Origin of the sequence: Limnohabitans sp. T6-20 (assembly GCF_003063505.1) — a bacterium.
Taxonomy (GTDB): domain Bacteria; phylum Pseudomonadota; class Gammaproteobacteria; order Burkholderiales; family Burkholderiaceae_C; genus Limnohabitans_A.
Map to the genome: position 1 here is coordinate 1,070,751 of NZ_NERW01000002.1, position 49,068 is coordinate 1,119,818.

Annotated in this window: 22 protein-coding genes and 1 tRNA gene (1 of these 23 cut by a window edge); 7 read left to right on the top strand and 16 right to left on the bottom strand. The window is 57.2% G+C overall.

The window, feature by feature from the left end:
• From infB to B9Z33_RS11010, 7 genes are all read right to left on the bottom strand, one after another.
• Positions 1-1,098, bottom strand: partial view of a translation initiation factor IF-2 gene (gene infB / locus B9Z33_RS10980; protein WP_108286997.1) — the beginning only. Its footprint begins 1,893 nt before the window's first position; 1,098 of the gene's 2,991 nt are visible here — the first part of the coding sequence; the start codon lies at positions 1,096-1,098; its stop codon lies beyond the left edge, outside the window.
• A gap of 23 nt (positions 1,099-1,121) precedes the next feature.
• Complete coding sequence (gene nusA / locus B9Z33_RS10985) at positions 1,122-2,606, bottom strand: transcription termination factor NusA (RefSeq protein ID WP_108287117.1); 1,485 nt, start codon at positions 2,604-2,606, stop codon at positions 1,122-1,124.
• Positions 2,607-2,677: 71 nt separating this feature from the next.
• Complete coding sequence (gene rimP / locus B9Z33_RS10990) at positions 2,678-3,241, bottom strand: ribosome maturation factor RimP (protein ID WP_108286998.1); 564 nt, start codon at positions 3,239-3,241, stop codon at positions 2,678-2,680.
• Positions 3,242-3,395: 154 nt separating this feature from the next.
• The gene (locus B9Z33_RS10995) at positions 3,396-4,994 is read right to left on the bottom strand and encodes an ABC transporter ATP-binding protein (RefSeq protein ID WP_108286999.1); all 1,599 of its coding nucleotides are present in this window, start codon (positions 4,992-4,994) and stop codon (positions 3,396-3,398) included.
• Positions 4,991-6,046, bottom strand: coding sequence for an ABC transporter permease (locus B9Z33_RS11000; RefSeq protein ID WP_108287000.1), 1,056 nt, complete (start codon positions 6,044-6,046; stop codon positions 4,991-4,993). Before B9Z33_RS11000 ends, B9Z33_RS10995 begins: the two co-directional genes overlap by 4 nt.
• Positions 6,043-7,080 carry a microcin C ABC transporter permease YejB gene (locus tag B9Z33_RS11005; protein ID WP_108287001.1) on the bottom strand — a complete coding sequence of 346 codons (1,038 nt, stop codon included), beginning with the start codon at positions 7,078-7,080 and terminating at the stop codon, positions 6,043-6,045. Before B9Z33_RS11005 ends, B9Z33_RS11000 begins: the two co-directional genes overlap by 4 nt.
• A gap of 3 nt (positions 7,081-7,083) precedes the next feature.
• Positions 7,084-8,967 carry an extracellular solute-binding protein gene (locus B9Z33_RS11010; protein ID WP_108287002.1) on the bottom strand — a complete coding sequence of 628 codons (1,884 nt, stop codon included), beginning with the start codon at positions 8,965-8,967 and terminating at the stop codon, positions 7,084-7,086.
• 37 nt (positions 8,968-9,004) lie between these two features.
• Here B9Z33_RS11010 and fabI point away from each other — a divergent pair, with 37 nt between their 5' ends.
• Positions 9,005-9,820, top strand: a complete 816-nt coding sequence (gene fabI, locus B9Z33_RS11015; RefSeq protein ID WP_108287003.1) for an enoyl-ACP reductase FabI — start codon at positions 9,005-9,007, stop codon at positions 9,818-9,820.
• Positions 9,821-10,203: 383 nt separating this feature from the next.
• On the opposite strand, the gene B9Z33_RS11020 is transcribed toward fabI, so the two are convergent.
• Positions 10,204-12,477 (bottom strand): arginine/lysine/ornithine decarboxylase, encoded by a 2,274-nt coding sequence (locus tag B9Z33_RS11020; protein ID WP_108287004.1) that lies wholly within the window; start codon positions 12,475-12,477, stop codon positions 10,204-10,206.
• Between the two features lie 186 nt (positions 12,478-12,663).
• Between B9Z33_RS11020 and B9Z33_RS11025 the strand changes: the two genes are divergently transcribed.
• Positions 12,664-12,754 (top strand) — tRNA-Ser (locus tag B9Z33_RS11025).
• Between the two features lie 105 nt (positions 12,755-12,859).
• On the opposite strand, the gene B9Z33_RS11030 is transcribed toward B9Z33_RS11025, so the two are convergent.
• From B9Z33_RS11030 to B9Z33_RS11040, 4 genes are all read right to left on the bottom strand, one after another.
• The gene (locus B9Z33_RS11030; protein ID WP_108287005.1) at positions 12,860-14,026 is read right to left on the bottom strand and encodes a branched-chain amino acid ABC transporter substrate-binding protein; all 1,167 of its coding nucleotides are present in this window, start codon (positions 14,024-14,026) and stop codon (positions 12,860-12,862) included.
• A gap of 118 nt (positions 14,027-14,144) precedes the next feature.
• Positions 14,145-14,408 carry a hypothetical protein gene (locus B9Z33_RS15465; RefSeq protein WP_146183858.1) on the bottom strand — a complete coding sequence of 88 codons (264 nt, stop codon included), beginning with the start codon at positions 14,406-14,408 and terminating at the stop codon, positions 14,145-14,147.
• Complete coding sequence (locus B9Z33_RS11035; RefSeq protein WP_108287006.1) at positions 14,405-14,839, bottom strand: DNA polymerase III subunit chi; 435 nt, start codon at positions 14,837-14,839, stop codon at positions 14,405-14,407. Before B9Z33_RS11035 ends, B9Z33_RS15465 begins: the two co-directional genes overlap by 4 nt.
• Positions 14,840-14,849: 10 nt before the next feature.
• Positions 14,850-16,337, bottom strand: a complete 1,488-nt coding sequence (locus tag B9Z33_RS11040) for a leucyl aminopeptidase (RefSeq protein ID WP_108287007.1) — start codon at positions 16,335-16,337, stop codon at positions 14,850-14,852.
• 23 nt (positions 16,338-16,360) lie between these two features.
• On the opposite strand from B9Z33_RS11040, the gene lptF reads away from it, so the two are divergent.
• Genes lptF through B9Z33_RS11065 form a run of 5 tightly spaced genes read left to right on the top strand, consistent with a single transcriptional unit; the run spans position 16,361 to position 21,137 of the window.
• Complete coding sequence (gene lptF / locus B9Z33_RS11045; protein WP_108287008.1) at positions 16,361-17,470, top strand: LPS export ABC transporter permease LptF; 1,110 nt, start codon at positions 16,361-16,363, stop codon at positions 17,468-17,470.
• Positions 17,467-18,573, top strand: a complete 1,107-nt coding sequence (gene lptG, locus B9Z33_RS11050) for an LPS export ABC transporter permease LptG (RefSeq protein ID WP_108287009.1) — start codon at positions 17,467-17,469, stop codon at positions 18,571-18,573. The genes lptF and lptG overlap by 4 nt, the downstream gene beginning before the upstream one ends.
• The gene (locus B9Z33_RS11055) at positions 18,570-18,962 is read left to right on the top strand and encodes a sirohydrochlorin chelatase (RefSeq protein WP_108287010.1); all 393 of its coding nucleotides are present in this window, start codon (positions 18,570-18,572) and stop codon (positions 18,960-18,962) included. The genes lptG and B9Z33_RS11055 overlap by 4 nt, the downstream gene beginning before the upstream one ends.
• 44 nt (positions 18,963-19,006) lie before the next feature.
• A complete protein-coding gene (locus tag B9Z33_RS11060; protein WP_108287011.1) occupies positions 19,007-19,948 on the top strand; it encodes a CysB family HTH-type transcriptional regulator in 942 nt (313 codons plus the stop codon).
• A gap of 19 nt (positions 19,949-19,967) precedes the next feature.
• The gene (locus tag B9Z33_RS11065) at positions 19,968-21,137 is read left to right on the top strand and encodes a pyridoxal phosphate-dependent aminotransferase (protein ID WP_108287012.1); all 1,170 of its coding nucleotides are present in this window, start codon (positions 19,968-19,970) and stop codon (positions 21,135-21,137) included.
• 50 nt (positions 21,138-21,187) lie between these two features.
• On the opposite strand, the gene B9Z33_RS11070 is transcribed toward B9Z33_RS11065, so the two are convergent.
• From B9Z33_RS11070 to B9Z33_RS11085, 4 genes are all read right to left on the bottom strand, one after another.
• Positions 21,188-27,829, bottom strand: coding sequence for a putative Ig domain-containing protein (locus tag B9Z33_RS11070; RefSeq protein ID WP_108287013.1), 6,642 nt, complete (start codon positions 27,827-27,829; stop codon positions 21,188-21,190).
• A 109-nt stretch (positions 27,830-27,938) separates the two neighbouring features.
• Complete coding sequence (locus tag B9Z33_RS11075; RefSeq protein WP_108287014.1) at positions 27,939-42,350, bottom strand: VCBS domain-containing protein; 14,412 nt, start codon at positions 42,348-42,350, stop codon at positions 27,939-27,941.
• A 185-nt stretch (positions 42,351-42,535) separates the two neighbouring features.
• Positions 42,536-48,286, bottom strand: coding sequence for a VCBS domain-containing protein (locus B9Z33_RS11080; RefSeq protein WP_369916733.1), 5,751 nt, complete (start codon positions 48,284-48,286; stop codon positions 42,536-42,538).
• A 12-nt stretch (positions 48,287-48,298) separates the two neighbouring features.
• Positions 48,299-49,068: VCBS domain-containing protein (locus B9Z33_RS11085; protein WP_233252795.1), on the bottom strand; the 770-nt coding region annotated here is incomplete at its 5' end.

A 49,068-nucleotide genomic window follows, 5' to 3' on the forward strand; every position in this document is an offset into this window, starting at 1 on the left:
CTTGGCTGGATCACCCGCCCAGCTGGATGACAGCTTGGCAGATTTGACTTCTTTGTTGCCACCGGGGCCCGAAGGCGCGGCAGCTTGGGCTGCAGCAGCGCGTGCGCCCGGCGCTGGTGTGCCTGCCGGTTTGTGCAAAGTGCCTTTGACAGCGGCTTTGGCTTCGACCTTGGGCTCTTCTTTCTTGGCGACCAACACCTTTTTAGGGGCATTCATCATCGTGCGAATGGCTTCGGCTTCGGCCAAGGCCTTGCGACGACGCGCGTCAAGATCGGCTGCACGGGCGGTGTCTTCGTCGGCTTTGGCCTTCGAATCGGCGGCGGCTTTTTGCGCAGCAGCTTCGCGGGCTTCTTGATCGGCTTTGGCTTTGGCAGCAGCGGCTTCGGCAAGCTGAGCAGCCTTGGCTGCGGCAACGCTTTCGGCAGAGATAACAGGAGCGGCTGGCGCAGTCTTCACTTGCGATGCGGCATTGATGCTGGCGGCTTCGGCACGGGCCAGTTGCTCGCGCTCTTCACGGCTCAACTGCGGCTTGGCAGGCGCGGCCTGACCAGCGGCCAAAGCAGCTGCTTCGGCCAAAGATTGGGCCTCAGCACGGGCTTTCGCCTCTTGTGCTTCCATTTCAGAACGCTGCTGAGCTTCTTGCGCTTCGCGCACACGGCGCTTTTCGACCAGTTCTTCTTCCTGGCGGCGAATCAGCTCGGCCTGACGGCGGGCTTCTTCTTCGCGGCGCGCCAGATCAGCGTGATCGATCACGGGCTCTTGTGGCTCTTGGGCTTGCGCCTCTTGCACAGGCTCGTCATCGCGCTTGATCAAGGTGCGTTTTTTGCGCACTTCAACCTGGATCGTGCGGGCTTTGCCAGAGGCATCGGCTTGCTTGATCTCGCTGGTGGATTTCTTCACCAGGGTGATTTTTTTACGGTCACCGGCCACGGTGCCGTGGCTGGCTTGCAGGTAACTGAGCAATTTTTGCTTGTCAGCGTCGTTCAGCGTATCGCTGTCCGCGCTCTTGGCAACGCCTGCTGATCGCAATTGATCGAGCAAGACATCGGCAGATTTTTTGAGTTCGTTTGCGAACTCGGCAACAGTGGTACTGGACATATTGTGTTCAAGCCTCCATAGCTTCAGGCCTGGCCAGCGAACCAATGTTCGCGGGCTTTCATGATCAGGGCGGTCGCCTCTTCAGCTGTCTGAGCAGTGATGTCAGTCAGTTCATCGGTGGCCAAGTCAGCCAAATCGTCACGGGTATGGATACCCGCTTCAACCAGCTTGGAAATCAACTCAGGCGTCAAGCCTGGCAGGTCACGCAGATCCTGAGAAACGTCTTCGACGCTCTCTTCGCGTGCAATCTCAAGGGTCAACAACGCGTCTTTGGCGCGTGTGCGCAACTCGTTGATGGTGTCTTCGTCGAAGCTTTCGATTTCCAGCATTTCCTGGATCGGCACATAGGCCACTTCTTCCAGGCTGGTGAACCCTTCGCCAATCAGGATGTCGGCAATCTCCTGGTCCACATCGAGCTTTTCCATGAACAGCTGGCGAATGCCGGTGGTTTCTTCGGCTTGCTTTTGAGCAGACTCGGCCGCGTCCATGATGTTGATCTTCCAGCCGGTGAGGTCAGAAGCCAGGCGCACGTTTTGACCACCACGGCCAATCGCGATCGCCAGGTTTTCTTCGTCCACCACCACATCCATGGCGTGCTTTTCTTCGTCCACCACGATGGATTGCACGTTGGCCGGGGCCAGGGCACCGATCACGAACTGGGCGGGGTCTTCGCTCCACAACACGATGTCGACGCGCTCGCCAGCCAATTCATTGGTCACGGCGTTCACACGGGTGCCGCGAACACCGACGCAAGTGCCGATGGGGTCCACGCGCTTGTCGTGAGACAAAACAGCAATCTTGGCGCGTGAGCCGGGGTCACGGGCGCAGGTTTTGATTTCCAGCAGGCCTTGCTCGATCTCGGGCACTTCCTGACGGAAGAGCTCGATCATGAATTCGGGGGCCGATCTCGACAACAAGATGGGAGCGCCGCGCAAAGTCAAATCGACTTCCATGATCATGGCGCGCACACGGTCGCCGCTGCGCAGGTTTTCCTTGGGGATCATTTCGCTGCGACGCAGACGGCCTTCAATGCGGCCAGCCTCGCAGATGATGTCGCCTTTGTCCATGCGTTTGACGGTACCGACAAAAATCTTCTCACCGCGCGACATGAAGTCGTTGAGCAGCATTTCGCGCTCGGCGTCACGGATTTTTTGGAGGATGACCTGCTTGGCCGCCATGGCGCCAATGCGGCCAATGGGCAAAGACTCGATCGGCTCTTCGATGTATTCATCGACTTCGATGTCAGGGATTTGCTCTTTGGCTTCAAACAGCAAAATTTCCTGCTCGGGCAACTGCAAACCGGCTTCATCGGGCACCACGTGCCAGCGGCGGAAAGTTTCGTAATTGCCGTTGTCGCGGTCCACCGCCACGCGGATGTCCACTTCGCCGGAATATAGCTTTTTGGTGGCTTGGGCCAAAGCGGCCTCCACGGCACCAAATACCACGTCGCGCTCAACGTTCTTTTCACGTGAGATGGCTTCGACCAACATCAACATTTCGCGATTCATGACTTGACTCTCCTGTTCCACTGGGCCTGCGGTTCAGACCCGATAAAAATGCTCAAAACCCGACACCCAGGTCAGGCCTCAACCTTTGGCTTGCGCCCTTTGAAATCCACCACGGGCGCCAAACGGGCCTCGCGCAATTCATCCAACGTGAATCCCAGCGCATGCAAAGGCGCAGGGACTCTTTTTTTACTGATTCTTTGACCGGGCTTCACGGCGGGGGCATCGCTCCAGACGATTTGCCAGCCTTCGCCATTGCTGGTTCGCTCCAGGGTGCCGCGAAACTTCTTGCGGCTGGCACTGACCAAACCGGCTGCGTTCTCGCCCATGGGGGCCTTGAGGCTGATGTCGATCAACTCACCAGCGAAACGCTCAAAATCTTTTTCATGACGCAGCGGGCGGTCAATACCAGGAGAGGAAACCTCAAGCCGGTTGTACTCAATGCCGTCAACTTCCAAGGCAAACTGCAGTTGGCGATTGACTTTTTCGCAATCTTCAACGTTGATAAAGAGCTCTGAACCGGGCTGCCATGGCCAGTCGATGGTGATGCGCAACAAACCGCCCGCTGTGCGGTCAATTTCGACCAGGTCATAGCCCAGGCCGGTCACGGTTTCTTGAACAATTTGCTGCAATGCCACAGAGCTTCGAAATATCAACGTTAAAAAAGAAAGACCCAAAAAAAACGGGCGGTGAAAACCCGCCCGTTTGGTCGTGAAGCCGGTATTCTAGCTGAAAAACGTGCTAAGTGCGTGATTTCTAAGGAAAATGAAGCGCAGTTTGCGGCAAACTTGCTCAGGCATTTGGAAAGGCATCCAGCAAACTCCGCGTGTAAACATGACCGGGTTCGTGCAGAACCCGACCCGCAGGACCGGCCTCCACGATCTGCCCGGCTTTCAGCACCATCACCTGATGGGCCATGGCCCTTAAAACATCGATATCGTGGGTAATCAATAAATAAGCGATAGAACGCTTTTTTTGTAAATCCTGCAGCAATTTCAGGATTTGCTTTTGCACCGTCACATCGAGCGCGCTGGTCGGCTCGTCCAGCACCAGAAGATCGGGATCCACCACCAAAGCCCGCGCCAAGGCCATGCGCTGCCTTTGACCGCCCGAAAAAGAGTGGGGATAGCGGCTGAGCAAATCCGGAAAATCGGCGGTGCTCAGCCCCACTTCAGCCAAAGTGGCCAAAACACGGGTCTCAATTTGGGCTTCGGTGGCCTGGGGCTGGTGCAAGCGCAAGCCTTCAGAGACGATCTCGCCGACGGTCATTCGAGGAGAAAGGCTGCCATACGGGTCCTGAAAAACCACCTGCACGCGTTGCCGCAAAGCCTTGTCTCTGGCTGGCGAGTTTTGCCATGTTTGTCCACCCAATGACAAATCGCCGTCAAACGGGGTCAAACCCAACACCGCTTGCGCCAAGCTGGACTTGCCCGAACCCGACTCCCCCATCACCCCCAAGGTGGTGCCTGCATCGATCTGAAAATTGGCAGCCTGTACCGCGGTGAAATGGTCTTTTTTGAACCACCCTCGCAAACCTGGCACAGCCATGGGGTAACGCACGCGCAGCCCTTGAGCCCGCAGCAGCGGCTTGGCCTCGCTTGCATCCACCTGAACCAGACCTTCACGGCTGGGGCGGCTGTCCAGCAGCTTTTGCGTGTAGGGGTGCTGTGGCCTTGCAAACACTTCTGTCAAAGCCCCCTGCTCCACCAGATGCCCCTTTTCCATCACGGCAACATGGTCCGCGAAGTGACGGACCAAGGCCAGGTCGTGGGTGATCAAGAGCACGGCCATGCCTGTTTTGGCCTGCAAAGCGGCCAGCAAATTCAGCATTTGCAAACGCAAACTGGCGTCCAGAGCGGTCGTGGGTTCGTCGGCCAGCAGCAGTTTGGGCTCCGAGGCCAAGGCCATGGCCATCATGGCGCGCTGCCTTTGTCCACCCGACAGCTGATGCGGGTAAGCCGCAAATCGGCGGTGCGGGTCATCGATGCCGGTTTCAGCCAGCAAGGCCTCTGCCCTTTGGTCAGCCTCCTGGCGACGCAGCATTTTTTTGAGTTGAAGCACCTCAGAGATCTGCTGACCCACCGTCATCAAGGGGTTGAGCGCCGTCATCGGCTCCTGAAAAATCATGGCGATTTCATCACCACGGATGCGCGTCATCTCCGCTGGCGACTGCCGCAACAAATCGCGCCCTTGCCACAGCACTTGTCCACCCAGTTGCGCCGACTCCAGCAAGCGCAGCACCGACAAAGCCGTGACCGACTTGCCCGAGCCCGATTCGCCCACCAGCGCACAGCGTTGACCAGGCTGGATGCTCAGGTTGATGCCATGCACCACCTCGTTGCCGCCAAAGGACACACGCAAGTCGCGCAATTGCAGCAGAGGGGCGCTCATGCGTCGGCCTTTCGGGGGTCCAGGGCGTCACGCAAGGCGTCTCCCATGAAAGTCAGCAGCAACAAAGTCACCACCAGCACGGCAAAGGTGGAAATCGATATCCACCAAGCGTCGATGTTGTTTTTGCCCTGGGCCAGCAGCTCACCCAAGGATGGCGTGCCGGGCGGCACACCCAGGCCCAGAAAATCGAGCGAGGTCAAAGCCAAAATGGCTCCGCTCATGCGAAACGGCAAAAAGGTCACCACCGGCGTCATGCTGTTGGGCAGCACATGCCGCCAGATGATTTGCCAATGGCCCAAGCCCAGCGCCCGCGCCGACTTGACGTAGTCCAACTGGCGGTTGCGCAGGAACTCGGCCCGCACATAGTCCGACAAGCCCATCCAACCAAACAGGCTGAGCAGCACCAACAGCAAACCCACACTGGGCTCAAACACGGCAGAAAAAATGATCAGCAGGTACAGCTCGGGCATGGCGCTCCAGATTTCGATGAAGCGCTGGAACACCAAATCGGTTTTGCCCACAAAAAAGCCCTGCACGGCCCCGGTCAGCACGCCCAACAGCACCCCGAAAAGCGTCAGTGCCAGCGCAAACAACACCGAGACCCGAAAGCCGTAGAGCAAACGGGCCAGCACATCACGTCCCCGGTCATCGGTGCCCAGCCAGTTGCGCGCCGTCGGAGGTGCCGGGTTGGGCAAGGGCGCAAAGTAGTCGAGTGTGCTGTGGTGGTAAGGGTTGGGCGCTTGCAAAGCCCAATTGCCATCCTTGTGCAGTTGCTGCTGAATGAACGGGTCCAGGTAGTCGGCAGGGGTTTCAAAGTCGCCGCCAAACAACTTTTCGGGCAAGGTCTGCACCACCGGGAAATACCACTGCCCCTGAAAACGCACCACCAAGGGTTTGTCGTTCGACAAAAACTCCGCGCCCAAGCTGAACACGAACAAGGTCACGAAAACGATCAGGCTGCCCAAACCCAGGCGGTTGCGCTTGAAACGCTGCCAAGCCCGCGCCGAAGGCGAGGCCTGCGCAGATGAAAAGGATGTCGCTGATGGGCTCATTGGTCGAACTTCACACGCGGGTCCACCCACAAATAACAAAGGTCACTGACGAGCTTGGTGACCAGGCCGATCAGGGTGAACAAATACAAGGTGCCCAGCACCACCGGGTAGTCGCGCCGAATGACGGCTTCGTAGCTGAGCAAACCCAGACCATCGAGCGAGAACAAGGTCTCAATCAGCAAAGAACCGGTGAAAAACGCGCCAATGAAAGCCGCCGGGAAACCTGTGACCAGCGGGATCAGCGCATTGCGCATGACGTGCCGATACAGAACCCGGTTTTCGCTCAAGCCTTTGGCGCGGGCCGTCAGCACGTACTGCTTGCGGATTTCTTCGAGAAAAGCGTTTTTGGTCAGCATGGTGATGACGGCAAACGAGCCCAACACACTGGCCGTGACCGGCAAGGCGATGTGCCACAAATAATCGACCACCTTGGCACCCCAGCCGAGCTGGTCCCAGTTGGACGAAGTCAAGCCGCGCAGCGGAAACCACTGCAGCTGCCCACCAAAAATCACGAGCAAGGCCACGCCCAGAACAAAGCCCGGAATGGCGTAACCCACCAGCACCAGCAAACTGGTCAGGGTGTCAAAACGCGTGCCTGCCCGCACCGCCTTGGCAATGCCCAAAGGTACCGACACCAGATAGCTCAGGAAAAACGTCCACAGACCCAGACTGATCGAGACCGGCAGTTTTTCCTTGATCAGACTCCACACGTCTTTGGGGTAGAAAAAGCTTTTTCCCAGATCGAATTGAGCAAACTGTTTGAGCATCATCCAGAAACGCTCGGTGGGCGGTTTGTCAAAGCCATACAGGGTTTTGATCTCGGCAATGCGCGCGGCATCCACACCCTGGCGGCCACGGTAACCACTGCCCGCCGCCGCAGCGCCCTCGCCGCCTGTGTCACGCCCCTGCAGCTGAGCCACCATTTGCTCCACCGGACCACCGGGCACAAACTGGATGACCGCAAAAGTCATCAACAAGACCCCGAACAAGGTCGGGATCATCAGGAGCAAGCGTTTGAAAATGTAGGCCAGCATGTTTCAAGGGCCTTTCTTGGCGACCGTTGGCACGGCTTGAGCGGACTTTGCCGAGCGCGACCACCAGACCGAAGTCACCAAGGCCTCTGGTTGGTAATAGCGCGGCAAATTGGCGGGTCGGTCAAAAGCCGCCGCACGCCAGGACACCCGGTGCACCGCGCCATACCAATGGGGCACCACGTAATGGCCGTGGCGCAATACCCGGTCCAAAGCCCGCAAGCTGGCCACCAACTCAGGCCGGGAGGTGGCGCTGACGGCTTTGTCCAGCAAGGCGTCCACGGCTGGGTCCTTCAGGCCCAGCACATTGCCAGAGCCCTCAACGTCCGCTGCTTTGCTGCCAAAGCGCTCCAGCAATTCGGTGCCCGGTGCCTCACTGCCCACTGTGCGGTTGCTGACGATGTCGAAATCAAACACATCCATGCGCTTTTGCAGCAAGGCGAAGTCGATCACTTTGTATTGCACCTGAATGCCCAGCTTTTCCAGATTTTTCGCAAAGGGCGTGACCACGCGCCCCATCGAGCCGGAGCTGTCCAGAAACTCCAGGGTCAGCGCCTGACCGCCCGCGTTGCGCAAAGCGCCGTCACGGTAAGTCCAGCCCGCCTGCGCAAGCAAATCGCGGGCTTGGCGCAGGTGGTCGCGCAGGGTATGCCCAGAGTCGATGGCCAACTCCGTCTTGGGTGGCTGCGGCACGTCTTGCTCAAACACGGCGGCAGGCAGCTTGTTCTTCAAAGGCTGCAGCAAAGCCAATTCATCGGGACCGGGCCTGCCTTTAGCCTCGAAGTCACTGGCCACGAAATAGCCGCGCACACGGCTGTAGGCGTTGTAAAACAGCTGGCGGTTCAGCCATTCAAAGTCCATGGCCAAAGCAATCGCCTGGCGCACCCGCACATCCTTGAATTTGTCGCGACGCAGGTTGAACTGAAACCCCTGAAAGTCGCCCGCATTGCCATGCGGCAACTCGGCCTTGATCAGCTCGCCCCGCTCAAACGCACGCCCCGTGAAGGCCCTAGCCCATTCGCGTGCAATGAACGACTGCATGTAGTCGAACTCACCCGCCTTGAAGGCTTCAAGCTGCGCTGTACTGTCTTTGTAAATTTTGTAGGTGATGCGGTCAAAGTTGAACAGGCCCTTGCGCACGTTCAAGTCTTTGGCCCAGTAATCCGGATCACGCACATAGGTGATGTCTTTGCCAAACTGCACCGGCCCGATGCGGTAAGGGCCCGACGCAATCGGGATGTCCATCACCATCTGGTCGAGCGCTTGCAGGGCGTTGCCTTTGAGGCCCCATTGGCGGCTGAACACCGGCAAGCTGCCGACGATCAGGGGCAGTTCGCTGTTGGGGCGTACAAAATCAAAGCGGACACTGCGCTCGCCCAGAACAGTGGCCGCCTTCACCTCGCCAAAATACGTGCGGTATTGGGGTGCCGCCTGCTTGCTGGTCAGTCGTTCAAACGAGTGGCGCACATCGGCGGCCAACACCGGATCGCCGTTGTGAAAACGGGCCTGGGGGTGGATCTGAAACGTCACCGACAAGCGATCAGGCGAGACCTGAATGTCAGAGGCCAGCAAACCATAAGCCGTGGTTGGTTCGTCCATGTTGCCGACCAACAAGGTGTCAAACATCATGGCCAGCATGGAAGGTGGTGCGCTGCCTTTGAGGGTAAAGGGGTTGTACTTGTCGAAGTTGGACTGCCGCGTCGGCGGCACCAAAACGATCTCGCCGCCTTTGGGCGCAGCAGGGTTCACATACGAGAAATGGCTAAAACCAGCGGGGTAGCGGATGTCGCCAAACTGGGCATAGGCGTGTGCCGCCCACGCGTTACCTGAAAGCCAGAACCCGAGGGCCAGCAAGCAGTTTGTCAAAAATCGGGCCGTGGGTCTTCGCATGCGACAATTCTGCACACATTTTTCAGGAGTTGAAGACATGACGATAAAAACAGGATTTCTGTCGGGCAAAAAGTTGCTGATCACCGGCGTGTTGTCCAACCGCTCGATCGCCTACGGCATCGCCAAGGCTTGCCATGCGCAAGGTGCCGAGCTGGCATTCAGTTATGTGGGCGAGCGCTTCAAGGACCGCATCACCGAATTTGCAGCGGATTTTGATTCCAAACTGATTTTTGACTGCGATGTCGGCAGCGATGAACAGATCGAAAAACTGTTCACCGACTTGTCAGCCACCTGGCCCAAGATCGACGGTTTTGTCCACGCCATCGGCTACGCGCCACGTGAAGCGATCGCCGGAGATTTCCTGGACGGTCTGTCACGCGAAGGCTTCAAGATCGCCCACGACATCAGCGCTTACAGCTTCCCCGCCATGGCCAAGGCGGCCCTGCCCTATTTGAATGACAAATCAGCTTTGCTGACGCTGACCTATCTGGGTGCCATCCGAACCGTGCCCAACTACAACACCATGGGCCTGGCCAAAGCCAGCCTGGAAGCCTCGGTTCGCTACCTGGCCGAATCGCTGGGCAGCCAGAACCGTGGCCTGCGCGCCAACGGCATTTCGGCTGGCCCCATCAAAACCTTGGCCGCCAGCGGCATCAAGGGTTTTGGCAAGATTTTGTCGGTGGTGGCCGAAGCTTCGCCCATTCGCCGCAACGTCACCATTGACGATGTGGGCAATGTGGCGGCGTTCTTGTTGAGCGACCTGGCTGCTGGCGTGACGGCCGAAATCACCTATGTGGACGGTGGTTTCAGCCAAGTGGTGGGTGGCATTGCTGAGCCTGCAGCGGCTGAGTGATTTCGATCAGCGATTTGGAGGGGCTTTGACGTCTTGAAGACCGCCCGAGCCCAGGCGGGCGCTGCCCGTGCTCATCACTCGCTTCGCTCGCCAAATCGCCCGGTTCAGCGCCCACCTGAGCTCGGGCGGAGAGCTTGTTCAGATCACGGCGGGCTCGATGGCGATTGTTAAGCCATCCACACGACCGAGCGTTTGCTGCAAGCCGCGACTGCATGCTTGCAGTGCTTATTGTGAAATTAGAAAAGCGGCCGAGGCCGCTTTTCTAATTTCACCCCGCAGGTGAGTTGGGCCCCGGTGCGGGGGCGATGTGGCAAAGCGAAGCGCCTCTGAGCCCCTGCACCGGGGCCCAACTCACCTGCCACCTCAAAGACCTGACACTGGCATCAGGCCTTCACGCAATCCGCAAAGTAACGTTTCTTGCCATCGTCGTCCTTGATCTCGACCAAGCCGTGGATATCGGTCTCAAAGCCGGGGCACTTCTCGTTGAACTCGCGGGCGAACTTGAGGTAATCCACGATCTTCTTGTTGAAAACTTCGCCGGGAATCAGCAAGGGAATGCCCGGTGGGTAAGGCGTGACCAAACCGACAGTGATGCGACCCTCCAAGTGATCGATTTCCACACGCTCTGTTTTGCGCTGCGCAATGTGGGCGTAGGCATCTGAAGGACGCATAGCAGGGGCCAAGTCTGACAAATACATGTCGGTGGTCAGACGGGCGATGTCGTATTTCGCGTACATCTCGTGCACGTGCTGGCACAGATCGCGCAGGCCCATGCGCTCGTAGCGCGGATGCTTCTGGCAAAACTCCGGCATGATTTTCCACATCGGCTGGTTCTTGGCGTACTCGTCCTTGAACTGCTGCAATGCAGTCAACAGCGTGTTCCAGCGGCCCTTGGTGATGCCGATGGTGAACATGATGAAGAAACTGTACAGGCCGGTTTTCTCAACCACCACACCGTGCTCGGTCAGGAACTTGCTGACGATGGACGCGGGGATGCCGGTCTTGTCGAACTTGCCATCCAGATTCAGGCCAGGGGTCACGATGGTCGACTTGATCGGGTCCAGCATGTTGAAGCCATCGGCCAGTTGCTGGCCAAAGCCGTGCCATTTGCTGGTTTTTTTGCGCGGGTCGTTGCGCAAGATCCAATCGTCCGCACGGCCAATGCCTTCTTCGGCAAACTTCTCAGGCCCCCAAACCTTGAACCACCAATCCTTGCCGTAATCGTCGTCCACTTTGCGCATGGCACGGCGGAAATCCAGCGCTTCGGCAATGCTTTCTTCCACCAGCGCGGTGCCACCGGGTGGCTCCATCATGGCTGCCGCCACGTCGCAGCTCGCAATGATGCTGTACTGCGGCGATGTCGAGGTGTGCATCAGGTACGCTTCGTTGAACAGCGGCCTGTCGAGTTTGGTGTTTTGTGCGTCCTGCACCAACACATGGCTGGCCTGGCTGATACCAGCCAGCAACTTGTGGATGGATTGCGTGGCATACACCACCGACTCTTTGGGCCGAGCCCGCTTTTTGCCCATGGCATGGTACGGGCCATAAAACGGGTGAAAGGCCGCGTGCGGCAACCAAGCCTCATCAAAGTGCAGGTTTTCCACATACCCATCGAGCATGCTCTTGATGGTTTCGGTGTTGTACAAAACGCCGTCGTAGGTCGACTGCGTGAGCGTCATCACACGGGGCTTGACCTTTTTCGGGTCCACGCCCTTGAGCAAGGGGTTGGCCTTGATCTTGGCCATGATGGCCGAAGGCTCGAACTCGCTTTTGGGAATCGGGCCAATGATGCCGAAATGGTTGCGCGTGGGCTTCATGAAGACTGGAATCGCACCGGTCATGATGATCGCGTGCAAGATGGATTTGTGGCAGTTGCGGTCCACCACCACCACATCACCCGGCGCGACGGTGTGGTGCCAGACGATCTTGTTGGACGTGCTGGTCCCGTTGGTCACAAAGAAACAATGATCGGCATTGAAGATGCGGGCGGCATTGCGCTCACTCTCACCAATGGCGCCGTTGTGGTCCAGCAACTGACCCAGCTCTTCCACCGCATTGCACACGTCGGCGCGCAACATGTTTTCACCATAAAACTGGTGGTACATCTGACCGACAGGGCTCTTCAAAAACGCCACGCCACCCGAATGCCCCGGGCAGTGCCACGAATACGAACCGTCTTCAGCGTAGTCCAGCAAGGCCTTGAAAAACGGCGGCTGCACACCTTCCAGATAGCTCTTGGCCTCGCGGATGATGTGACGCGCCACAAACTCGGGCGTGTCTTCAAACATGTGGATGAAGCCATGCAGCTCGCGCAGGATGTCGTTGGGCAAGTGACGTGATGTCTTGGTCTCGCCATAGATGTAAATGGGCACATCGGCGTTTTTGCGGCGCACTTCATCAATGAAAGCGCGCAGGTTGATCACCGCCGGGTCCAGATCGGGGCCTGGTGAGAATTCTTCATCGTCAATCGACAAGATGAACGCACTGGCTCGGCTTTGCTGCTGGGCAAACTGAGACAAATCGCCGTAGCTGGTCACACCCAGAACTTCAAAACCTTCGCTGATGATCGCATCGGCCAAAGCCCGAATGCCCAGGCCCGATGTGTTTTCGGAGCGGTAGTCTTCGTCAATGATGACGATGGGAAAGCGAAATTTCATGGGCTTGTCGGGCTGTGCGCCAAAGAAGGGACAAAGGAATTCAAACAGAGGCGAAGTTTAAGGACAAAACCCCCCCGTAAAACCACTGTCATCCAGAATTCATAAAAAAACCAGTGTGCGAATCAAGACAGACAAAAGATTCGAGCGCTCAAATGGGCCTTTTACGCTGCTACAATACGACGCTTCGGAGCGGTGGATGAGTGGTTTAAGTCGCACGCCTGGAAAGCGTGTGTGGGTTAATAGCCCACCGCGGGTTCGAATCCCGCCTGCTCCGCCAAAACAAAAAAAGCCTGCACAGTGTGCAGGCTTTTTTTCGTCTGTGCATTCAACACTGGCCCGAAGGCCCTTGTTGAAAGAGCCCCCGAAACCGGGGGCTGCCAGATCAGCGAACCACAGCGATTTGTGAACGCTCGCCACCTTTGTAGGTGTACAGCGTCAAAGCGCCGTTCTTGATGTCGCCTTTTTCGTCAAACGCGATGTTGCCAGTCACGCCCTTGTAATTGATGGCTTTCAAAGCTGGCAGGTATTTCGCTGGATCAGCCGAGCCTGCTGTGACCATGGCAGTGGCCATGACTTTGACAGCGTCGTAAACGTAAGGGGCATACACCTGCACGTCAGCATTGAATTTGGCCTTGAAGTCAGCGCGGAACTTGTCCATGCCGGCTTTCTGTTCGCCTTCAACACCACCAGCCTCAGCACAGAAGACCGACTCGTCTTTCATGGCATCGCCAGCCAACTTGGCCAGCTCGGAAGTGCAGATGCCGTCACCACCCAAGAACTTGGCGTTGATGCCCAAAGATTTCATCTGGCGCAACATCGGGCCAGCCACAGCGTCCATGCCACCGAAGAACACGACGTCAGGCTTCTTGGCCTTCAGAGTGGTCAAGATGGAGTTGAAGTCAGATGCTTTGTCGGTGGTGAATTCGTGACCGACGATGGTGCCGCCAGCAGCGGTTGCGCCCTTCTTGAACTCTTCAGCCACGCCTTGGCCGTACGCTGTACGGTCATCGATCACGGCAATGTTTTTGCCCTTGAGGGTTTCCACAGCGTATTTGCCGAGGGTGCCGCCTAGGTGCACGTCGTCAGCCACCACGCGGAACGCGCCAGCGTAACCTTGACGGGTGTACTTGGGGTTGGTCGCCGACGGGGAGATTTGTGGAATGCCTGCAGCGTTGTACAGCTGCGAAGCAGGAATGGTGGTGCCTGAGTTCAAGTGCCCGATCACGCCGTTGACTTTGGCGTCGACCAGTTTCTGGGCCGCAGCCGTGCCTTGCTTGGGATCGGCAGCATCGTCTTCAGCCAGCAATTCAAATTTGACAGCCTTGTCACCGATTTTCAGGCCAGCAGCATTGAGCTCCTCAATGGCCATGCGGGCACCGTTTTCGTTGTCTTTGCCCAAGTGAGCAATGGCACCGCTGACAGGACCCACGTGACCAATCTTGATCACTGTGGCGTCAGAAGCGGCATCTTTTTTGCCGCAAGCAGCCAAAACAACTGCAGCAACGGCCACAGAAACCAAGGTCAAAGAACGCACACCAGAAAATTTCATAGAAACTCCGAAAATAAATTGCTTCAATTAAGCAAGTCGTGAAGATACTGCAAAACCGACCGTTTGTGGCCTAGGGAAAACCAAAATTTTCTTCAACCTGACAAGGTTATTTAAAGGTTCAATCCATCTCCGCCCGAAAACGGTTCGCCCAAGCCTGCTGCAGGCTGCGCCGCACCAATTCGGTGGTCATGCGCTCCAATTCAGGGCGCAAACTCTCCACCAAATCATCGGCCAATCCCATGAACGAAGCCCGCTCCAATTCGCGTGCATCCAATGCTGCAATCAAATGCGCGGGTATTTGGACAGGTGGAATAACCGTGCTTAAAACTGGAACAACCAAGGGGGCATTGTCTGAAAAGAGGGCTGATTCAGGAGATGTCATGACGCAGAAACCTTGGACAAATCGTGTTGCAGTAAATCGTAGCCTTGGGCGGTGTAATGCCGCCAGCGCTGACGCGCTGTCATTCGACCGTGATCGTCGGTGGCCACAATTTCAATCAGGCGCTCAAACCTCTCAAAACCTTGAGGCACATCATCCCCCAGGTTCACCAGCACATCCATCCCGCTCAACTGTAGTGGATCGGGATGGAGGCGAATGGGTGAGGCATCCTGCACATCCTGGGCATCAGCCGCGATGCTGTGCGGCAAAAAGTCCATTTCCGAAAAGGTCCAGAGTGCGGCGTCGAGTTGGCGCAATGCGGCCTCAGAGCCCACAACGCCAATCCTCAAGCCCCGCCCATGCGCTTTGCGCAAAAGCCGGCAGGCGTATTGCAAGCGCTCAGGCGCATTGAAATGAAATTCAATCCGGGTCATCTGCACCCAGTCAACGGCGGCGCGCAGCAGTGGTTTTGACTGACCCTTTACCCACTTGATCCAACAGGTAGTGCATCAGCAAACCGACAGGCCTGCCGGTGGCACCTTTGGCGGCACCGCTTCGCCAAGCTGTACCGGCAATGTCCAAGTGCGCCCAGGGATAGCGCGACGCAAAGCGTTGTAAAAACTTGGCTGCTGTAACCGAGCCCGCCTGACGACCCGCCACGTTGGCCACATCTGCAAAGCGCGACTTGAGACCTTCCGCATAGTCGTCGTCCAAGGGCATGCGCCAGCAGGCATCCCCCGAAGCATCACCAGCGCTCTGAAGTGACTGTGCCAGAGCATCGTTGCTGGAAAAAAGACCAGAACGGACCGCGCCGAGTGCGATCACGCATGCGCCGGTCAAGGTGGCGATGTCGATCACGGCCTGGGGCTTGAAGCGCTCGGCATATGTCAGCGCATCACACAGCACCAAACGACCTTCTGCATCGGTGTTCAAAATTTCAATGGTTTGGCCACTCATGCTGGTCACCACATCACCGGGCTTAACGGCCAATCCATCGGGCATGTTTTCCGTGGCGGGAATCAGCCCGACCACGTTGATGGTGGGCTTGAGCTCACCCAATGCCTTGAAAACCCCCAGAACACTGGCAGCGCCACACATGTCGTATTTCATCTCGTCCATCTCGGCTGCTGGCTTGATGGAAATACCGCCGGTGTCGAACGTGATGCCCTTGCCCACCAGCACCACAGGCGCTTGGCTTGCGGCTGCGCCGTTGTAACGCATCACAATGAAGCGCAAAGGCTCTGCGGCACCCCGCGCGACCGCCAAAAAGGCCCCCATGCCCAGTTTGCTGACTTCTTTGGGGCCGAACACTTCGCATTTGAAAGCAGCCCCTTTGGCAATCGACTTGGCCGCATCGGCCAGCATGGCCGGTGTGCAATGGTTGGCTGGGCGGTTGGCCCATTCTTTGGCCGTTTCAACACCTGCCACCAGCGCTTGCGCCTGCGCAAGCGCCCCACGCAGCTCGGCATTGACCGCATTGCCACTGAACACGACTTGCTTGAGGGTACGGGGCTTGGGTTTGCTCAGGGTGCTGGTGTAGCTGTAACTGGCATCGGCCAAAGTTGAAACAGCCACTTGCAGCAACTGAGTGGTCATGTCTGCCACCGCATGGAGCCCCATGCGCTTGACTCGGGCCGATTTGAGGGCATTCCAGGCAGCGAGCACCGCACTGCGAACATGGGCAGTGCTGCCATCGGCCACACACACGACCACCAGATGACGGGATTTGATGCCGGGATGCACATACAAAGACAACACAGCACCCGGCTTGTGCTCAAAATCACCGTGTTGGATGGCAGCCCTCACCAAGGAGGCAACCGGGTCCTGGCCCGAAACGACCGCTTTGTCGTCCGCCGGCCATAAAACAACCAGGGCGTCCAGATCGTCACGAATAACAGTGGACAGAGCGCGCTTTTGGATTTCGAAGTTCATAATTCAGCTTTTCCTTCGTACCGATGTTATTCCATTCCTCTTTACGCAAAGACCTTGCCCGCAATTTCGGGGCCACGCTGGTGGTTTTGGTCACCATTGTGATCACCATCATCCTGATCCGGACATTGGGCCAAGCCAGCCGCGGCAGCGTCAACCCCTCAGAAGTTCTGCTGGTCATGGGCTTCAGCGTGCTCAGCCAGCTGACCACCATCATCACCTTGAGCCTGTTCATCACCGTGGTGGCCACCCTGTCACGGATGTACAGCGACAGTGAAATGGTCATCTGGTTTTCGAGTGGTCAAGGTTTGGGCCATTTTGTTCGCCCACTTTTCCGATTTGCCTGGCCCGTGCTGTTGATCGTCACCCTGCTGGCACTTTTTGCCTGGCCATGGGGCAACCAGCAAATCCAGGATCTGAAACAACGCTTTGAAAAGCGCAACGACATCGAACGTGTCGCCCCCGGCCAGTTTCAGGAGTCTGCCGGTGGACAACGCGTTTTTTTCATCGACAAAGACACCCCGGACAACCGTTTTGGCAGCCATGTATTCATCTCCAGCATGGAAGGAAGCATGGAAAGTGTGACCACCGCCCAACAAGGACGGATTGAGCTCACCGGCGATGACCGGTTCTTGATTTTGGACAAGGGACAGCAATGGTTGACGAACCGTGACACCGGCGAGACCCGAGTGACCCAGTTTGAACACTATGAATTGCTGGTGGACTCTGATCTGAACGTCCCCTCCTCTGCTTTCACCAGCCGTCACACCCCGTCTTGGGAACTGCTGAAAAATCCAAACCGTGAAAACTTGGCTGAACTTTCGTGGCGCCTGGGTTTGGGCTTGGCGGGCATCAACCTGATGCTGATCGCCTTGGCCGTATCGGCCGTCAACCCTCGGGGTGGGCGCAGCTACCACTTAGCCTTGGCCCTGTTTGTCTTTGTGGCTTACTACAACATGGTCAACGTGGGCCAAAGCTGGATCAGCACCGGACGCTTCAACTTTGCGCCCTTCATGCTGGGCCTGCACGGCGGCGTCTTCCTGATCGCCATCCTTTGGCTCTCGATTCGGCATTTCAACTGGTCATGGCGATTTCTTAGACCCCTGAACGCCAAATACAGCAAAGGTGCAGCATGAAAACCGTACGCAGCTTGCTGCATGGCGAAATCATCAGAGCAGTGACTTTTGTGGGCATTGGCTTTCTGGCCTTGTTCCTGTTCTTCGACCTCGTTGATGAACTGCAAAATTTGTCGCGGCTGGCCGGTCAAGGCTACAAACTGCAACATGCCTTGTTTTTTGTGGCGCTCAAAATTCCAGCCCACGTTTACGAGCTGTTTCCCATCTCGGTGCTGATTGGCTGTATCTTCGTGATGGCCAGGCTGGCACAAAGCTCGGAATTCACCATCTTGCGCACGGGCGGATTGGGACCGCTCAAAGCCTTGAGCACCTTGATGAAATTGGGACTGGTGTTTGTGGCGCTGACATTTTTGATTGGAGACTATGCCGCGCCTTGGGCCGAGCGCCAAGGCGTATTACTCAAAACCCGATTCCAAGGCAACTTGACTGTGGGTCAAACTGGTGCCTGGCTCAAAGAACGGCAAGGCCGGCGGCATTTTGCGGTCAACGTCCGCAGTTTTGACGGCATCAGCCACATGGAGAACATCCGGATTCATGAGTTCAATGAGGAAGGACAGTTGCTGGCCATCACCACCGCACCGTTGGGCAAAGTAGGCGCTGGTGCATGGCAATTGCAGCAAGCAGAAGAAAAATCCATCCGGGTGGGTGCCGCCAAAGATGCTGTGCAATACACGGCGGCCAAGCACGCCAAACTGGACTGGCCCACCGAAATCAGCGCCGACATGGTGGCCGCAGCCGTGCTCAGTCCGGACCGCATGCAAACCTGGGAACTGTTCAAATACATGCGCCATTTGGCGAGCAACCAGCAAAATGCACAGCGCTATGAAATTGAGTTCTGGCGCAAGGTTTTTTACCCCTTGAGCTGCTTGGTCATGTTGGTCATGGCTCTGCCCTTCGCCTACCTGCACTTTCGCTCGGGCCAAATTGCAGGCCATGTCTTTGGTGGGGTTCTTGCGGGCATCAGCTTTGCCCTGCTCAACAACCTGTTCAGCTTTGTGGGCAATTTGCAAAACTGGCAACCCTGGCTGACCGCCGCTGCGCCTGCCTTGCTTTACAGCGCAATTTCCTTGCTGGGTTTTTGGTGGATGGTCTTACGACAATGACGACGAACTTGAATGCCCAAACGGGTGTGATTCTTTTTGCCCATGGCTCACGCGATCCGTTGTGGCGATTGCCCATCGATGCCGTGGCCCAGCAAATGACCGAGCGTTGGCCCGGGTTGGCCGTGGCCTGTGCTTTTTTGGAACTGACCACACCCGATCTGGCCAGCACGGTCGAGGCCATGATGATGCGGGGCATGACCCATTTGCGCATCGTGCCCATGTTTTTGGGCGTAGGGCGGCACGCACGCGAAGACCTGCCTGGGCTGGTCAACGACCTCATTCAAGCCTACCCGCAGGTCCAGTTTGAATTGCTGCCTGCCATCGGCGAACACCCCGCCATGACCCGGCTCATGGCCAACATTGCTGCCAACCAAGCCACCGGCTCATAGACCAGTTAAAGCATAATGATGAAAGTCAATATGGCATTTAACGCATGAACCTGCACCAATTTCGCTTTGTCCAAGAAGCTGCCCGCCGCAACCTGAACCTGACCGAAACGGCCAAGGCCCTGCACACCTCGCAGCCCGGCGTGTCCAAAGCCATCATCGAGCTGGAAGAAGAACTGGGCATCGAGATCTTTGCGCGTCACGGCAAGCGCCTCAAGCGCATCACCGAACCCGGCCAACACGTGCTGCAAAGCATCGAAATCATCCTGCGCGAAGTGGGCAACCTGCGCAAAATTGGCGACCAATACAGCGCGCAGGACAGCGGCACCTTGTCCATCGCCACCACACACACCCAGGCCCGCTACGTACTGCCCATGCCCGTGGCCAAGTTGCGCGAAAAATACCCCAAGGTCAACATCAGCCTGCACCAAGGCGCACCCGACCAAGTGGCCAAGATGCTGCTCGATGACACAGCCGAAATCGGCATCGCCACCGAATCCCTGTCGGCGTACGAGGAACTGGTCACCCTGCCCTGTTATGAATGGCAACACGTGCTGGTGCTGCCCCTCGATCACCCGCTGGCCAAAAAAGAGCACCTGTCGCTCGAAGACATTGCCAATGAACCGATCATCACGTACCACCCGTCTTTTACGGGACGGGGCCGCATTGACCATGCTTTTGCCGCCAAAAAACTGCACCCACGCATCGCGTTGGAAGCCATCGACTCGGATGTGATCAAAACCTATGTTCGCCTGGGTTTGGGCATTGGCATCGTGGCCGAAATGGCCGTCAAGGATGACCCGGTCAAAGACCTGGCGGTCCGCCCCTTGGGGGCCCTATTGGGCATGAACGTGGCGCGCGTGGCCTTCAAGCGCGGGGCGTACCTGCGCCACTTTGTCTACCATTTCGCCGAATTGCTGAGCGACCGCCTGACTGCCCCATTGATCACCAAAGCCATGACCGGACACGTCAACGACTACGAACTTTGAGCCTGGAACTTTGAACGCCATGAACGCACGCACACCCAACCTCACCTCCAAAGCGCCCCACATGGGCACCACCATTTTTACCGTCATGTCAGCACTGGCCGCTGAAAAAAATGCGGTCAACCTGGGCCAGGGTTTTCCGGACTTCCCGTGTGACCCCAAGCTGCTGGATCTGGTGAACGACGCGATGCGCGAAGGCCTCAACCAATACCCACCCATGACCGGCGTGGCCCCGCTGCGCGAAGCTGTCTCGAAAAAAATCGAAACCCTTTACGGCCGCCACTACGATCCGGCCAGCGAGATCACCGTCACAGCCGGTGCCACCCAAGCGATCTTGACCATCATTTTGGCCATCGTGCATCCGGGTGACGAAGTCATCGTGCTGGAGCCTTGCTACGACAGCTATGTACCCAACATCGAGTTGGCCGGTGGCGTGGTGGTGCGTGTGCCGCTCGCGCCCGGCACCTTCCGTCCTGATTTCGACAAAATCCGCGCGGCCATCACGCCCCAAACCCGTGCCATTCTGATCAACTCGCCGCACAACCCCAGCGGCATGATCTGGTCCAAGCAAGACATGCTGACGCTGCAAGAGATTTTGGAGCCCACCAACATCGTGCTCATCAGCGACGAGGTTTACGAGCATATGGTCTACGCCCCCAACCAGCACTGGAGCGCAGCACACTTCGACGGCTTGGCCGCCCGCGCCTTCATCGTGTCCAGCTTTGGTAAAACCTACCATGTGACCGGCTGGAAGATCGGTACCGTGGCAGCGCCTGCGGCCTACACCGCCGAGTTTCGCAAAGTGCACCAATTCAACGTGTTCACCGTGAACACGCCCATGCAGCATGCCCTGGCCCGCTACATGGCCGACCCCGCCCCCTATCTGGATTTGCCCGCGTTTTACCAGCGCAAGCGCGACCTGTTTCGTCAAGGTCTGGCGCAAACCCAATTCAAACTGCTGCCCGGTGAGGGCACCTACTTCCAGTGCGTGGACATCTCCAACCTGAAAGTGCCCGAGAAAAACCTCAGCGAAGCCGATTTCTGCAAATGGCTCACCACCGACATCGGGGTAGCTGCCATTCCCTTGTCAGCGTTCTACGGCAACGGCTTTGACCAAAAAGTCATCCGCTTTTGCTTTGCCAAAAAAGACGAAACGCTGCTGGCTGCACTGACCAAACTCCAGCGACTCTGATCCCCCACCTCCTGCACGAGAACGGCCGGGAACCTGCCGGTCAGGACGGATTACAAGACATGACACAGCAGTTGCTGATCCAATAGCAACTGCACCGCCACCTCCTGGTTGGCATTGAACACGGCATAGCTGTGACCGTTTTCATGCACTACACGACCTGAGTTTGTCCATGCACTGGCGTCCAGCTGGACGGTGTCGTCGGCATTGCCCATCACCCGCAAGCTACCCGAAGTGGTGCCCGTCAACACATCCTGCAAACTGATAACAAGGGTGTTGGCACCCGATCCGCTCAGATCCAGACTGTCTATTGCGCCGTGCTGAGAAACAACACTCGACAAGTGAAGCTTCATCTGGCTGCCCTGCAAACTCAGCTGCACACCCCCAATACGGTAATCCATGGCACTGTAAGCAAACGCCGCATCCGCCACCAAAACCGAGGTGCCGTCCACAGCCATTGCCAGAGTCTGACCTGCTTCGACCACGCCGTCTGCCGGTGCGCGCACCACGCCATCGCTGACCAGGTTGATGCTGTTGATGCCCCAATCGGCCAAGCTGCGCACCTCGCCCGCGTCGCTCACACCGTCTTGGTCCTCGTCTTGCCAGACCTTGAACTCGGCAAACTTCGCATCTTGCGCGTCGAACACGCCATCGTGGTTGCTGTCAAAGCCTGCGCGCAAGCCGTCCAGGTCAGTGTGGGAGGCCGCCCCTGCGGCCGAATCTTTCGCGAGCAGGGGCTCGCTCCCAATGTCAGCTGAAGTCTGGCCGCCATATTTCGCAAACGCGTACTGGCTGTTGTCGTGCACCAGGCCGTCGGCGTATTTGTCCCACACCAGCACACCGTCTTGCGCACCGGCCCACTTGGTGGTGTCCAGGTGACCGTCACCGTTGACGTCCATGTTTACTTGGCCGTAGCTCAGCACACCGTCGCGGTTCAGGTCAATGACCACGGGCAGAACTTGCAACACCAGCATCTCAGGCGTGCTGTCTGCGCTGGTGTAAACCCAGTCACCAGCAATGCCCACGCTGTTGTGGTTATTAGCAGAGGTCACGGTAGATGACCAATAGCGCGCGTTGTACCAACCCGTTATCGGAATCGTGTTGGACAAGGCCACCAGTTCAGCCTGTGTGGGCAACACAAAGGTGTACCCGCCGGACAAGAACGTTCGTGCATCGTCCACGCCTGCCGTGACTGTGGTGTCCACCGTGTCAGCGCCTGCGTTGAACAAGCTGTCCAGCAAAGTGTGCGTGGTGTACATGGTGTTGTTGTTGGAATCACCCGTACCGCTGAAGTTCTTGACTGCAAAGTAAGTCTTGCCGTTTTGAACCCACTGGTAGTCCAGCGACAGGGTCACACCGTTGACGGTCACATTCCCGCCGTTAAAGGGCGCAGGGTCGTTGTTGGTCACCGACATATTCGCTTTGACCAGCACTTGTGTGAGATTGGCAGCATTTTGGTAGACGATGTAACTGCTGACGCCATTGCTGACTGTGCCCGCATTGGCCCAGAAGCCTGTGTCTGGCGAGAAAACAACCATGTCGTTGGTAGAGCCATCCACCACCAATTGGTGGTACTGGGTGGTATTGCTCAAAGCAGTACCGGTGACGTTGGTCCAAGTGCTGCCATCCGCACTGACCGTGTTGGTGCGGATGGCATTGAAGCCAGCCATCTCCCTGACGTCTTTGGCTGACAGCGTCAAGATGTTGGCCCCGGTATCGGTGCTCAGCTCAATGCGCTCAATCGAATCGATCCGGCTGCCGGTGGTGCCATCGACCTGCGAGCCGGCCGCGCTGTTGCTGACCTGGGTCAAATCCAGATGTGCCCCACCGGTGAGGCGAATGGTGTCAAAGCCCGTTCCGCCCACCACCCGAGCCAGTTGCCCCGTATTTCCGCCGGCTCCCAGCCCGTTGGCCAGGGCCGTGATGGTGCTGGCACCCAGCAAAAATAAATCATTGCCACTGCCGCCATGCAGCACATCCGCGCCATTGGCGACCAGCGTGTCATGGCCTGCAGCGGCCATCAGCGTCTGCGTTCCTGTGCTGGTCAGGGTGTCGTCACCGGTCGTCCCCATCAGATCCACTGCCGTCTTGAACGCGCCGCCCGTGCTGCCCAAAATCACATAGGTGCGCCCCGCCAAGGGGTAACCATCCACGTTGCGCGTATTGGCACTGATCATCAGATCGGCCAGACCATCTCCATTCACATCCCCCGCAGCGGACACGATGCGTCCCGTCAGGTCCTGATAACCCTCACCTGAGATGGCAAAACCCAAAGAAGACGCCATGCCCGTTGAGACGGTGACCGCAGAACCATCGGCCTTGCCATACACCACATAGGTTTGTCCGGTTCGATAACCTTCAGACGTAGACAAAGTCATTTCGGGGGCCCCCACCAGCAAGTCGGCCAGACCATCGCCATTGATGTCACCCGCCGAAGAAACGCTGTAGCCAATGTCCGTGTTGCTGAAAATTCCGCCAATGGCAAAACCGCCAACACCGTTTGAAATGTTCGTCAGCTGCACCGCCGTGCCACTGGTCTTGCCAAACACCACAAAGCTTCGGCCATCGCCAAACAGGCCGCTCGAATCCCCCTCGGGAGCGCCCACAATCACATCGGCCAAACCGTCACCGTTGACATCACCAGCCGAAGAAACGCTGTAGCCGCTCAGGTCACCCGTGCGCTCACCTTGAATGGCAAAGCCCCCGACCCCGTTGTTGACGTTGGCCAAATCGATCGAGTCGCCGCCTGGCTTGCCAAACACCACATAACTTCCGCCCGAAGTGTTGCCGTTGGGGTCCGCTTGGTATGCGCCCACAATCACATCGGCATAGCCGTCACCGTTCACATCGCCAGCGGCTGACACCGACCAACCGCTGTAATCACTGGCCACCGTGCCATTGATCACCAAACCGCCCGTGCCCAGTGCGGACAATTCAATGGCTGTGTTGCTCGCAGTTTTGCCATACACCACGTAGCTACGCCCCACGTCGAGCACACTGCCCGCATCCGCTTTGTAGGCCCCCACAATGAAATCGGCCAAGCCATCGCCGTTCACATCGCCAGCTGAAGAGAGCCAACGTCCGCTGAAATCCAGACTGGTATGGCCATTGATGGCATAGCCACCGATACCGGCAGAAACGTTGGCCAACTGCACCGCTGTGGTGCTGGCCTTACCAAACACCACATAACTCCGACCTGCGTCATATCGGGATGACGCAGGATCAAATTCGTTTGCACTGACCAGCAAGTCGGCCAAGCCATCGCCATTGACATCGCCTGCCGCTGACACAGACTGACCCAGCTTGTCCGAAGCCTGCTCCTGCCGAATTTCAAAACCTTGGGTGCCCAAAGCACTCAGTTTCACAGGGGACAAATTGGACTTGCCAAACACCACATAGGTCACAGGGTTCGCCATGCCTGATGAGCCATAAGCGCTCACGATCATGTCGTCCAGACCATCCCCGTTCACATCGCCTGCGCCCGAAATTGCAAACCCGCTGTAAGCGCTGTGGCATCCACCATCAATCACAAAGCCACCAACACCGGCGGAAATCGTGGACAAATTGATACCCGAGCCGGAACTGTCACCTACCGATAGAACGAAAGCATCGCTCAGTGTGGTGCTGCCATCACTGACTTTGATCAGCAGATTCACATTTCCAATCGCAGACGGTGTTCCGCTGAATGTCCGTGTCGCGGCATTGAAGCTCAGCCATGACGGCAGCGCAGACCCATCTGCCATGGTCGCGCTGTAGGTCAAGGTGCTGTCGACGTCAACAAACGCATTTGCGGGCACTGTGTAGTTGAAGGCAGAGCCCTTCATCCCCACCTGATCCGGGATGGCCAACGCAAGGACAGGCGCATCGTTGACCGCAGCCAAGTTGAATGTCAGCGTGTTCGCCGTCATGTCTTCGTTGTTGATGGCTCGACTGTCCTGCACCTTGAACTGGCAACTGGCGTAGTTACTGCCATTGCCGTTCAGTGCACCTTGGTATTTCAGCTTCCCAGCGTCCAAATCGGCCTTGCTGATGACATCGTCGGTTTGCACTGTCAGGCCATTGAGCTTGAGCGTGCCATTGGCAGGCAACGCGGTGATCTTCACCCCCGTCAATGCGTGGCCTTGCGTGCTGGAGTAGCCAAAATTTGCAGCGCTCAGCACAAAAGCGATGTCTTCTGTCGCATTCAGTGCTGCATCCGAACCCTGGGGACCACTGCCCGTCAAAACCACGCTGGCAATGTTCGTCAAGTTCAGCAACGTATTGTCATCTTCCGCTATGACATCCAAGGTGAGAACGCCCTCACTCAAACCCTGCGTGTCGATATTTTGCACACTGAAAGCGCCGTCCGCCTGTACCACGCCAGTGGCTATCACATGGTTGTCGAGCACATCACGAATGACCAGCGTCAAAACCGTTCCAGACTGCAAACTGGATGCAAAACCTTGTGCGTCAATCCTCAAATTTTCGTCCAAAGCGAACGATGTCAGCCCAATCGGCATGGACGGGGTGTTGCGCTCCAGAGGCAGCGACTCTAAGGCTTGTACGCCACCCGCCATGGCGCTGATGTTCACATTGCCCACCCCGAACATGCCTGCCCAGAGGTTGTCAACGCTGAACTCTTCAGCCATCACAGTGGCGGTTGCCGTTGTGCTGTTGCCCAAGGCATCGGTCAACAACAGGTTGACTGCGGTGCCATTGGGCATGCCAACTGCACTGCCCGCGATGTTGATATTGCCAAATTGATTTTCAACTGCCGAAAAAGAGAGTGCTGGCGTGACATCGCTGAGCAAGGCCCCCAAAGACGCAAGCCCCATCACCACGTTTTGTGGTGCAACGACGACATCTTCAGCTTCGACATTCAGCCAGACATCCGCCAAATCATGGGTTTGACCACCCCCTGTGGTGTAGGAGGAAATCAAGCCCAAAGCATTACCGTTTTGCTGCACATCGGACACCTTGGCTTGCAGCTGAAAAGAAACGATGTTCAATTCTTGCAGCGTATTCTGCTCGCCAGCATCGGTCACGCCGTTGCCATCCGCACAAACTCGGAGCTTTTCAAAAGCAGGATCCAACGCATTGATGATGCCGTCCTCGTTCGAGTCCAGATCGCGCAGGGCGGCGAAATCGTCTTTAGTCGTCATGCCACTGCGCAAAATCGTGGCAGAACCAAACAACTCCCGACCGTCTTCAATGACGCCATCTTCGTGGATGTCCATGACCAACAAACCGTCTTGCTGGCTGACCCATGCCGTCTGATCCAAATCGGCATCGGCATCCATGTCAAACTGGGTGCCGTTTTCCAGCGTCGTGGTTTGCACCCCATCGCCGTTCAGGTCCAGCAGCAAAGGCGTGATGCCTGAGGGAGCCTGCTTGATCACAAAAGGCGTGGACTCGCTGATCAGCGTGTTGAACACACTCACCATGCTGCCCGAAGGGGTGTTGGGAAAGCTTGCATCAACGGCACGGAAATTGATCAGACCGATTTCAGCCCCATTGGCATCCGCTGCCGGGGTGAAACGCAAGATGTTGCTTGCATTGATGTAAAGAACAGACGTCCATTTGACGTCCGTGTTAAACGGTATGGGGGTCCAATCCGAGCCATTACTGGAATATGCCCAGGTTCCCGCACTGACTGGCACCGTGTTTTGCACGACGATGATGCCCTTGAGCGCAGTACCGTCCACATCGCTGACCTTGCCAGTCAATTGACTGGCAATCACAAAACTGATGCTGCCGTCTTCCTGTGCGCTCAGATCGTTCAAAGCCGTTGTGATGACCGGCGCGTCATTCACTGCGGCCACATTGACCGTCATCGTGTTGGCCGTGGTGTCTTCGTTGTTCGTGTTTCGGCTGTCTTGCACCTTGAACTGGAAGGCGGCGTAGTTGCTGCCGTTGCCGTTGGGTGCGCCTTGAAATGTCAGTTTGCCCGCATCCAAGTCGGCCTTGCTGATCACTTCGTCCGTCTGGACCGCCACGCCATTGAGTTTGAGCATGCCATTGGCAGGCAATTGTGTGATTTTCACGCCCGTCAAAGTGCGGCCTTGCGTGCCGTTGTAGCCAAAGGCAGACGCAATCACCACATAAGCGCTGTCTTCGGTCGCACGAAGGGTGTTGTCCGCGCCTTGCGGGCCAGGGGTCGTGAAGATCAGACTGGCAATGTTTGTCAAGTTCAAGGCACCGTTGGCATTTTCGGCGACGACATTAAAAGCAAGCGTGCCTTCGCTAAGGTCTTGGGGGTCGATGTCTTGCACACTGAAGCTGCCGTTGGCTAAAACCAGCGCCGTAGCCGTGACATCGATGTTCTGCTCATCACGAATGACCAGTGTCAAAACTGTACCCGGCATCAATCCTGGCGCAGTTCCCTGCACATCGATCATCATGTTTTCATCCAGCACCTGAGATGTCAGCATCACGGGCGCTTGCATGTGGTGACCAGACAACTCCGCATCGCCTGGCGTTTGCACGCCACCCGCTGACGCCATGATATTGACGAGGCCCGGACCGAACAAGCCTGACCAGATGTTGAGTGCACTGAACTCGCCGTCCATGACCAGCGCAGTCGCCGTCTTGCTGTTACAAAAGTCATCCGTGAACAAAAGATTGACCGTCGTACCGTTGGCCAGGCCGTCAACTGTTCCAAGCAGGTCAATGTTGCCAAATTCATTTTCAGTGGCAGTGAAATAGAGTGCTGGCATAGCGATACTGGACTATTTGATGGGGATGGGCATGGCAAAAGGACAGGCAAAGTGCTTACCCACCTTGGCAAGAGCTGTCGGAGACCCGCACTTAATCTCCCATCAGCGTTTAGAGGATGTTTGGGGTCATAGACTGATCCACAAAAAGTTGAGCCATATCATGGATGAAATGGGCATAAATCTGACCGTTTTCATTTTCCACACGACCTGAATTTATCCATGCACTGGCGTCCAGCAAGACGGTGCCGTCGGCATTGCCCGAGACCTGCAAGCTGCCCGAAGTGGTGCCCGACAACACGTCCTGCAAGCCAATACTCTCGACGTTTTGCGGTGTCTTAACACCCTCAGTCAACGTTTGGAACCAAGCATCCGCCACTTCATGCGTTTGACCATCGGTGCTTGTATAGCTGGAAACACCTTGCAGAAGGTTGCCGTTTTGATGGGTGATGGTGCTGTCATGGCTCAAGTTGATGCTGATCACACCCACGTCTTTCAAGCTGCGCAATTCGCCGGCATCGGTGAGACCGTTACCGTTGGCATCTTGCCAAACCTTGAGTTCGTCAAACACTGCGTCCTGGGCGTCCATCTTTCCATCGACATTGCTGTCGTGTTGGGCCAGCGCGGTCCAACCAGTGGTCGCCTTCTGACCGTCGGCCAGCAAAGTGCTGTTGCCAAACAGCTCTGCACCGCTGTTGATTTTGCCGTCCTTGTTCAAGTCCATGGCCAGCAAACCATCGTGCGCATCAACCCAGCCGGTGGCCTGGGCTGTGCCAGTGGCTTGCAAGTCAAACATCGCGCCATGCGAGATGTCTACCGTCTGCACGCCATCGCCGTTCAAGTCAAGTACCAACGGGCTGTCGTATCTGGTCAGGCCAGCTGTACCTGGGTTGACCTTGATCATGTTGAACAAGTTGTACGTGACGCCGTTGTGCGTGATGGTGGAATAAAACACATCGCCTGGGCTTGCCGTCAAATTACCAAGGGACTTGCTGTTGGTGGCACCACTGATGGTGAATGCGTCAATCTGCGATCCATTTTTGTACGTGATGATCGTGTCGCCCTGCCATGCTGGATTCCAATAATCCACGATGACGGCGTTGGTTGTCACGCTGCTGTTGGCACTGGAGCTTGTCGAGGTTGTGCCATAAAAACCAGCTGTGAGCGATGACGAGAAGCGTGTGTCCACATTGAAGGTGGATTGGCCTGTGCTGCCGTTGTTACCTGCCGCGTCGTTGTAGCCATTCAGGGCCACCACGATGTGGTTACCCGTCGTATTGGTTTCTGTCGTGGGCGTATAAACGGCGGTCCATTTGCTGTCGCTCACCTTTGTCAAGGCAGACAAGCCACCCGCACCCGCACCGCCTGCGCTGTTTTGAATGGACACATCGTTGATGTCAAAGTTCGCCACGTTTTCAGAGAACTGGAACGTGACGGTGGAGGTTTGACCCATCGACAAAGCCACATTGGACATGGTGACGGCCACGGTAGGCGCAGCTGTGTCAACGGTCAATGCATTGGCAAATTTGGCCACGGTTTGAATGCCTGAACCGTTTTCGCGCACTTGCACTGCATTGGCTGCATAGCTGCCTGCACCCAGCACAAAGCTTGTACCAGAACCGGTGGTCCAAGTCGTGCCACTGTCGGTGGAGTAAGACCATGTATTGGAAGACAGCGACCAGTTCACATTCATCGTGCCATTGCTGGTGATGAAGTCGGACGCGCTGGCGCCTGTGTCACTGGCCAGAGCAAGGCTCACGGCGCTGTTCGAAAAAGAAGCCGCAGACAATGTTGCGATGCCAGAGCTGTAGGCTGTTGCGCCACCTCGGGTCGTCACGTTCAGGGCTTGGCCCAGAGTGGCAACCACCGTATTGTCCGCCGCCACGGCGGACAGTGCGGTGTAGCCCACATCGTTGTCGTTCCAGCGCACCAAAGTGCTGGCCGCCAAATACACCGCTTGCGACACGCTGGCACCGCTCAGTGAAGTCCAAGTGCTTCCATTGAAATACTCCCACTTGCCCGGCGTCGTGTCAGCACCCGTCTCGGTGGCGGCACTGGTGATGGCATAGCCCACCACGCTGCCATCGGCATCGGTGGCAGCAGGCATCAGCGAGCTGATGGCCATACCGCCAGATACCTGCAGTGGGGTACTGTTGTACTGAATAGCAATACCTACGCCACTTGGACCGCCACTAATGGTGTCAGTCACGCTCAAGCTGTTGATGGCTGTGGAGGAAGTGATGCTGTACACACCACCACCATTTCCTATGATGGTGTTGCCACTGACACTCGTTCCGGTCGGGCTCAAATTAGCACTATTGAGAACCAAATCAACACCATTGACTTGGAAAGACAGTGTGTCTTTATTGGTGCCGTCGTTGTTAAGGGCATCTAACTCAATCTTGACCTGATATACCGGCTTGTCAAACAACACGCTCAACGATTCTGTCCTGTCTTTGTCGCCAATCCAAATGAAAGCAGAAGGACTCGTCCCGTAAGATGCCGTTGGTGTGATATCACCCGTCGCCGTGATGTTGGTGGTGATGCCGCCCAGGCTAGAGCTGCCATAGCTGGCGGTCCTGTTCCAGATGGGCGTTCCACCGACAACAGGCAACAAACCCGCCGCCGCTGTTGCGTTGGTCGATGAGAAAACAGGTGCCAAATTCGGGTCGTTGTTGGTCACCACCAGGCCCGACTTGACCAACACTTGGCTGTTGGTAGCCAAGTTTTGGTAAACGTTGAAGTTGCTGGTTCCGTTGCTCACTGTGCCTGCGTTGAACCAGTAGCCCGCGTCTGGCGACAACACCAAGGAGTCGTTGGTCGAGCCATCGACCACCAACTGGTGATCAGAGGTACTCGCGCTCAACGCTGTGCCCGTCACGTTGGTCCAAGTGTTGCCATCGGCACTGACCGAACCGGTGCGGATGAGATTAAAGCCCGCCATGTCGTTCACATCTTTGGCTGTCAGCGTCAGCGTGTTGGCTGACGTGTCGGTGGCCAAGTCGATGCGCTCGATGCTTTCGATGCGGCTGTTTTCTTCCAGGCCCATGGCACCGGCGTTGGTGATGGTCGTCAGGTTCAGGTTGGCACCGCCGCTCAAGCGGATGGTGTCAAAACCGCCACCACCGCTCACGCTGGCCTTGGCTGTCTGCCCTGCAGCCACGTTGCCCAAGTTGGTCACATCGGTGCCTGTCAGCACGATGGTGTCGTTGCCCATGCCCGCAAAGAAACGGTCCACCCCACCGCCGCCGGTCAGTGTGTCGTTGGCTGTTGAGCCGAGGATGGCTTCAGATGCGGCGGTGCCTGTCACAGCGCCGTTGCCGATGACCGGTGTGGTCAGCCACTGCGTGCCACCGAAGACGATTTTGTAGGTTTGAGAATTCCCAAAATTGGTGTCCTCGGCAATCACCAGATCGTTCAAACCGTCGCCATCAAAGTCACCCGCAAACGACACAGCTTGGGCCGTGGTTGAGGTGGTGTTGGTCGAATAGGTGAGCTTGAAGCCTTGTGATGCGGCGATGGTGCCTGTGCTCACACTGACTTCTGCGCCCGTGGCTTTGCCGTAGACCACATAAGACGAACCGTTGGTGGAACCCACGATCACATCGGCAAAGCCGTCGCCGTTCAGGTCACCCGCGCCTGAGACTTGGCTCAAGCCTGCGCCATTGGCGGTGTTGCCCAAAATGCGGAAGCCTTGCGTTGCGGCAATTGTGCTGGCCGCCAAGCTGACCGACGTGGGGGCAGAGCCGCCATACACGACATAAGCTGCGGTGTAGCTTTGGTCAGCATCGGTGCCCACGATCAAGTCGGCATAACCGTCACCGTTCACATCGCCTGCGCTGGACACACTGGTACCCAAGTGGTAGCCGGTGCTGTTGGTTAAACCGGTGACTTTGAAGCCTTTGCCTGCGGTGACCAGCGCATTCATGTCGCCGCCGGTTGCGCCGCCAAAGATCACATATGTTGCGCCGTCAGCGTTCGACAATGCCCCGTTGGCACTGACGATCACATCGGCCAGGCCGTCGCCGTTCACGTCACCCGCGCCCGACACCGAAAAGCCGGCATTCTCGTTCACACCGCCCGTGAGCCTGAATCCGTCTGCCGCCGCAATGCTGCCATTGGTGCCCAACGTCAAGGTGGTGGCATTGGTCTTGCCGTAAACCACATAAGCTGCGCCGCCACTGGATGTGAAATTGGCGCCCGCATAGCCAATGACAAAGTCACTGATGCCGTCACCGTTCATGTCACCCACGCCAGCGACACTGTCACCCATAGAGCCATAACCAGTGCCCGCAACAATCTTGAAGCCACGCGCTGCGGCAATCGTGCCACTGGAGAGGTTCAGTGCAGCGGGGGCGGCACTGCCATACACCACAAAAGCCGCACCGGCGTTGGTGCCACCCTGGCTGTCCGAAGGGGCACTGATCAACACATCGGCAAAACCGTCGCCGTTGATGTCGCCAATGCCCGACACCGATGTTCCAAAGTAATTTGTTCCGTGAATTTTGAAACCTTGGTCGGCAGCAATCACACCGTTGCTCATGACCGGATCTTTGTCCAGATTCAAGCCTTCGCCCAACGCATTGCCGTAAATGACGTACACGCCCGACTCATTTGAGCCCGCCACACCGACCAACAAGTCGTCGTAACCGTCACCATTGAAGTCACCGGCTGTGGCCACCGAGCGCAAGTACGAGCTGGTAGACGATGCACTCGTGAACGACGAAGGCACCGCATAGCTGTTGTCCGCCGATTGGGTGGAGAAGTTCAGCTGAAGGTCGCTGTTCATGCCCGAATAGGCTAAGCCCGAATTGTCTTGAATGGCGTTGTCACTGATCTTGATGAAGTAATCGGTGGCAGCCGCTAAGTTGGCTGTGGGGTTGATCGTCAAGGTGCTGGTGCCCCAACCGGTAACCAGCGTGCTGATGTTCACGTCAAACGCTTGCACGGGCTGGCCCGTGGTCTTGTTCCACAACTGGATAAAACCATTGCCCTTGACCACGTTCTCGCTGAACTGCAGCGTGATGTTGTTGCCCAAATTGGCTGTGTTGACATAGTCGTTGTCGGCGGGTGTGCTCCACAACAGGGTTGGAGCTTGGGTGTCCACCGTGACGCCCTGCTGCACCAGCACCTGCGAGTTGGTCGCGGTGTTTTGGTACACGGTGTATTGGGACGTGCCGTTGCTGACCACGCCCACGTTGGACCATGCGCCGCCATTGGCCGTGAGTGCCACCGTGTCGTTGCTGCCGCCGTCCACCACCATTTGGTGGTAACTGGTGATGTTGCTCAAGGCGCTGCCACTGACGTTGGTCCAGGTCTTGCCGTCCACACTGGCGCTGCCGGTGTGAATTTGGTTGAAACCCGCCATGTCGTTGACGTCTTTGTTTGAGATATTGAGCACGTTGGCCGCTGTGTCGGTGGCCATGTCGATGCGCTCAATGCCTTCGATGCGGCTGGTCTCGTCGATGCCCATGGCCGCAGCGTTGCCGACTTTGAGCAGGTCCAAGTTGGCGCCACCGCTCAAGCGAATCGTGTCAAAACCTGTGCCGCCGCTGACCGTGGTCTTGGCGGTTTGGCCCGTGCTGTTGTTTTGCAAATTGGCGATGTCGCTGGCCGTCAGCACGATGGTGTCGTCGCCGCGTCCTGCAAAGAAACGGTCTACCCCACCACCACCGGTGATGGTGTCGTTGCCCGCAGAGCCAATCAAGGCTTCGCTGCCCGTTGTGCCCGAGAAGGTGCCTGCACCGTCCATCGCAGCCGTCACCCACTGCGTGCCGCCCAGCACCACGTTGTAGCTTCCCGAGACGCCGCTCAACCTGGCCGACACCAACAGGTCATTCAAGCCATCGCCGTTGATGTCGCCGGCACTGGCCACAGCAAAACCGACTGCACCTTTGAGCTTGAAGCCATTGCTGGCCGCGATGTTGCCGCTGGCATCGATGGCCACGTTGGTGCCGCTGGCGTTGCCATACACCACATAGGTGCTGGCAGTGGTGTTGCCGTTGTCGTCACGACCACTGATGATCATGTCACTCAAGCCATCACCGTTGATGTCGCCCGCGCTGGAGATGTCCTTCCCATAGGGTCCGAGGTGATCGCCAACCAGTGCACTGGAAATCTGGAAACCGCGCGAAGCTGCAATCACCCCCGAGCTGCTGGGCAGGTCAATGTCCAGCACGTTGCCGCTGCTGTTGCCATACACAACATACACGGCACCACCAACCACACCGGGTTGATAAGGGGAGCTGATCATCACATCGGCCAGGCCATCGCCGTTGACATCGCCGGCACTGGAGACGGCAAAACCAAAACGCGAATACGAGCTGTTGTTACCGGTGTCACCCAAAATTCTGAAGCCCTGGCTGGCTGCAATGCCATTGGTCGCGTTCAATTGCACCGACGTGCCTGTGTTGTTGCCATACACCACATAAACCATGCCACGCCCATTGGTCACGTTGTTGGGCGCACTCACAATGAAGTCAGCCAAACCATCACCGTTGACATCGCCTGCCCCATAGACAGATTGCCCCAAATCCGTCACGTTACTGCTCAAAACGTTGTAGCCCATATCGGGGGTGAACTGGGTGTACGACGTCAGGGTGACGGATTGATTGCCCGTCTTGCCGTAAATGACGTACACCTCGCGGCCTGTATTCGCATCTGTAGTCACCAGCAAATCGCTCAAGCCATCGCCGTTGACGTCGCCTGCATTGCTGACCGCATGCCCCCAATAGCTTTCATCGAGTTTGATTTGGTAACCCATGTTGGCTGTGAATCCCGTACCAACGTTCAAACCTGTTGCAAACACGGTGCTGGCGTTGCTTTTGCCAAAAACTACATAGGCCGATTCACGGTACGACGCATCACCATATTTCGCGGTCACCACCAGGTCGGCGAGGCCGTCACCGTTGGTGTCTCCTGCACTGTTGACCGCGATACCAAAGTAATCGCCCGTCTGACCTGACACAATTTTGAAGCCCGCACTGGCGGCAATGCTGCCAGCACTCAAGTTAGGAACGGTGCCATTGGCATTGCCGTACACCACAAAAGCAGCACCCCCTGTGGAGGACAGGCCATTCATGCCAGCGCCCACAATGAAGTCGTCGTAACCGTCGCCGTTGAAGTCACCGATGGTGGACAAGTCTTCAATGGCCATGATGCCGTTGACGGGCACCACAATGGCACCGCTGGCATCTGCTGTAGTGAAGTTCAAAGTAGTTGCATTGGCAATGCCTGCGTAGGCGTTGCCCGCCACGTCTTTCACCGCCGTCGCCGCGATCTTGATGTAATAGCCGGTGTTGGCCAACAAGTCGGCCGTGGGGTTGATGGTCAGGCTGCTACCGCTCCAAGTCAGCGCGGTGCTGGTGGCGGCGTCAAAGCTTTGCACCAGGGTGCCGTCGGCTTTAAACAATTCAACCAGGCCCGTGCCTTTGGCCACCGCTTCATTGAAGCTGAGCACCAAATTGTTGCCCACAGCCATCAGGTAGCCGTTATCGCTGGGGCTGCTACCCGCCAGCAGCGGTGCTGTCTGGTCAACTGTGATGTCGGCTGCGTTGGTGGCAATCAGCGCACCGGTTTGCACGTTGCCTGCCAAGTCGGTCTCGCGCAATTTCACACTGCCTGCGGCGTAAGTGCCTGCAGCCAGCGTGAAGCTGGTGCCGCTGCCCACAAGCCATGTGCTGCCAGCATCTGTGCTGTATTCCCAAGTCGCGCCGCTCTCAAGTGCGCCCACAGTCACGGTGCCATTTTGGCTGATGCCGTCTGTCGGGCTGCTGCCGGTGTCGGTCAGCGTCAACGTGCCAATGGCGGGGGCTGTGGTGTCCACTTTGTAGCTGATGTTGTCGATGATGCCCGCGAAGTTCTGCGAGCCGCCATTGCCAGCAGCGTCGGTGATGGTGCCGCCGTTCAGACCCAACGAGTTGGCATTGACGCCAAGACCATTGATATCGGTCTGGCCGTCCAAGATGGTGTAGCTGAAGCTCAATGCAGTTGAGCCCGTACCGCTCACGTAGTTGGCCGTGACCAAGGTACCGCCAATATTGAGCTTGATCTGTGGCGTACCGGTCACGTTCACCAACTCGCTGAAGGTGACGGTGACGGTGACGGTGTCACCCGCATTCAAGAAGTTGTTTTGAATGCCCGTAGTGCCAGTGATGGCCACGCTGGTGGCCATCGGGGCCAAGGCAAACAAGAAGGTGTCGCTGATGCTGGCTGTTCCGTCACTGGCGGTGACTTTGATGTTGAAGTCAATCGTCGAGGTGGGTGTGCCGCTGAAGGTGCGGGTGGCCGCATCAAAGGTCAGCCAAGTTGGCAACGCTGTGCCGTCACCGCGAGTGGCGGTGTAGGTGAGCGTGCTGTCGGGGTCGCTGAAGGTGCCTACGGGAATGGTGTAGGTAAAGGCGTTACCCAGCACCGCTGTTTGGTCAGAGATGGCTGCGGCAACCACGGGGGCGTCATTGGCGCCTGTGATGGTCACAGTCACAACTTTGGCTGTGCCGTCTGCTGCTGTCACAGTGAACGTGTCGGTCAGCGTGGCAGAGGCTGCCAAGGCTTGCACTGTCGTGTTGCTGTTGTCGAGCGTGTAGGCCCACACACCTGCAGCTGTCATGGTGTAAGTGCCATAGCCACCAGTGCTGGCTGTGGCTGTGCTGACAGCCGTAAAGGCGTTGGCTGTGCCGTCCACATCGGTGGAGGTCAAGGTGCCACTGGCTGTGGGTGTGCCTGGGGTTGCATTGGCCACGCCGCCCGCTTCGGTCACTGCACCGGTTGCGGTGCCGCTGATGACAGCGGCGTCGTTGACGGCATTTACCGTGATGCCCACCTTCCCCACTTCAAGAGAGTAAGCGGTGCTGCCGCCCGTGCCAGAAATGGCCACTTTGCTGCCCACGGTGGCGCCGTTGGTCTTGTCCCAAGCCAAATACAAGAATGCATTGTCGATGGCGCCGTTCCAGTTGGCATTGGGCTTGAAGAAAACGCGGCTGTTGGCATCTAAAAGCAAAGCGTTGCTGATGCTCAGCCCGCTGCCCGATTGCCATGTCACACCGTTGTCGGTGGTGTAGTAGAGCGTGCCATTGCCGTTGACGCTGGTGATGGCGATGCCCTTGACTGCGGTGGGCACGGTGTCCGCATCGCTGATGACTGGGAAGATGTCGCTGACAGCCAAGCCTGCGGTGGTGTTGCCGTTGCTCGGTGCCAATGCGTCTTCGTTAAGAGCGGTCAGGCTCAGTGCCGTGGCCGTGTTGATCACGGGCGCGTCGTTGACGGGCGTCAAGTTGACGATGATGCTTTTCTCGGCCGAGCTCCAGTAGTTGGGCAGAGGGCTGCCCAAATTCAAGATCGCGCCAGAGTTGGTCGCAGGCATGCTGTCGTCGGCCACGCGCACCACCAAGTTGCCTTGTTGGGTGCTGGTGTCTGCATTGAGGCCCGGCACAAAGCGCAAGTAGTCGGTGGCTTTCAGGAAGATCGAGGTGGTTGGACCATAAGCGGGTTTGTTGATGGCGGTCCAGCTCGATTTGGTCGCGTCGGCCCAGTACCAGGTGCCTGTGGTGCTGTGGCCTGCGCCAAAGTCCCAGGTGATGCCCACACCGGCGATGCCAGTGCTGTCCACGTCAGTGACTTTTCCGGCCAAGAGGCTGGAAACTTGCTCTTCAAAGGTCACGTCTTCTAGGGTTGTGCGGGTCACGTCTGCCGAGAACACCGGTGCATCGTTCGTGCCGTTGATGGTGACGGTCACCACTTTGGCGGTGCCGTCTGCAGCAGTCACGGTGAAGCTGTCGGTATAGGCCGTACCCGCCTTGAATTCGTCATGTGCCGAGCTCATCACGTAGGTCCATGCGCCTGCTGTGGTCATGCTGAAGCTACCGTAGGTTCCAACCACCCCAGTCAGTGCATTGAAGCTTTGTGTACTGTCCACGTCTGTGATGGTCAAGGCACCGGTCACGGTTTGGGCCGCGTTGGTCTCACTGACCGTCTTGAGCAAGTCACCAGCAATCACAGCTGCGTCGTTGACGGGTGCCATGTTGATGGTCAGCGTGCTTTGCGTGGTGTTGCCTGCTGCATCCGTCACCTTGTAGGTGAAGGTCTCCACGGCTGTGGTCTGAATGGCGTCAAGTACCACCGAACGGGCGTAGCTGTAGGTGCCGTTGGCATTCATGGTCAAGGTGCCGTAGGTGCCAGCAGCGCTACCGACGATGGCGTAGCTCTCGCTGCCGTCTTTGTTGGTGTCGTTGGTAGCCACGCTGCCTGTGATGGGCGTGGTGTCTTCGTCAGAGTCCTTGATGTCGGCCACGGCAGTTGCTGCTGTAGTGTCCACTTTGTAGCTGATGTTGTCGGCAACAAGCGCAAAGTTTTGCGTGGCGTTGTTGCCAGAGGCGTCCTTGAGAGTACCGCCGTTCAGGCCCAACGAATTGGCATTGATGCTGATACCGTTGGCATCGGTCTGCCCAGCCAAGATGGTGTAACTAAAGGAAATTGCACTGGTACCTGAGCCACTCACGTAGTTGGCCTTGACCAAAGTGCCACCAATGTTGAGCGTGATCTGTGGCGTACCGGTGATGTAGACCTTCTCACCAAAGTCGACAGTGGCAGTGACCGTGTCACCCTCGTTCAAGAAATTGTTTTGAACACCTGTGCTGCTGGTGATGGCCGCGCTGGTGGCCACAGGGGCAATGCCCACCAAGAAGGTGTCGCTGATGCTGGCCGTGCCATCGCTGGCAGTGACTTTGATATTGAAGTCGATGGTGTCGGTGGGTGTGCCGCTGAAGGTGCGGGTGGCCGCATCAAAGGTCAGCCATGTTGGCAACGCTGTGCCGTCACCGCGTGTGGCGGTGTAGATGAGCGTGCTGTCGGGGTCGCTGATGGTGCCCGCTGGCATGGTGTAGCTAAAGGCGGCACCCAGCACCGCTGTTTGGTCAGGGATGGCTGCGACAACCACGGGGGCGTCGTTTGCACCTGTGATGGTCACGGTCACCACTTTGGCTGTGCCGTCAGCAGCTGTCACGGTAAACGTGTCGGTCAGCGTGGCAGAGGCTGCCAAGGCTTGCACTGTCGTGTTGCTGTTGTTGAGCGTGTAGCTCCACACGCCTGCAGCTGTCATGGTGTAAGTGCCGTAGCCACCAGTGCTGGCTGTGGCTGTGCTGACAGCCGTGAAGGCGTTGGCTGTGCCGTCCACATCGGTGGAGGTCAAGGTGCCACTGGCTGTGGGTGTGCCTGCTGTGCCGTTGGCCACGCCGCCTGCCTCAGTCACTGCACCTGTGTTGGTGCCGCTGATCACAGCTGCATCATTGCTACCTGCAATCGTCACAGTCACCACTTGGGTCGTGCCATCAGCTGCAGCTACGGTGATGCTATCGGTGTAGTTGGTGCCTGCCACAAATTCATCGTGCGCGGTGTTCATGGCATAAGTCCACGAACCGTCCGTGGCAATGCTGAACTTGCCGTAACCGTTGCTGCCTGCTACGTTGGTTTGGGCAATGAACAGGTTGGCTGTGCCGTCCACGTCTGTGGAGGCCAAGGTACCCATCGTTGACTGAACAACGTTGGTTTCTGTCAAGGCACCGGTTGCGGTGCCGCTGATCACTGCAGCGTCGTTGCTGCCTGTGATCGTGACGGTCACTACTTTGGCTGTGCCGTCTGCTGCTGTCACGGTGAACGTGTCGGTCAACGTGGCAGAGGCTGCCAAGGCTTGCACTGTCGTGTTGCTGTTGTTGAGCGTATAGCTCCACACGCCTGCAGCTGTCATGGTGTACGAGCCGTAGCCACCAGTGCTGGCCGTGGCTGTGCTAACAGCCGTGAAGGCATTGGCTGTACCGTCCACATCGGTGGAGGTCAAGGTGCCACTGGCTGTGGGTGTGCCTGCTGTGGCATTGGCTACGCCACCTGCCTCAGTCACTGCACCAGTGGTGGTGCCGCTGATGATGGCCGCGTCATTGGTGCCTGTGATGTTGATGGTGATCAGCTTGGCTGTGCCGTCTGCTGCGCCCACAGCAAACGTGTCCGTCAGAGTTGCACCAGCTGCCAAGGCTTGCACTGTCGTGTTTGCGTTATTGAGTGTGTAAGCCCACACGCCTGCAGCGGTCATGGTGTATGTGCCGTAACCACCAATACTGGTGGCAGCGGTGCTGACAGCCATAAAGGCGTTGGCTGTGCCGTCCACATCGGTGGAGGTCAAGGTGCCACTGGCTGTGGGTGTGCCAGCGATGGCATTAGACACGCCACCGGCTTCGGTTACTGCGCCTGAACTGGTGCCGCTGATGACAGCTGAGTCGTTGGTACCCGCAATCGTCACAGTTACCACGTGGGTAGTGCCATCGGCTGCCGCCACGGTGATGCTATCTGTGTAATTGGTGCCTGCCACAAATTCATCGTGCGCGGTGTTCATGGCGTAAGTCCACGAACCGGCCGTGGTCATGCTGAACTTGCCGTAACCGTTGCTGCCTGCTACGTTGGTTTGGGCAATGAACAGGTTGGCTGTGCCGTCCACGTCTGTGGAGGTCAAGGTACCCATCGTTGACTGAGTTACGTTGGTTTCTGTCAAGGCACCCGTGCTGGTGCCGCTGATGACGGCCGCGTCATTGGTGCCTGTGATGGTCACAGTCACTACTTTGGCTGTGCCGTCTGCTGCTGTCACAGTGAACGTGTCGGTCAGCGTGGCAGAGGCTGCCAAGGCTTGCACTGTCGTGTTGCTGTTGTTGAGCGTGTAGCTCCACACGCCTGCAGCTGTCATGGTGTATGTGCCATAGCCACCAGTGCTGGCTGTGGCTGTGCTGACAGCCGTGAAGGCGTTGGCTGTGCCGTCCACATCGGTGGAGGTCAAGGTGCCACTGGCTGTGGGTGTGCCTGCTGTGCCGTTGGCTACGCCGCCTGCTTCGGTCACTGCACCGGTTGCGGTGCCGCTGATCACAGCTGCATCATTAGCACCTGTGATGGTCACGGTCACTACTTTGGCTGTGCCGTCTGCTGCTGTTACGGTGAACGTGTCGGTCAACGTGGCAGAGGCTGCCAGGGCTTGCACTGTCGTGTTGCTGTTGTTGAGCGTGTAAGCCCACACGCCTGCAGCTGTCATGGTGTAAGTGCCGTAGCCACCAGTGGTGGCTGTGGCTGTGCTGACAGCCGTGAAGGCATTGGCTGTGCCGTCCACATCGGTGGAGGTCAAGGTGCCACTGGCTGTGGGTGTGCCTGCTGTGCCGTTAGCTACGCCGCCTGCTTCGGTCACTGCACCGGTTGCGGTGCCGCTGATCACAGCTGCATCGTTCGCACCTGTGATGGTCACGGTCACTACTTTGGCTGTGCCGTCAGCTGCTGTCACCGTAAACGTGTCGGTCAGCGTGGCAGAGGCTGCCAAGGCTTGCACTGTCGTGTTGCTGTTGTTGAGCGTGTAGCTCCACACGCCTGCAGCTGTCATGGTGTACGTGCCGTAGCCGCCAGTGGTGGCTGTGGCTGTGCTGACAGCTGTGAAGGCGTTGGCTGTACCGTCCACATCGGTGGAGGTCAAGGTGCCACTGGCTGTGGGTGTGCCTGGGGTTGCATTGGCCACGCCGCCCGCTTCGGTCACTGCACCGGTTGCGGTGCCGCTGATGATGGCGGCATCGTTCACCGCAGCCACATTAAATGTCAGCGTGTTGGGCGTGGTGTCTTCGTTGTTGTTGGCGCGATTGTCTTGCACCTTGAACAGAAAGCTGGCGTAGTTGCTGCCATTGCCGTTCAGAGCCCCTTGGTAGGTCAGCTTGCCGGCGTCCAGGTCGGCCTTGGTGATCACATCGTCGACTTGCACGGCCACACCATTGAGCTTGAGCGTGCCTTGTGCGGGCAAGCCCGCGATCTTTACACCCGTCAATGTGTGCCCCTGGGTACTGTTGTAACCAAAAGCCGCTGCAGTCACCACAAAAGCAGTGTCTTCTGTCGCATTGAGGGTGTTGTCTGCCCCTTGCGGCCCACTGCCCGTCAATACCAAACTGGCAATATTGGTCAGGTTCAGAGAGCCATTGGCATCTTGAGCAATCACATCAAATTGCAGTGTGCCCTCGCTCAAGCCCTGTGTATCGATGTCTTGCACGCTGAAGGTGCCGTCGGCAAGCACCAAGGCAGTGGCTGTGACTTCTTGATATTGCTCATCGTGAATGAGGAGCGTCAACACCGTGCCGGGCAGCAACGCTGGCGCCACCCCCTGCACATCGATCATCATGTTCTCGTCCAAGACATGGGTGGTCAGGGTCACAGGCTCTTGCATGTGGTTACCAGACAGCACGACAGAGCCAGGGGTTTGCACACCCGCAGCAGAGGCAATGATGCTGACATTGCCAGCCCCAAACATCCCTGTCCAGACGTTAAGAATGCTGAACTCCCCGCCCGCAATAACCGCCGTCGCCGTTCTGCTGTTGCCAAACGCGTCGGTGAACAAGACAGTGACCAGGGTGCCATCGACGATGCCCAATGCACTGCCAGACAACTTGATGTTGCCAAATTCGTTTTCAGTGGCAGTGAAAAAGATGGACGGGCCGAGGTTGATGAGCTGTGTGATGGGCATGGCGGTGGACAGTTAAAAGCACGCGATGTACACACATCGCATTTAAGAATATCTAAGAACTCAATTTTGAAGCCAAATATCCCTCAATAACTAAAAATAAATCATTTCGTATCAATTTATTACGTATTAATCGACCAATTCACCAAAAAGAGCATCAGGGGCCGATCAATCGGCCCCTGACCGCCTTAGAGCAGGGTTTGGATCAGAGACTGATCGACAAACAAGTTAGCCAAGCCATTGGTGTATTGGGTGTAACTGCGACCCACCTCAAACCCGTATTCAGCACCATAGGTGTTGATCATGGTGGTGCCGCCCAAGTTGGTCACTTTCGACCAGTTGGCGCTGTCGGCCAACTGCATGTGGTTAGTCGGTGACCCGCCATTACCTTGAACCACCAGCATCTTGGACTCGTCCACGCCCACCGTGGCCAAGTTGTCCGTTGCACCCGACAAATCAAGAACGTCTTGCAAGTTGATCTTGACCTTGTTACCGCTACCTTGGTGCAGATCGATCACCGTGAAGTTATCGATCTTGGCAGCCACCGTGGCGTTGGTCAGATCCAACACGTTGTTGAGGCCTGAGATCTTCAGGCTATTGACACCCGCGCCACCGTTAACCACGGCAGTGTTACTTGCAGCCAAGGTATTGACGCTGTTGACGTTGAGAATCACGACGTCGTTGCCCGCCCCTGCATTGATTTGATCCGCACCGCCATTGCCATAAATGACGTCGGCGGTGGCTGTGCCCGTCAACACATCTGCACCTGTGGTGCCTGCTATGTCAGCGACAGCGGTCGCATCGTCCACAAACAATGTGACGCCATTTTTGGTGTATTGGCTGTATTTTCGGGTGGGCGTACCCAACACAAAACCATAGTCCACACCATAAGTGCTCGACAAGGTCGTGCCTGTCAGGCTGTTGGCTACCGTCCAGCTGGCTGCATTCTCCAAAATCACAGCATCACCTGAATCACCGTGCACGACCAACATCTGGGCTTCGTCGACGTTCGCAGTCACAGCGTTGTCCAATGCGCCCGACAGAGTTTGTCCATTGAGCAAATTCAACTTGAGGGTGTTGTTGCCAGAGCCGGTGATGTCCACAACACTGAAGTTATCCACCTTGCTTTGCACTGTGGACAAGGTCATGTCCAGCAACATGTCCGCGCCCGACAGCTTGAGGGTGTTCACACCCGCGCCACCGTTCACAACAGCCGTGTTCACTGCACTCAGGGCAGAAACGTTGGAAGCATTCAACACCACCTTGTCATTGCCGTCACCAGCGCTGATTTGGTCTGCTCCACCGTTACCGACCATCACGTCTTTGCCCGTTGTTCCCGTCATCACATTGACCCCTGTGGTGCCATCAAACCCAGTTGTTGCGGTCGTGGCCACAGTCAGCGAGACGGTATCGGTTGCTGCCGAGTAAGGCGTAGTGCCGCCCGTTGCGTTAATGGGATAGAAAGTCACTTGATTGCCGTTGAGCGTAACCCGGTTGTCGGTGGTGTCCCAAGCCCGAATGGTGAATGCATCGGCGATGGTGCCCTCCACGCCCACGTTGGGACGGAAGTACACCAAAGTTGAGGCATCGGCCTTGAGCAGCAAAGCCGTTTGTTCGCTCAAAGTCGTCAACGAGCTGTAGGTGAACCAAGTCGCGCCACCATCGGCTGAGAAAAACAACTGGCCCAAAGCTTGATTGACCTTGGTCACGGCGATGCCTTTGATGACTGTGGTGCCATCTGCATCGGTGATGCCACCCACCAACGTGGAGACCAATACACCCATAGCTCCAGTCGGTGCTACAACGCTAGTGGCAGGTTGCACAGCCGTCAAGCTCAAAACGGTGTCTGTCAAAACCGGGGCATCGTTCAATCTGTTCACACTGACGTTGCTGTAAACAGATGTTGAACTTTGTTGGCCACTGCTATCGGTCACAGTCCAATAGACTTTGCGCGCACCGCCGATCAAGTCTTCACGCGCATTGTTGAACATGACCGAGTTGAGCAACTGCTCGTATTGCGCTTTGGTCGCAGAACCTGTGAAGGTCAAAACCCCCGTGCTTGTGTTGTAGTTGCCCGTGATGCTGGCCCCAGATGGCATGGTGTAGGTCAGCACATCGCCGGTAACGAAGCCATTGGTGACCCAGTCAACCAAGCTCACCGTAGCGCCCTGCAAGTTATCAGAGTCAACATCGCTCAACTGGATGCTGCCCTTCTTGGCAGAGACAGCGCCCCCGTTTTCATAAAAATCAGAAAACGTCGAGTCGGTAGAGACCAACACAGGGCCATCGTTTGTACCGTTGATGGTAACGGACACCACTTTGGCGGTGCCGTCTGCAGCAGTCACGGTGAAGCTGTCGGTATAGGCCGTATCTGCCTTGAATTCGTCATGTGCCGAGCTCATCACGTAGGTCCATGCGCCTGCTGTGGTCATGCTGAAGCTACCGTAGGTTCCAACCACCCCAGTCAGTGCATTGAAGCTTTGTGTACTGTCCACGTCTGTGATGGTCAAGGCACCGGTCACGGTTTGGGCCGCGTTGGTCTCACTGACCGTCTTGAGCAAGTCACCAGCAATCACAGCCGCATCGTTGACGGGTGCCATGTTGATGGTCAGCGTGCTTTGCGTGGTGTTGCCTGCTGCATCCGTCACCTTGTAGGTGAAGGTTTCCACGGCTGTGGTCTGAATGGCGTCAAGCACCACCGAACGGGCGTAGCTGTAGGTGCCGTTGGCATTCATGGTCAAGGTGCCGTAGGTGCCAGCAGCGCTACCGACGATGGCGTAGCTCTCGCTGCCGTCTTTGTTGGTGTCGTTGGTGGCCACGCTGCCTGTGATGGGCGTGGTGTCTTCGTCAGAGTCCTTGACGTCGGCCACGGCTGTAGGCGTACCGGTATCCACGGTAAATGCCAACGCCGTGCTGGCTGTGGATGTGTTACCACTGGCATCAGTGGCCTTTGCCGTCACACTGTGTGTACCTGTTGCCAAAGCCGTTGTGGGCGTGAAGCTCCATGCGCCGCTGCCATTAGCCGTCGTGGTGCCCAACAGCGTTGTGCCGTCGTACACACTCACCACCGCATTGGCTTCGGTGCTGCCGCTGAAGGTGGGCTTGTCGTCGTTGGTCACGCCGTTAGCTGTGATCGTGCCAGTCACTGGGCCCACATCATCGGTGCCGATCAAGCTGATCGAGCTTGGCGCAACGTTGTCCACGTTGTAACGCCAGTCAAACGCGCCAGGTGTGGACTGCTGACCAAACGTGCCCGTGGTGTTTTCAACCTGCGCGATGTAGTTCACGCTGTCGCTGTTGCCCAAGCCTGAGTTGTCGGTCAACGTCCAAATGCTTTGGCCCGCCGCATTGGTTGTGACGGTGGCCGTGCCCACCTTGATCATCGCGTTGGTGCCGGTGAGCCATGTGCCCTTGGCTGCATCCCATTTGAAGTACAGGTTGTCCTGCCCGCCGCTTTGATAACCAACACCACCCAAATTTCCCACCAAGGTGTTGCCAGCGTAGACCTCAAGTCCCCAGCCTGAGCCCTTATTGATCACCACCATGTTGCCGTCGTTCGGGGTTGTGGGCAAATACACAATGCCTGATCCGTAGTTGCCGTCACCGTTGCTATAAAGCGTCAACGCATTGCCGCTCAAAATCTGGCCGCCAGCCAGTGTGCCAGCCTGCACCACCGTTGCAGTAGCCAAGTTGGGTGTGCGGTACACGTTGACCACTTCGTTGGTGCCCAAGGCTGCGCCCTGTGTGGCTCCGCCCAAAGTACCCACCAGTGTGGGTGTGGTGTCGTTGCTGGTGCCGCCCGACAACACGTTTGTGGCTGTGCCTGCGTTGTCTTCAATACGCGTGATACCCACGGTCAAATTGGACACCGGCACATAGGCGTAGCTGTGGCTGTAAGGCGCGCTGGCGTTGCCTGCGGTGTCCACCACCTTGGCTTGCAAGGTGCTGCTGCCCGACAGGGTCACGCCTGACAAGCTCCAAGTGCTGGTGCCCACCGCCGTTGTAGCGGCAGTCCAAGTCACGCCGTTGTCCAACGAGACCATGACTTTTTCGCCCGTGACCAAGTTGGCGCTCAAGGTGCCTGTGATGTTTTGTGCGGCTACGCTGGTGATGAAGTCGGTGGTCGACGTGCCTGTGTCTGAACTCAATGCTGCGCTGTTGACCGTGGTCACGGGTGCGATGGTGTCTAAGGTAACCACGCGTGTGGCTTGGTTGTTGACGCCCTGGACAGACTCAGATGCGGTGATGGTGTTTGCACCTTCACTCAAAAGATTCCCGTAAATCGCATCCGCGCTGGCATGGAAACCCTGCCATCCGGAGTTGGTCAAGCCTGTCACAGGCGTGCTGCGATTCACCAAAACTGAGCTGTCTAACTGCGCTTTGGTAAGCGTGGACATGTCGGTTGCTGAGGTGTAGATCATCGCGCCGTTCATGTGCGCGTTGGTGTTTTCTGCGCCTACAAGCTTAATGTCGGATAACGAATAAGCGGCCCCCAAGTCAATCTGCACCCAAGCATCTTGACTCACACCAGTCGCCAAACCCATTTGGCTGCCCGATGTTTCTACATAGTGCCCTGCGGTGTAATACGAATTCATATCACGCAGTGAACCTGTCGTGAAAACACTGGCGTTGGAATAAGTCTGCGTCACGCCAGACCAAGTGGCCACGTTTTGCCCCGTTGTTTTTTCGTAAACCTCCATCTCACCAATTGTCAAGATGCCTTTGAGGTCGTATTGCGGGTCGGTGCTGGCCAAGTTCATCAGGCTCTTGCGAACCATGATGTAGCGCACTTTGCTGCCGTCATAGGACCAGTCACCATTGGCATTGGCTGTGACATTGACGTTCTGGCTGTTGATGTTCAGTGTGACCACTGCATTGGCATCTGCTTTGCCTGTAATCAGCAAGGGTTCACTGACGTTGACCAAATCATCGGTAGACACGACGTTGATGGTGACGGGTGCCACCACGTATTCGCTGACCGTGTCGCTGGCCGCAGAGAACGCTGTGGTGCCGTCGTTGACCGAGGCGTTGCCTGTCGATCCGTCGGTGCCTGTAGTGCCGTCCCACGCACGGAAGGTCAGCGCATCGGCCACGGTGCCGCTGGTGCCTGCTGCTGCCTTGAAGTACACGCGGTGGTTGGCGTCTGACGTCAACAGTCTTGCTGTACTTGCGCTGGCATCTGTCAGCTCTGTCCAATGTGAGCCGGCGTCCAAGCTGTAATACAGCTGGCCTTTGGCGCTGTTAATCGCGGTGATGGCAATGCCTTTGGCAGCACCTGTGTCCACATCGCTCACGCCACCCACCAGATCGCTCACCAACATGCCCACTGCGCCCACAGGGGTCGCACCTGTGCCTTGCAACACAGCTGTCATGGTGAGAACGGTATCTGTCAAGACAGGTGCATCGTTGGTGCCGGAGATGGTGACTGTTACCGTTTGATTGGTGCCGTCAGCCGCTTTTGCGGTAAAGGTGTCGGTGTAGGTTTGACCCGCCTTGAACTCGTTGTGTGCGGAGTTCATGTTGTAGGACCAAGCGCCTGCAGTGGTGAGGCTGAAGGTACCGTAGCCCGCTGTACCTGCGGTGCTGGTTTGAGCGATGAAGTTGTTGGCTGCGCCGTCCACATCAGTGGCAGTCAATGTGCCAGTGGCTGTTTGCGCGGCGTTGGTTTCGGTCAATGCACCGGTGGTTGCACCGCCAATCACAGCTGCGTCGTTCGTGCCGTTGATCGTCACTTTCACCGTTTTGATGGTGCCGTCTGCCGCTGTCACGTTGAAGGTGTCTGTCAGCGTTTGTGAGCCAGTCAAGCCTTGCACTGTTGTGTTGCTGTTGTTGACCGTGTATTCCCACACGCCTGCGGCTGTCATGGTGTAAAGTCCGTAGCCGTTTGTGCTGGCTGTAACCCTGGGCACTTCCGTGAAGGCAATAACCCTTTCAACCACGGCTTTCCAGGTTTAGGTGGCGGTGGCACTTGGCGTGCCTGCTGTGACGCTGCCGTCGCCGTTGGCATTGCTGCCTGCTTCTGTCACGGTACCTGTGTTGGTGCCGCTGATCACAGCAGCATCGTTGCTACCTGTGATGGTCACGGTCACTACTTTGGCCGTGCCGTCAGCAGCTGTTACGGTGAACGTGTCGGTCAGCGTGGCAGAGGCTGCCAAGGCTTGCACTGTCGTGTTGCTGTTGTTGAGCGTGTAGCTCCACACGCCTGCAGCTGTCATGGTGTAAGTGCCGTAGCCGCCAGTGCTGGCTGTGGCTGTGCTGACAGCCGTGAAGGCGTTGGCTGTGACGTCCACATCGGTGGAGGTCAAGGTGCCACTGGCTGTAGGTGTGCCTGCTGTGGCATTGGCCACGCCGCCTGCTTCGGTCACTGCACCTGTAGTTGTGCCGCTGATGACGGCTGCGTCGTTTGTGCCGTTGATCGTCACGGTCACCTTTTGGATGGTGCCGTCAGCCGCTGTCACGTTGAAGGTGTCAGTCAGCGTTTGTGAGCCGGTCAAGGCTTGCACTGCTGTGTTTGTGTTGTCGAGCGTGTAGGCCCACACGCCTGCAGCTGTCATGGTGTAAGTGCCATAGCCGCCGATGGTTGTGGCAGCGGTGCTCACAGCCGTGAAGGCATTGGCTGTGCCGTCCACATCGGTCGATGTCAATGTACCTGTGGCATTGGGGGTAACAGCTGTGCCGTTGGCCACGCCGCCTGCTTCAGTCACAGAGCCTGTTTCTTGTG

Bases quoted from the DNA above. Each gene is read 5' to 3' on its own strand.
- nusA (WP_108287117.1), bottom strand. From the start codon at position 2,606: ATGAATCGCGAAATGTTGATGTTGGTCGAAGCCATCTCACGTGAAAAG.
- lptG (WP_108287009.1), top strand. From the start codon at position 17,467: ATGAAAACCGTACGCAGCTTGCTGCATGGCGAAATCATCAGAGCAGTG.
- B9Z33_RS11010 (WP_108287002.1), bottom strand. From the start codon at position 8,967: ATGCGAAGACCCACGGCCCGATTTTTGACAAACTGCTTGCTGGCCCTC.
- B9Z33_RS11005 (WP_108287001.1), bottom strand. From the start codon at position 7,080: ATGCTGGCCTACATTTTCAAACGCTTGCTCCTGATGATCCCGACCTTG.
- B9Z33_RS11035 (WP_108287006.1), bottom strand. From the start codon at position 14,839: ATGACCCGGATTGAATTTCATTTCAATGCGCCTGAGCGCTTGCAATAC.
- B9Z33_RS11075 (WP_108287014.1), bottom strand. From the start codon at position 42,350: ATGCCCATCACACAGCTCATCAACCTCGGCCCGTCCATCTTTTTCACT.
- B9Z33_RS11055 (WP_108287010.1), top strand. From the start codon at position 18,570: ATGACGACGAACTTGAATGCCCAAACGGGTGTGATTCTTTTTGCCCAT.
- lptF (WP_108287008.1), top strand. From the start codon at position 16,361: ATGTTATTCCATTCCTCTTTACGCAAAGACCTTGCCCGCAATTTCGGG.
- fabI (WP_108287003.1), top strand. From the start codon at position 9,005: ATGACGATAAAAACAGGATTTCTGTCGGGCAAAAAGTTGCTGATCACC.
- B9Z33_RS11040 (WP_108287007.1), bottom strand. From the start codon at position 16,337: ATGAACTTCGAAATCCAAAAGCGCGCTCTGTCCACTGTTATTCGTGAC.
- B9Z33_RS10995 (WP_108286999.1), bottom strand. From the start codon at position 4,994: ATGAGCGCCCCTCTGCTGCAATTGCGCGACTTGCGTGTGTCCTTTGGC.
- B9Z33_RS15465 (WP_146183858.1), bottom strand. From the start codon at position 14,408: ATGACATCTCCTGAATCAGCCCTCTTTTCAGACAATGCCCCCTTGGTT.
- B9Z33_RS11020 (WP_108287004.1), bottom strand. From the start codon at position 12,477: ATGAAATTTCGCTTTCCCATCGTCATCATTGACGAAGACTACCGCTCC.
- B9Z33_RS11060 (WP_108287011.1), top strand. From the start codon at position 19,007: ATGAACCTGCACCAATTTCGCTTTGTCCAAGAAGCTGCCCGCCGCAAC.
- B9Z33_RS11065 (WP_108287012.1), top strand. From the start codon at position 19,968: ATGAACGCACGCACACCCAACCTCACCTCCAAAGCGCCCCACATGGGC.
- B9Z33_RS11000 (WP_108287000.1), bottom strand. From the start codon at position 6,046: ATGAGCCCATCAGCGACATCCTTTTCATCTGCGCAGGCCTCGCCTTCG.
- B9Z33_RS11070 (WP_108287013.1), bottom strand. From the start codon at position 27,829: ATGCCAGCACTCTATTTCACTGCCACTGAAAATGAATTTGGCAACATT.
- B9Z33_RS11030 (WP_108287005.1), bottom strand. From the start codon at position 14,026: ATGAAATTTTCTGGTGTGCGTTCTTTGACCTTGGTTTCTGTGGCCGTT.